Below are 57,671 nucleotides of genomic sequence, written 5' to 3'. Positions count from 1 at the left end.
CAAATATAATCCAGATGCCCCACCCATGATCGCTGCTCATGGCCAAGGGGCTTGGTTCACAGATACGGAAGGTAACGAGTATATGGATGGAGTGTCGGGCCTTTGGTGTTTAAACCTTGGTCACGGTCAAACTGAAATTACTGAGGCTGCAAAGAAACAGATGGATACGCTTGCATATTTTCCACTAACTTTTAGCCATCAACCAGCGATTGAACTTGCAACCAAACTTAGTGAACTACTGGGGGGTGGTTACCGGACCTTTTTTTCTAACGGAGGTTCGGATGCCAATGAGACAGCCTTTAAAATTGCCCGACAATATCATAAACAAACTGGCAATCCTGATAAATATAAATTCATCTCGAGATACCGAGCTTACCACGGGACAACAATGGGTGCGATGAGTGCAACAGCACAGGCTCAGCGACGCGTTAAATACGACCCTGGTGTTCCAGGATTTATGCATGTTCCTCCACCTTATGCTTATCGAAGCACATTTGAAAACCCGGAAAAAGATGACGAGATGGCGGCCAACTTTTTGGAACAAATCATCATATGGGAAGGAGAAGACACAGTTGCCGGTTTTATTATGGAACCTTACATCTCTGGTGGAGGTGTGATTAAACCCCAATCCGATCATTACTTGAAACGCGTGCGTGAAATTTGTGATAAATACAATGTTCTGCTCATCATCGACGAAGTAGTTTCTGGTCTTGGACGTACCGGGCAGCTCTTTGGTTATATGCACGCAGATGGAGTACAGCCAGATATGGTGACAATGGCCAAAGGATTGACGAGTGGTTATTTACCATTAGGAGCCACATCCATCAAAAATGAGATTTATGAAGCCTTTAAAAATGATTCGGGGGATCATCATTTTCGTCATGTATCGACATATGGAGGGCACCCAGCAGCGTGCGCGGTTGCTTTGAAAAATATTGAAATTTTGGAGCGTGAAAATATTGTAGGTCGAGTAGCTAGGCTTGAGCAAAAGATTCTGACCCAATTAAAGGAGTTAGAGTATAACCCTTATGTTGGCGAAGTGCGTGACATCGGATTTCTATACGGCATAGAACTAGTCAGGGATAAAACCACAAAAGAGCCGGTTAGTGATGCTTATCTAGGAAGTATTCTTGGAGCTTGTAAAGAAAGAGGTTTGATTCTTGGCAAAAATGGTGATACCGTCCCACAACTCGCAAATGTTCTAATCATTGCACCCCCGTTAACGTCAACAGAAGATGATCTACAGTTCCTTGTAGATACCGTGAAAGAGGTGTTGAATTCATCTCAATATTAAATTTCTATAAAGCTTAATAATTAATGAAGTTTCTGAGAGGAAAGTTCATCTAGTAGCGACTCTCTTCAGAGCTTGGTACTTCTAATTGCTGAAGCATTTTCGGTTAACACATTTCAGCAAAACTGGGCAGTGAGCATGAAGTTATATGTATCTAAATTTTAATAATGTTTAATCTTTTGATACAAGTGTATTTATGATGAAGTGGAACTCAATTATTTTTGTAATTTTTAGAGGAAAGAAGGAAATTAATGATTTCCTTCTTGGCTCTGAGAAAATTTAAACTCTAATATTTACAATAAAATGAATCATGAAAGCATTATCTTTTAGGCATCGCATACAAATCTGGGCTCGACAGATACTAAATCTCAGTCACATTGCAATAGCTCAGTTAGAATCTTTGTCTCCTTGCAATTCTTAACGGAATCTCTTTGTAGTGGGAATAAGCCCATCGATGGGTGTTGTAATTAAAATCGTTGCTCATGGGGATTTTATGGAAAGGAGAGGATAAATTGGATGACATCTTGATCACAATATTGATGTTTCTTTGTCTTTTTATTGTTTTATTTTTGGGGCTACCTGTTGCTCTTGGATTGGGCGGTACTGCCGTTCTATTTGCTTATATTTTTTCACCTGGAACGCTGATGGCTGCTCCTAGTGCTTTCTTTTCAACTCCATGGCAGCACATCTTAATAACGGTTCCATTGTTTATATTTATGGGAAATATTATTCGCTATTCGGGTATTGCTAAGACTGCTTATGATGCAGCCTATAAATTAATAGGTCATCTTCCAGGTGGACTAGCCATGGGAACCGTCCAGGTTTGTACAATTTTTGCTGCTATTACGGGAATCACGCCTCCGGCCACTATTACCATGGGCCAGATCGCCTATCCCTCCATGATGCAATATAATTATCATAAAGGAATAGCCATAGGTTCCATCGGAGCAGGTGGAGCATTGGGCGCTCTGATTCCTCCGAGTATTCCTTTCATTTTCTATGGTATTTTAGCTAATGAATCCATAGGAGCCTTGTTTTTAGGTGGAATTATACCAGGATTGATGCTGGCCATAATGTATGTCATTTATATCGGTGTAAGGTGTACAGTGCAGCCACACATGGGTCCTGCGATTCCTCGTGATGAAAGATTTACAGTTAAAGAAAAACTTGCTTCAGTCGCCGGCATCTGGCCGTTTCTACTCCTTATTTTTTTCGTTTTGGGAGTCATTTGGCTAGGGGTGGCTACGCCGTCAGAGGCTGCTGCCGTCGGTGCAGCTGGTGCGCTTTTTATTAATATTATATACCGCAGTATTAGCTGGCAAATCGTTAAAGACTCATTAATATTCACAGTCAAGCTTGTGGGTATGGGATTTTGGATTTTGATAGCTGCTAATTTTTTTACTAACGTTTTTAGTGCTCTAGGCGGCCAAAATGTCATCACTTCAACTGTTTTGGCCATGCCCGGCGGAGCGTGGGGTGCTTTGATCACGATGATGTTGGTGATCTTGATATTGGGGATGATTATGGATGACTGGGCTATTATTATGATGGTGACTCCCTTGTTTGTACCGATACTTAACGAGTTAAATATAGATACACTATGGTTTGGCGTTCTTTTTATCGTCAATATACAAGTGGCTTATCTAACGCCACCTTTCGGTTTTGTACTATTCTGGTTAAAAAGCATTATGCCTGAAGGTGTAACGATGTTAGATATCTACCGCTCTGTTATACCGTTTGTTATCATTCAGATCATTGCCTTGATTTTACTTATATTATTCCCTCAGCTAGCAACATGGCTTCCCACTACAATGCAGTAACTAACAGAAACAAGATATATATTGTACGTAACTTTAATTCTGTACAGGTTATGTTGTGAATGGAATTTACTAAACTAAAAGGAGGTGGTTCGGTGAATAGATTATGATTCTACCCTAGGTGTTTGAAACAAATAAGGGAGGGATTATGTAATGAAGAAGGATTTGAAGTATGCAGTGATGGTGATTTTTACAGGGCTTGTTATTCTGGGTTGCCAAGCAGAGGAAACAGATGATGATGTAGAAACGGACGAGGAAGGGACGACTGAGGCAGAATCAAGGGATGGATATGGGCCTCCGGATGAGACAACGGAGTGGGTATTTCAACCAGCTTTTGATTCTGGAGATGCTGGTTGGGCTAATGGTGTCGAGCCGTGGATTGAGGATGTAGAGGAAGCTACTGAAGGCACGATAGAGATCGAGCTGCTTCCAGCTGGTTCAATTGTGAGCGGCGATGAAGCATTTAGTGCTGCTAGCACTGGAACAACAGATGTATACGCTGGTTGGGCAACGGATTATGGCGGAATTATGCCAGAGGGTATGTTAGCTTATGGAATGGCGATGGGTGCTGAGAGTCACCACGAAGCTTGGGCGGCTATGTGGGGTGATCCACAGTATCGAATAGGTGAACTTGTTCAAGAAGCAGCTCATGAGAATAATCTTCATTGGGCTGGCTGGACGAATCAGGGGCCCAATTCTATATTCAGCACGTTCCCGGTAAATAGCATGGAAGATTTACAAGGAGAAAGTTTAAGAGCTGGCGGGCCTCAAGCGCTATTTTTGGAGGCCATGGGCGGTTCACCGGTATCTTTAGAAGCTGACGAGATATATTCGGCCATAGATTTAGGTACCGTGGACGGCACATTATGGGACACCGGGGGCATTAATGACATGAGTTACCACGAGGTGATTGATTATGCTATGCTGCCGGGGTGGAATCCTGCCCAACATCAGGAGATCTATGTCAATTTGGATGCCTGGAATGATTTGAATGATTGGCAGAGGGACCGCATCGATGACGTTTTCATGTCCAATTACTTTAAGACGAGTAGAATGCATGCCGAAGGTGTAGAAGAGGCTTTACAGGACCTTGTAGATAGCGGAGGTGAGGTGATCACTCTATCTGAGGAAGAGGAAGAGAGGATGCGGAACGAAGCAATAGAAAGTGTATGGCCTGAAGTTGCCAGTCAGTCGGAACGAACCGCTGAAGGCGTTGAATTATGGGAAGAATTCCTGAGGGATACAGGGCACCTAGAGTAATGTTAGTAGTGAAAAATGGTTATGTATGATGCATGCCACTTGCCGCCTTTCTGTTGTTTTAAGCTTTTAAGCTGCTGCTACTTTAAAAATTTACTGAATACAGGGGTGGCAAGATTTTTTATACCGAGACTGCGACGAAAGTGAGCCAGCGAGAGTTTTGCCCTGTGAGTGTAATCCACAACGCGGAGATACGCCAGCCGACTTTCAGGTATTTATAAACAGACTCTTTACAGTTCTTTTGGGAAGATTTACTAAGAAAGAGGGAGGGCGGGTAATCAAAATGAAGGTTTGGAACAAAGTGGAGCTAGGCATTGATTTTGTCAGTGAGTGTTTGGGTAGAATTGGCTGGGTGCTTATTCTTTTTGCATTGGTCTTTGGACTATCTGATGTGATCCTGAGATACATTTTCGGCCAACCCTCCTTATGGATTTCCGTAACGATTCAGTATTCCATGGTATTATTGGCTTGTGTGTCTGGAGCCTATTCCCTCAACAAAGGCTCTTTTGTCAAGCTAGATGTTTTTTATGAAAGATTTTCACCAAGGATTCAAGCTATTTGTGATATTATTACATTTGTTTTTGCCTTTATGTACTTGTATGTGTTAATTACAAGGGGAATAGAGGCAGCTGAATTATCTTTTATCCAGCAGGAAACGACACCAACTGCTGTCCCAATACCGCTTTATCATTTAAAGGCGATTATACCTTTTGGGGCCTTCTGCGTACTGTTGGTTGTGATTAAACATTTTGTCCAAGACATACGGACAGCCCTTGGCTATGAAAATAGATAGTTCAAGCTTATAGAAAAGAAAGATTTTTGAATAATTAGGGAGCTTATTGGAATAGCTTTGCAGGGATCATAACTGACTATATAAAACCTTATTCAGCGATGCATGTAGTTCATGATACAGTATATATGGAACATCTGGGTGATACCGTGATATTTTTTCCGAGTGCCGATGGCAAAGACTTTGTAAAGAAGAATATTCACGCTGAGAGGATATATGCACAAACGTAATTTACTGAGAGAAGTCTTATTACACAAGGGATTTGAAGTCTAAAAAGTCATCGTGTGGCTCAGCTTGTACTTGCTGTGATAGGGCGGATAATAGGTGAGGATTACTTTCACATCATACTTGACGGCTAAGATGATAATTGGATTCATGAACTGTGTTCGTCGATTATGATTCTACGGCCAGGATGGAAGCCGGATCGCGGGCTTCCGGTCCTTGATCTGCGTACTGATCCTGCAACTGAGCGGTAATGCCGGAAAGATCAACCTGCCAACATTTGAGGACGAACGGTCAATCCTGATTCAGGAGGATAATGGACCATCTATAGTGCTCTTGGAGTTGTAACAGAACAAAGTTTTGATACGTGTCATGAGGAAGAACCGTTGGTTCAAATGAAAAACCTTGATAATCATAGTAAGGGAAAAAAGTTCCCTTCACGGGTGATTATGAAAATCAGTTTAAAAAATCAAGAACCTTTGTGCTTAATAGTGCTTAATTATCAAAGAATTTTCTCCGTTTCACACGAGTATCTGATAACGAGAAATTAAAATCTCCTACAGTGGTAGGAGACGAAAGGGATGCGTCAAGAATTCCCTTGCCGTACCGACCTTTGGAGAATGCTGAAAGCAATATTAACTAGGAGGAATGAATTATTAATTGGTGGTTAATTTGGATTATTATATTTTTGGTAGTCATGTTTGCAATAGCCTTAGTATCATTAACGAAGATTAAAACTTCAGATGATTATGTAATGGCAAATTTCAGTCTTGGCTTTATGCCGATAGTCGGTACAGTTATTGCGACTGTATCAGGTTCAGCAGCTTTAATAGGGACTGCAGGGCAAGGATTTACCATAGGTACTTCATATTTAATGACTACTATGAGTCTTGTGACTTTTACTTTAATATTTGTGTTTACTATTGGACCAGTCATACGTAAGCTTAAACTTTATACCATACCCGATTTATTTGTTAGACGATTTGGAAAGGCTTCAGCTCTGATTCCTGCTTTGATTATTGCTCTTCTTTACATGGTACCTACATTTAGCATGCAATTAGTTGGAATGGCATCTATCCTGACGTCAATTATAGACATATCATTGATTTGGGCTATTATAATGGGGTTCGTGGTTAGTGTTTTATTTACATTGCTGGGTGGGATGTACAGTGTAGCGTGGACAGATGCAGCCCAGACGGTCGTCATTTTTGCTGGCGTTATTTTAATGTTTATAATGGGACTTAATTATATAGGTGGATTTGAAGTGCTGATACAGGAAACTCCTACACACTACTTTGATTTTTTTAGTATTGGTTGGAGGGAATTATTAAATTGGGCTTTAGTTTTTGGCCCCTTTTATGTTGTGTGGCAAACAACTTGGCAAAGAATAACTGCAGCCAAATCAACAAAGACAGGAACTTGGGGTGTAACTGTTGGGTTTATTTTATCGGGTATTCTGCAAATATTCACGGTACTTATTGGTATAATGGCTATCCATACTTTATCTTCGGATACTCTTCCAGATAATGTATACACTAGTTTTATGGTAGAGGTTTTTCCAGCGTCAATCGGCGGCTTATTTATGGTGTCGCTTTTGGCTGCTCTCCTTACAGGAGCAACCTCATTTCTGCTTAGTGGGGCAATTAATATCTCAAAGGATATATATCAGGAGTGGATCAAACCAGATGCAGATGACTTAGAGGTATTAAAGATTTCGCGTATTGCAGTACTTGGTATGGCAGTATTAGGGTTAATGATTGCTTTATATATTACTGATGTTATTGAGATTTACCAAATTGCTTTGTCTTTTACAGCTGTTGCTTTGTTTGGCCCAGTGTTAGCAATCATGTTCTGGAAACGTGCCACAAAAACAGGAGTAATTGTCAGTATGGTTGGGGGTATCATTGTCTCTACTATTTGGCGATTTGTTGGTGAACCATTCGGAATTCATGAAATATTACCAGGTCTAGTAATATCCATTTCATTGCTAATACTAGTAAGTTTATTTACAGAACACTCAAAGGATGAAGAAGTTATATCATATTATAATGCGTATAAAGAAGGTAAAGATTCTACAACAACTGACTCAGAGGAGTCAAAAATCGGATAATTAAACATAGCGAAAGGAGTAATTTCTATGACTAAAAAATGTCTTATACTAACCAATGCTAATATTTTAACACTCGATGAGAATAATCGCCGTGCAGGATCTGTGGAAGTTACTAATGGGCGTATCAGTGGGATTTGGCCTACACCAGAACCGCCTTATAATTTGAAAGGTAGTTCACAAGGCACTGAGGTCATTAATCTACACGGGGCAACTTTAATGCCAGGTTTTATTGATACTCATAACCATTTATTAATGTATTCACTTAACATGAATAAAGTAGATTGTAGCACGCCACCGAATAAGGACATAGATGATATTTTGCAAAATATCCGTATAAAGGTGAATGAAACACCAAAAGGGGAATGGGTTCAGGGATATGGGTATGATGATTCCCTGCTTGAAGAAAAAAGACATCCTACCAGAGTAGAATTAGATAAAATAGCATCAGACCATCCGGTTTTTATAACTCATATATCCAGTCATTTGGCTGTTGCTAATTCGAAAGCATTAGAATTGGCAGGGGTGACTGAAGATGTCCCGGATCCGCAGGGAGCTCATTTAGGAAGGGATCACTCTGGAAAGTTAGATGGTGTGCTATATGAAATACCAGCAATGAATTACGTTCAAAGAGTGACTCCACTACCAACCATAAAAGAGATGGTTGGTGCAATGGAAAAAGGATCTCAGGATTACTTAGCACATGGCATTACGACAAATACAGATGCTTGTGTTGGTTTATTCTACGGTGAGACAGAATTTGATGCACATATAATCGCTTCGAATAAAGGGAAAAATCCGATGCGCTCAAAATTAATGATTATGCATACGCTTTTAAAGAAAAACGGAAGGTTCGACAATTATACGGCTGATGAATTAAACCAAGAAATTATGAACAAAACCAACGGTAACGTTAGCTTAGATAGCGCAAAGATGTTTCAGGATGGCTCAATTCAGGGACTAACAGGTGCTTTAAGAAAGCCGTACTACAATAAACCTGGTGTTGTGGGAAAATTACTTCATGATCAACACGAGCTTAATGAAGAAATATTAGAATTGCATAAGCGTGGTTTTCGAATTGCAATTCATGGAAACGGTGATAGGGCAATCGGCTCTATATTAGAAGGTTACACTTATGCGTTAGAAAAAGATCCCAGAGCGGACCATAGACACCGGATAGAACATGTGCAAACAGCCACAGTAGAAGATATGGAGCGTATGAAAAAATTAGGGGTTGCTGGTTCTGTATTTATCAATCATGTCTATTACTGGGGAGATAGACATAAACGGTTGTTCCTTGGACCTGATCGATCTATTAGAATAAATCCATTAGCAGATATGAAGGAACGGGGTTTACTGTATACATTACATTCTGATTGTCCTGTAACACCTATTTCTCCTTTATTTTCTGTATGGGCAGCTGTTAATCGTTTAACAAGTGAGGGAGAAATATTAGGGCCAAACCAACGACTTGATGTAAATGATGCTCTGAAATCTATGACCAGTTACGGTGCAAAATTAATCTTTAATGAGGATTGCTCTGGCAGTATTGAAATGGGGAAACAAGCCGACTTTGCAGTATTGGAAGATGACCCTACCCAAGTTGATCCCATCGATATAAAGGATATCCCTATTAAAGCTACTTTTATAGGTGGGGAGGCAGTCTACGAAGCAAATAGTGGTGTGATATAGAGCTTTGATTTCTCCTCCATTCATTTTCAAAGTTGATAAAACGGGGGTAAATGAAGTATAAGCCCTTTACACCTTTTACATCCGGAGAAGGCCCAATGTGAGTTAAGTGTATGAAGTCGTGGAGAGTAAGATAACCCGAGACGGCTGTCAAATACTTTTGATCTTAGCTGTCTGTGCCCTGTGACAGTTTCTGGATTGGACCTCTCTGGATCTTCTTGACGTACCGCATCGAGCAAGATTGTACAAATGAAGGCATCGCATCTTTGGTAGGGTTACCTTTATAAGCGTTGCCTTCATTTCTGAAGGATTGGTTGAATAATTTTGGATAATGTTACCACGGTTTTAGGAAGATATTTTCTATAAACTTAGATTCATTTTTATTGTTTTTATTTTTATAAGTTTTTTTCTGGACAGTCAAAAGTTCTCGCATAAATGTATAACTCATATTTCGCGCCCATTTGAGCACGTTTTTTAATTTTTGGCAGGAATTTGCTCTGCTCATATCAAAGTTTAAGGGAACACCAACCATGAGGTGATTCCTTTGACCCTATCACCAGAAGATCTAGCCGATATTCAACCCGTTCGTATCGGATCAACACCTGTGATCCGCCAACTGATTGATAAATTGGACTGATTGAGGCCATCGATAAGCTTTCTCCTGTCAAAGAGAAAGACTGCAATGTGTCTGTAGGAACACGTGTGGCTGCTATGATCATCAATCAGTTATCCGATCGCAAAGCGCTTTACCAGATGGAAAAATTCTATCAAAAACAAGATGTCGAATTGCTCTTTGGAGCCGGAACGAAAGCGAGCGATTTCAATAACGATGCGCTCGGCCGGGCGTTAGACGCCCTTCATGACGCGGGAATCGAGAAGGTTTGCAAGACCGCCGTTCAGGCTGTTCAAGCCCCGATCAACCTCACATGGAAAGGCCTTCATTTTGATACCACGTCCTTTGTGTACACGGGACAGCCCAAGGACGAAGAAGACGTTTTGAAGATCGTGCGCGGCTATTCCAAAGATCACCGGCCTGACCTGCCTCAATTCAAGCTTGGCATGGGAACGACGCCGGAAGGCATTCCGGTGTATGCCGATATTTTAAACGGCAATCAAGACGATAAAAAGTGGAACAAGCATGTCTTGAATGCTTTGACCGATTGGTAGGATCCAGGACAGCTGGAACAAGCGATTTTTATTTCCGATAGCGCCCTAGTCACTCAAGATAACCTCGAAACGACCAAAGGCAAAAAAGATCAACCTGATTTTCAGTTTTTGTCCCGCCTACCGGAACATTTCAAGGTCGCCAAAACGTTGAAGGCCGAAGCCTTGGAGCAGGAGCAAGATCAGTGGGAAGAGGTCGGCACCCTCGTGAAGCGTAAAGGCGCTGCTTCTTACCGCATTTACCCTGCCCAAGCTAAACTTAACGGAAAAACCTACCGGTTTCTAGTGGTGCAATCCGACCATATGGAGGCCCAAAAAGAAAAAACCATCCAAAGCAACCTGGAAAAGGAACAGCGAAGCTGGCACAAGGATCAAGCCGAGCTGGAAAGCCAAGATTTCGCCTGCGAAGCCGACGCGGAAGAAGCGCTGACCACATTTCTCAAACATCATCGCAAAGGCTACCAAAGGCACGGTGGTTCGCGACGAAATCCCGGGCAAACGCCAAAAGCGCGGACGTCCCAAGAAAGGGGAAGCGCCACTGCCGCCCGTAACCGTTTATCGCGTCCGGTTAACGCTTCATCCGCCATCGGATCAAGAGCTCGCGACACTCCGTAAACAAGGCTCCATCTTTATTCTCGTGACCAATGTGGCCAAAGACGATCAGCCGAATGTGGAGCTGTTAAAAGCTTATAAAGGGCAACAGACGGTGGAAAATCGTTTTCGATTTCTCAAAAACCCCTTTTTGTCAGCCGGGTTTACCTATCCAAGCCCAAACGCGTTGAGGCGTTTGCGTCCGTGATGATGATCAGCACGATGGTTTACAGCCTTTTCGAATACCTGATTCGCAAAAACATGGAAGGGACCTCCGAAGCCCTGAATCAGATCGGCGGCGGGGGTCGCAGAAGCTTTCGCCCCACGGGTGAGTCTGTGTTGGAACTTTTAGATACCGTCGACATCCTTCATATGGAGATCGACGGCCAACGTCGGCGGTTCTTCCCGAAGCCTTATGAACCGCAATTGCCCCGTATCCTCGGTTTGTTAGAGATGGATGCGAGCATTTTTACGGAACCAAGGAGCTCAAATGATGTCGAAAGCCGTCACCAGTAACCTTGAGGCGGTCTTCGTTTGTCTTTCTAATGTCGAATGACCGGGAATAAACGCGCCTTTTGTTGCATTGACTGATGAATCAGCTACCATCGGATAGGGGTAACACTTTGGACATCAGAAATGATTGGGGCGCATGGTCGCTAGCGCGAAATCTGGGCTAAACGGCAATCAGGGTGATAAAACTTGGAATGCGAAAGTCATGAAAGCCTTGAGACAATGGTACGAGCCCGATCAGTTGGCGCAAGCGGTTTTTATTGCGGACAGCGCGTTGGTCACTGAAGACAATTTAAAAACCGTTCAAGGCAAGGGGGATCAACCGGATTTTCAATTTTATTACTCATCGACCTCTAAATTGATAACTACCAAGGAGGACTCACCATGAATTATACACAAAATGAAAAGCTCGCTCAAATCACCCCGGAAACGCTCATCATTGGCGTCGACATCGCCAAGAACAAGCATGTCGCTCGTGCCATTGATGATCGCGGCTTCGAATTTGGGAAACGCATTAATTTCACCAACGATCTTGAAGGTTTTGAGAAGTTTCTACGATGGGCTGAAGATCATCAGGCTAACCATCAAAAAACGCACATGGTGGTAGGCATGGAGCCCACCGGGCACTACTTTTTGAGCTTGGCGTATTATCTTGAATCGTGCGGTCATCACCTGGTGTTGGTCAATCCCATGCACGTCAAACGGCTCAAAGAAATCGATGATCAATCGCCAAGCAAAAACGACACGAAAGATGCGATGGTGATCGCTAAACAGGTGAAAGACGGGCGATACTCTCACTCCAACCTTCTTGAAGGCATTTACGCTGAATTGCGAGAAGGTATCAAATTAAGAGATCAGCTCGTGCAGTTGAAAAACCAGGCGGATGGCCGTGTTCAAAATTGGCTGAACCGTTACTTCCCGGAGTTTGAGCAGGTGTTTAAGCAATGGAATGGAGAGAGTGCCTTGGCCACTTTGCGGGTTTTTCCTCTCCCCCAAGAGCGGATCAAGCCGCGAACAGTTTTGAACTTGGCGGGGCTAGCCCCGCCAAGTTCAAAACTGGAGCATCCCTGCGAAAGAAAGAGCTTTTAACCGGACAAATGTCCTGAATGTAATATTACACTTTACGTTTGCATTATTTTCACTTTACTTTTAAAGGTGCTCTTGTAATTGAGAAATGAGAAATATCATAGGAGGGTTTTCCTTCAATAATCATTTGGCTCAATATCTCACCTAATACACTACTGTATTTAAAGCCATGACCCGAAAAGCCCCCAGCTATTAATACATGTGGAAATTTAGGGTGTTCATCTACTATAAAATTTTTATCAGGAGTTTTAGTAATCATACAAGATTTTCCCTTGATTAACTTTCCGGCAGCTCTTGGTATAAATTTTTCTAGAAAATATCGTAAATCATCTTCATCGCTTTTATATTTATTAAAATCCTCTTTCATTAAATCTGGTTCAACTTTACTTTCAGAGTCATTACGAGCAACTTTAACACCACTGCCATTGATATTAGGGAACCCATAATATTTTTGACCATGAAAACTAAAATAGAAACTGGGTAATTTAGGATATCTAAAAGAAGTATAATTAGCTTCGAACCAACCAAAAGTCTTTCGCATAGGCTGAAGAGGTAGCTCCAATGAAGAAAGTAGTTTACCTGTCCAAGCACCAGCACTGATAATTACCTTATCTGCATAATAAGTATCAGTTGACGTTTTTACAATAACCCCGTTATTGAGATAATCAATATTATCAATTTTTGTGTTCACTTTTATTTTAGCCCCATATTGAGAAGCAAGTTTCTTATATGCACTGATACACTCCTCATTTAGCAGTGCCCCGGATGCTGATTCAAAATAACCATTGAATTCTTCTGATATTGAAAATTCAGGCCATCTTTTATGAATTTCATTAGCATCTAGTTTTTCCAAAGGTAATGAGTGGTGCTCAGCACTTTTTATAGAGTTTTTAATGAAAGGGGCATTATTTTCCCCTACTAGAAGAGTGCCAGTTGGTATAAATAACGTTTTATCCATTTCTTCTTCTAATTGGTGCCATAATTCTTGTGACCTTAGTGAAAGGGGAACGTATTGTTCCCCTTCAGCAGCAGCATGACGAATCAATCGAGTTTCACCATGATGGCTACTATTTCCATGGGGTGGGTCAAAAGCGTCTATTAATAAAGTATCAACCCCATTTTTGGCTAAAAAGTAGCCCGATGCCATTCCTATCGATCCAGCACCAATAACTATTACACTATAGTTCTTTTTCATAGCAAAGAACTCCCTCCACTAGTTTTCAGCAAATTAGTGATATCTTTGTTAAGCATTCCAATGAAGTAATTGGCGAGCGGTTGATTAATAATTGCCATAAGGTAGCATTCTCACCTGTCGGTACTTTGTTCTTAGTCCTAGAGCATATAAACGATGCGAAAAGAGCTACCCGTAGACCGTATTCGGCGTCGTGCCTAAGTTATTCAGATTTAATTGTGTTTGAGAAAGCGGTGTAAAAACTCGATCTGTCATATTTCCGGCAAAAAGGATGCTGAAGTTTGTAGCCACTCGAGGGGTATTCCCTTCATACTTGTAAAAACAAACGATGCGAGACCGGTGTTTGGATTGGCTTTTCCTTTCCCGATTTTTGCCGATTCCTCCACGATGACCCGATGACCCTGGAATGTTCCGATGTCACACGGGGAATAGGCTCCTTCTCTTCGGTATAGATGGATTTTTTCAAGCAGATTACAAAGCCTTTGCCATCGTCTTCAAGGTCATCAAAATCACGGATGGTGGCATAAGCCCGATCTCTAACAGACGTGTTCATTTGTGGGCAAATTGAACAGCAACGGCAGCATCGTGCGCGTCAGTCTTTTGGAAGCCTCCATCTGGATGGGAAGCACGTATCTACGCGGAAACATGTATGCCTTTTAATTTTTAACGCCGCAACGTTTCCCGTGATAAGGTGCTCAGGGGAGGCTATTTTCGCCCGTCGTTGATTCAAGCGGACAACGAAACCGGTAGATCCAAGGATGGTTTCCCCCGTACCGGGAACCTAAAAGCTCCAATATGTCTTTGACAGCTTCATAGGGAATGCTTGTCGCTAACGTCGGGTGATCAATGGTTTTGAGGTTCGGTGAATTTGAGTTTACTTGCACTTTCAAGGTAGTTTCGCCATTGTTAGTTTGACGCCGCCAGCAACCAAAAGAAAATCTAATCGGTGCATTTCATTTTCGCACGACCTCTGGGTAATTGTGAGAACGAAAAATGTCATTGCTTTCTTCTTTAAAAAAGTTTTTTAGATTGTAGCATGAAGGCATCGCCTTTGTTGATTTTTACTTTATGGTAGTAGCGGTGCCTTCATTAGGTAGATTAAATCACAAGTCTTAATTTGGATTTAGTGAAGACCTTGATAAAGAAAAGGCAGAGATATCATGGGTAGGGCTGTCCTCGTCTATTAGTTGACTTAAAATTTCCCCTAAAGCACTGCTAATTTGAAAACCTTTCCCAGAATAACCGCCAGAAATATAAACATGGGGAAATTCAGGGTGTTGATCAATAATCATTTGTTTGTCTGGAGTATTAGTTATCAAGCACGATCTCCCTTTTTTTAATTTTCCTGATGCTTTTGGTAAAAATCTGTCTAAAACATTTCTTAAATCTCCTTCGTCACTAGGGTATTTCCCAAAATCTTGTTTCATCAGGTCAGGGTTGATTTTCATTTCAGAATCCGTTCTACCAAGCTTAATTCCATCTCCGTTCATATTCGGGAAACCGTAATAATGTTGATTTTCAAAATCTAAATGAAAGCATGGTAGCTGTGGATGTTGATGTGACAGATCATTGGTTTCAAACCAAGCAAAGGTTTTTCGTACGGGTTGCAAAGGTAAATCTAATGAAGTGAGAATTTTTCCAGTCCAAGCTCCTGCACAAACAAGTGTTTTGTCAGCATAATAAGTGTTTTCTTCGGTTTTCACAATGACTCCACTGGTAAAAGGATCAATAGATTTCACGCGAGTATTTGTTAGTAATTTCGCTTTACTTTTTGATCTAAGCTCCCTATATGCCTTTATACATTTTTCATTAAGAAGTGCACCAGATGAAAACTCGAAACAACCTATAAAGTGTTCAGGGATTGAAAAGCCTGGCCAATTTTTATTAATTTCATGTGCATTTAATACTTCTAAAAACTGAGGGTTCCTTCTGCCTTCAGCAACAATTTTACTTACAAAGAGTGAACTAGCTTCTCCTACTGACAATGTTCCAGTTGGAATAAATAATGTCTCTTCTAGCTCCTTTTCTAAATTAAACCATAATTCTTGTGATCTCAAGGCGAGCGGTATAATATATTGGCCTTCTTCATTAGAAACATGAGAAACATGTCTAATTAATCGTGTTTCCCCATGGTGACTTGCCTTCCCATGCGGAGGATTAAATTCATCAATTAGTAAGGTATCTACACCTTTTTTAGATAAATAATACCCTGTTGCCATTCCAACAGACCCAGCTCCAACGATAATCACACTATAATTCTTGTTCAATATTTACACCTTCTTTCAAAGTTTAATTTAGCCTTTGCAAAATAAAATAAGTTAATTATATATTAAACATTTATAATGGTAGTTCAGTATTTGATCAGGATGCTTTATCTCTTTCATATTGACTTAAAGCTTCATCTTGTTCCTCTTTATTCAGTTTATAAATACCAATTCCTGTATAAGCCAGAATTACAGCTATTATAGGTGTGATATAACATAGTATAGCCCACATCGCATAACCGTCACTTCCGTAAATAGAAACACCTAATGTACTTGAAAAAAACACACCTGCTGCACTCCAGGGCACCAAAGGCCCAATCACCGTTCCGGCATCCTCTAAACTTCTTGAGAGTGTTTTTGCAGCCATTCCAGCTTTTAAAAATGACTTTTTGAACATTTCTGGTACTAAGAGAAATCCAATGTATGAAGTACCGGAAAATAAAAATGTGAGAAGTTGGGTAAACAGCGTCGTCACCACGACAGGACCGCGTTTTCTAACCCTATTGACTAACGGATTTAGTGCCCTATTTAAGAAACCTACCTCACTTATAATAGACATATATGCGTAACCACAATAAATAATGATGATCACGTCTAACATCGACACAAAGCCTCCATTATTTAGCAGCTCGAGTGTGTCCGAAGATAATTGTTCCGGGCTTATACCAGGGATCATACTAACATTAAATCCACCTGAGACCGCCATAACCCCGTCTTCTAAAGAAAATCCTTGATAAGTTACACCTATGATCAATGCGGTAAAACAGGACAAAAGCATAATTGGAACTGGAGCTTGTCTAAATATCGCCCCAAGCAGAATAATGACAAATGGAACCAACAATATAAGATTCCAGGAAAAAATATTTTCCAAGTCATTCAATAGGGCGTAATCACTAACAGCGGTATTTTGAGTAGAAATATTCATATTCCTACCAGCAATAAAATAAACGATTAACGTAATAATTGTTGCCGGAAAGGTAGTCCATGTCATGGATCTAATATGCTGATAAAGATTTACTCCACTAGTTAACGAAGCTAAATTCGTTGTTTCCGAAAGAGGAGACATTTTGTCACCGAAAACAGCCCCACAAATAATAGCTGCTGCGGTTATATCTAACGGAACGTCTAAGCCAGCCGCTATACTTATTAATGCTACACCTGCTGTACCACCAGTTCCCCAAGCAGTCCCAGTTAAAAGCGAAAAGATCATGCAAATAACAAAGGAAGTTATAAACATGTATTCAGGGTTAATAATTTCCATTCCATAAAATATCAACATGGGGATTGAGCCACTGAAAGTAAATGTCGCTATAATAAATCCTATTATCCAAATAATCAAAATAGCAGGTGTGGCTCTTCTAAGACGCTCACCTATAGCTTTTTCCATATCAGACCAAGTATAGCCAAGTCTCCGGGCTAACAATCCTGCACAAGCTGCTGATGCCACCAACATAATAGCAACATCAAGATCAAAAAGAAAAAAACCGCCAAAAACAAAAATGACCATAAAAGAAAGTGCAAGTAGCGATTCAGCTAATGATGGGTTTCTTTTTTTCATAAAAGATACCTCCATTTAAATAATTAGGCTCTCGTAATCAACCGAGGTTGGTATGGCAAAGGTTTCCTTACCCCGCCGGGGAGGATCACCATATCACAATCCTCTATATCAGATGTAGCATTTTAATCTGGTTCATTATCAACAGCTTGATAAATCTCCCTTCTTTGTTTTCAAATAAGATGAACGGTAGGTCCCATCCTTTAGAAATAGAAGTAAAACTGACATGTTGGGTGTCGACGTTGTTGCAATGTCAAGAGAGCCATCTTATGTACTTTCAATAACTGCTCGATCCTTAATCATCATGATATAGCAATTTCTCCATTTAATTTTTCCTCCACAAGTTTGGCAAATTTATCGACGCCTTGAGAAACTGGATGATCCGAAGCTTTTGATTGGCCTACATCTAATTAAATCGTCTCTGTCTCAGTATGTTGATTAACATCATTATTTCACAAGCTATGGTAAGAAATAAGAATATCGCGGAGATAAACATTAGTGATATCTTTATCATAAGCACTTTCCACATCATTTAAACTTTTGGTAGCGTTTGCACAAAATCTCTTATACTCCACTTAACCAATGTAATCACAATCAAACTAATATACGAGTAAAGAAAATATTGAGTGCCTCTATATCATATTAATGTATTTTCCTGCTTAGAAATAACTTGTAGACCTGTAAGAATAGCTAAACGGAAAATATCTTCAGATGAACACCCTCTGGATAAATCATTAACAGGCTTACCTAACCCTTGAAGAACAGGGCCTATAGCACTGAACAAGCCAAGCCTCTCTGTGAGCTTATAACCTATATTTCCGGCATCGAGATTTGGAAAGATTAAAACATTTGCCCTACCTTTTAGTGGGCTGTCTAGTGTTTTGCTATTTGATACCTCAGGGTGAATCGCGGCATCAAGTTGAATCTCCCCTTCAGAGGGCCAATAAGGATGTTTCTCCATAAATAACTCATATGCTTTTTGGACAGTTTCAGTTTGTTCAGATATGGATGACTTTTTCGTGGAATAACTTAAAAACGCAACTTTAGGAGAGACATCAAACATCGTTGCAGAGTGTGCGGTCAAATAGGCGATTTCTGCAAGCTCTTCACTATTGGGTAAAACATTGACGGCGCAATCCGAAAAGAAATACACTTGTTCGTCTTTTATCATTAAGAAGTAACTGCTAAGACGATTAATGTTTGATTCCATCCCTATTATTTTAAGAGCTGGTTTGATGATTTCTGGTGTTGGGAATTGTGCTCCTCCCACAAGGCCATCGGCTTTCCCGTGTTTGAGAAGCATCATAGCATAGTAGTTGGGTTGTAAGAGGAGGTCATCAATCTGATGTTGGCTGTACTTTTTGGCTAAAAGTTCATAAGCTTCATCACGAAAGGGGATTATTTTATTCTCATCAGGCTCAATAATCTCCAAATTGTGATTGCTTGCATAATCATCAATAACACCTTTTGCTCCCAAAAGAAGAGGTTTAATGATTTTAGACTTTTCAAGTTCAATAGCTGCGTTTATTACACGTTCATCATTACCTTCGGGGAATATGATCTTGGGACAGGTTTGTTTTACTTTTTCATATATGGTTTCAAAAAAATCCAATTAGAATCCTCCAATCATTCAATTAGTAGCTACGATGGAAGTAAGGTTATGAGCAATATAACAAAAAATACTGCCATCTAGTGATTTGAATATTTTAATTAAATCATTAAAAATTATAATTAATTACAAGCTTCCTTTGATTAATACGTGATGAATCCTCCTAATAAATAGACCATCAGTAAACTAATAGCTGTCACAGTAAACGCGGCCCCCATACCGATGTAAAAGGGTTTAGCACCCAGGTTCTTAAACATTTGAAGGTTTGTAGATAATCCTACGGCAGCCATTGCGATCCCAAGGAAATATTCAGAACCAAGTGTATTAAGAGATTCCCAGATTGTTTGCCATTGATCTGGGGGAAATATCCCGAATGCTAAATGGTTTTCTTGTATGCCAGTATCTCCAATGGTTCGAACAGCAGCCATAAGAAGGAAACCAACAACAAATAAAGGGATCAATTGATACCATTTTTTCCCTTCTCCTCCTTCTGCTGCTCTCATTGATTTTTTCAAGTAGTAATAGGACATTATCGGTACTACAGCGATAAGAAGTGTGTTTCTGGTTAATTTAGAGATCGTGGCTACATCGACTACCTCATTGCTCTGAAATATTTGATCGTATATTAACGCCGAACCGGCTACTTGAGCCGTTTCATGAATAGCTGTTCCTAAAAACAAACCAGCACGTACTGGATCGTCGGCAAAAAGCAAATGCGCTAGGTAGGGATACAAAAACATGGCCATTATTCCAAAGATGGTGATACTTCCAATCGAATAAGTGATTTCTTCTTTATTGGCTTTAATACCTGGCGCCGTCCCCACGATTGCCGTTACCCCGCATATTCCTGTACCTACGGCCGTTAACGTTCCGAGTCGGTGGGATTGTTGCAGTTTTGTCGTAATCCAAATCGTTACAAATAACCCTGTCAAAACGCACATTAAAATAATTGGAATGCCCCATGCTCCCAGCGTTATCACATCTAAAAAACTTAAACGTATTCCTAGAAGGATAATTCCTGCTTTCAAAACAATCTTGACCGAAAAATTAACTCCTTCTTGAAAGATGTCATGTAAACCAATGATATTTCTTATGAGAATCCCCATGATAATCGCGACAAATATCGCAGAAATAGGACTACTTCCTTCTCCTTCTATTCCCTGTAAGTATTGGATAAGAACCCCCAGCCAGTCCGCAATGTACAAAGCAGCTACCATCACTGCAAGACATAACATAAGTCCAGGGATTAATCGTAATGTTTTTTTTATTATTCGCTGCATATCACTCTCTCCCTACCCCAAAAAGCTTTCTACAACTAATTGTATAAAAAATAAGAGAAGAGTGGTTATAGAGATGTCAGAATGGAATTATTACGATAAGTAATATAAATGTATTCGAAAGCAATGAACGGGTGGAAGGGCATATTAGAACACTATATTCCGATAAAAAACATTGCATCCTTTGGAAACTTAATATACAATAAAAATACAAAATACCGTACATTAAGGAGCTGGATAATGAACGGAAGCTGGGCAAAGTTATATTCCAAGAATGGATTGGCCGCGAAACAGATCGCTGGCAAATTGGTGAACCTGGATGTTGGGCAACGAATCCCACGAGTCACTGATTTTGTTCACGAATTTTCCATGGGGAGGGGAACGGTTCAGGGTGCGCTTAAATTATTAGAGGAAATGAAAGCGGTTCATCTAGAAGCGCGGGGGCACTTGGGAACGTTTATCGCGCAAATGGATACGCAAAAGTTACTCGAAATTGCAGGGATTGGCCCACTTATCGGGGTGATGCCGCTACCGTATTCGCGTAAATATGAAGGGTTGGCTACAGGTCTGGTAGAAGGGTTCGAGCAGCAACATATTCGTGCGAATTTGGCCTATATGCGCGGGGCAGGTCAAAGAATCGATGCTTTAAAATCGGGCCGTTATGATTTTGCCTTGCTATCTAGAATGGCGGCGGAAAGAGTAGTGGAAGAAAAACAGGGACTGGAGGTTGCCTTACTTTTTGGCAAAGACACCTATGTTTCCGGGCATGAGATATTTTTTCATGACCCCCAGGCCCGCCAAATAGAGACGGGAATGAAAGTCGGAATCGATCATACGTCCCCGGATCAATATTTATTAACAGAATATGAGTGTGAGGGACTGGATGTCACATTCACTGACGTCAACTATATGCAACTGTTTGAGATGCTAAAACATGGAGAATTGGACGCGGCGATCTGGAATAAAGACGAGGGACGCGTTACTCAACTAAATCGTTCGGCGTTTCGTTCCCCACCAGCGAAAGCATTGTCTCAAAAAGTGAGCGAGGCTGCGTTAGTCGTAGAGAAAGATCAAGTCGAGACAAAACATCGTATCAAGCAGTTGGATCTGCAACAAGTAAAGGACATCCAGCAAAAAGTGGAACAAGGGACAGTTCACCCACGTTATTAAAATACTAAATACTGTATATTGGAGGCGAACGATTGATGGTACAAGTGCAAGAGCGTCTACAGATTCTTTTGGAAGGAGATGTGATTACAAGTAAAGCTTCCGAAATGGCTGCTGAGGCAGCCGATAGAATGGGTGATCAGGCTCCCCAGGCGCAGCTCGATATGCTTATCACTCATCTTGCTACCGCTTTAACGCGGATGGAACGGGGGGAAGAATTGGAACCTCCGCCGGAAGTGCTGTTCAATGAAGTAGCACAGTCTCCGTATTTGTCGAATGCAAAGGAAGAAATCAGCTGGTTGGAAGATCGCCTCGGCAAAACATTGCCTGAGGAAGAGCAAAAGTTTTTGCAGATCCACTATGTATCTATTTTTCAGGAATTGGGAGGAGAATAACATGAGGGTCGTTATTGGTGGTCAGGTCGATAAAAAAGAAGTGGAAGCGTTGGTTAAGGAACATGGGGAAGAGATTACGACGTCCGTGAAGTCAGATGTGGAAGCGGCCATGGCGATTAAATCAGGGCAAGCGGATATTTATGTTGGCGCTTGTGCGACCGGCGGCGGTGGAGCGTTGGCGATGGCTACGGCGATTCTCGGAAAAGACCAATGTGAAACGGTATCGATGCCGGGGCGAAAACCGGACGAGGCCAAGATTAAAGAGGCTGTGAAACAAGGAAAAAAGGCGTTTGGGTTTACGGCTGATCACAAGCGGGAGGCTGTTCCTCTCATTATGAATGCCCTCTTGAACAAATAAGTGATACGAACGATCAAAGGATGAAAGGATGAAACGGGATGGAAATGATCATTATTATTTTGGTCGGGGCTTTTGGGGCAATATTAGCTAATCGAAATATCGCCGTCTTTAATGATGGTTTGCGACCCATTGTTTCCGAGCATATTGATGGGAACATGAGCCGCAGGGATTTGGCGTTAACCGCGTTTGCCATGGGTTTTGGTCTGGTGATCGGTTTTGGTATCCCATTTACGCTCGCAACTAGCATTATTCTGATCCATGCTATTTTTCTCGGTACCGATATCATAGGACTTACCACCCCTAAAAATCGCTGGGGAACACCGGTGGCCGCCATTGTCGGAGGTGCTTACGGCGCTGGCATATGGGTCGGACTTGAATGGTTTGTGCAAATGTTTGAATACTTGCCGGTCAATTTTCTTGAACCTATGGAACAAGTCGGTGACCCGGTAGTTGTAGCCTTTATGGTATTCCCGGCGCTCGCCATTGCTTTTCAGTTCAGTATCAAAAAAGGGATTGTCGCTTTTGTAGCGGCGGCCATCGTTCGACAAATTGCTGTATGGTTGAATGAAAATGAAATGATCACCTTCGGTGGAACTGCAGTCGAACTGAATCAGGAAGGGATGGCCCTCATTGTCGGGATGGTTTTGCTTATCGTTTTCGCCATGCGGGAAAAACCTGAAGAAGGCGGTGCGAGCATCGATCTCGCCAGTGTGTTCAGTGAAAAAGTACAAAGAATACGCAAACACGTCGTTTATTTTATGATCGTCGGTGGCTTGATCGCCGCTGCCACTAACTTGTGGATGATGGCTGGTGATCCGATTTCCTTAAATGTGTTGGCCGAGGGAAGTGACACAGACGCAGGCATCGCGGCTGCCGCCCGTGCTTTAGGTTTCATACCGCTCGTAGCCAGCACCGCGATCGCGACCGGGGTATACAGTCCGGTTGGTTTCACGCTTGTCTTTGTTGTTGGGTTATTTGCACCTAATTTTTGGATAGCGGCCATTATCGGAGCCGTTGTCATTATGGGAGAAGTCTTTCTCCTGAATGGCATTGCCCGCTTTATGGATAAATATCCGGGTGTTCGCAATTCGGGAGAGAATATTCGTAGTGCGATGACGAAATTATTGGAAGTCGCCCTCTTAATCGGTGGGGCTAATGCCGCCAATGCGATCATCCCCGGGTTCGGTTTCTTCTTCATCGCCGGTGTCTATTTGCTTAATGAGGCAGCGGGAAGACCGATCGTCGGCATGGCTATCGGCCCGGTTGGTGCGATTGCCATCGGAATTATCGCAAACATCCTGGCAGTCGTAGGGCTACTTTAATCTCAGGAGGATTCATCTATGATTCAAACAGTGACAGGAAAGATCCAACCTTCTCAACTGGGCGTCTGTGCCGCCCATGAACATTTAACGATTGATTTATCAAGAATAAAAAAAGATCCCGATACGATTTTAGATGATGAAGACGGGATGCGCGCGGAACTCGACGCTTTTTACAGGGCAGGCGGCCGGGCAATGGTGGAAGTGACGAATGACGGTATGGGGCGTAATGCCCCTTTGCTTGCTCGACTAAGCCGCGAGTCCGGCGTGTGGATCATCGCTAGCACAGGTTTTTATAAAGATCCTTATTTGCCGGAGTATGCGAAAAACTGGAACGCCGAACAATTTGCCGAGCACATTAATCAGGAAGTGCGGAACGGGATCGATGATACAGGTATTTATCCAGGTGTTATCGGAGAAGTCGGCAGTAGTCATCAAGAGATGAAACCAATTGAAGAAGAACTGTTAAAAGGGGCAGGGTTGGCCGGTATCGAAACTGGCTTGCCTGTGACCACTCATACCACACTTGGCACTCTTGGCGTAGAACAAGTGGAGCTTTTTTCCGAGTTAGGTTTGCCAATGAATCAATTGATCATCGGCCATCAGGACCTTAACTCCAATCGTCAAGAAGTATTGGAAGTTGCCAAATCTGGTGCATTTGTAGCCTTTGATACGATCGGTAAAACCAATTATCGCTCCGATGAAGATCGGTTGGATTCGCTACTTTACCTCTGGGAAAATGGATACGGCTCGCAAATTCTGTTATCGGCGGACTTGACGCGAAAATCCCATTGGAAAAAACACGGCGGTCCCGGGTATGATCTCGTGTTGACATCATTTGTGCCACGTCTTAAAGAGGCAGGACTCAAGGATGCTGATATCGAGCAAATGTTAGTCAAAAACCCTGCTGAAGCCTTTTCCATCAAGGAGGGACAACTATGACATCGCCATCGGTATTACCCACCCTCTCCGTTGAAGAAGCCAAACGTATGCAATTTCGGATCGTGCATGCCATTAGCCGTCATTTTTCTGGGCATGATATTTTTCAGGTCGGTGATGTCGGTGTGCACCCGGAAGGAATGAGGCCTCAAACAACCGCCCAGGTGGAGAAAGTGATGGCCGATGTCTTCGAAACAGAGGATGCTGCCCTTGTGAGAGGTTCGGGCACAGGAGCGATCCGAGTATTGTTAAGTGCTTTGGCGGATCCTGGAGATACGATTTATATCCACGATGCCCCTGTATATACGACCACCGCGGAGACGTTGCGGATGCTCGGTTTGAACACTGTCGTAGTCGATTATAACGATCTTGAGGCCGTACAGGAAGCGGTTCGGGAAAATAAAGGGAAGGTATTTTATATCCAGCATGCCCGGCAGCAACCGGAAGACACGTATGATCTGCAAGATTTAATCGAAACGGTGAAAAGCGAAGCACCTGATTTACCTGTTGTTACTGATGATAATTATTGTGTGTTAAAAGTTCCCGCGATTGGCGTGGAATTGGGGGCGGATTACTCGACATTTTCCGGCTTTAAAGTGCTGGGGCCGGAGGGGATTGGTGTGATTGTAGGAAGATCAGAGGCGATCGACGTTGTTCGCGGACGTAATTATTCGGGCGGCGGTCAGGTGCAAGGGCCGGAGGCTACCGATTTAATGCGGATGATGACGTTTGCCCCGGTTTCATTAGCGGTCCAAAACGAGCAAGTCGACTTTTTGTGCGAGTGTTTGAATCAGGGAAAAGTGGCGGGCATTCATAAAGCGTATGTCACAAACTCACAGTCGAAAAACGTGATCGTTGAATTGGAGGATCCAATCGCGCCCCAGGTCATCGAAAAAAGTGCCGAACACGGAGCGGCGGTGTATCCGGTGGGGGCCGAGTCACGTTATGAAATTTTGCCGATGATTTATCGCGTTTCCGGAAGTTTTTCAAAGGCTCGCCCGGAACTTAAAGAATACGCCTTGCGTATTAATCCCATGAAATCTGACGCTGATCATATCATCAGTATTCTTAGTAATGTTTTAAGTGATGTTTAGGAGGATATCATTATGTTTTTGGAGGTTACGAAAAGAAGAAATCCTGCCCTTATCAAAACCGGAGCACAGCTACATCAAGAAGGGATCATTCCTCCGAATACGTATGTGATTGATATGGATGTGGTAGGGAACAATACGCGAGCACTATCAAACCGCGCGAAAGCACACGATATCGAGCTTTTTTTCATGACAAAGCAATTGGGGCGCCTCCCCCATTTGGCGCGATGGATTGCTGAGAATGGGATTGAAAAAGCGGTGGCAGTAGAATGGGATGAAGCAAAAACCCTGCATGATGCCGGGGTGAGTATAGGAAACGTTGGGCATCTCGTGCAGCCCGGGAAGCATCAATGGAAAGAAATATTGCCGATGCAGCCGTCATTGATTACGGTTTTTTCCCTGGAAAGGGCGAAGCAGGTTTCAGTGGCGGCAGAGAAGTTGGGGATGGTGCAGCCGATATTGTTGCGAGTGATAGATGTAGGAGACGATCTTTACCCCGGACAGGAGGGCGGATTCTACCTCGGCGAATTAGAGGGTATCCTCCCTCAACTTATCTCTTTGTCGGGGGTTCGCATGGAAGGAGTGACTTCTTTTCCTTCTTTGCGAATGAATGTTGCGGGGACAGGGGTGGAATTTACGCCAAACGTGCGAACGTTATTAGCAGCGAAAAAGCAGATGGAAGCTCATGGGATCGAGGTCCGACATGTCAACGCTCCCAGCGCCACGAGCTCCCACACGATCCCGATGCTTAAAGAAGCAAGGGTGACGCAAGGTGAGCCCGGACATGCCCTCACCGGCACGACTCCCCTTCATGCTGTGCGCGATCTAGAGGAACGACCGGCGATGATTTATGTGACGGAGGTATCTCATGAGGATGATGAGCACCACTACGTCATCGGCGGAGGATTTTATGCAAGAGGAAATACGAGCGGTGCTTTAGTCGGGAATGACCCGCAAAAGCTGATGAATCGAGAGTTAATCGCTAAGCCACAGGAACCCGATTATATCGATTATTATGGTTCGCTGTATAAAAATGGTGACGTCCATGTGGGAGATACAGCGATTTATGCGTTTCGAACGCAGATCTTTGTTACGCGGGCACATGTTGCGTTAGTACGCGGCATTCAGGACGGGAAACCGGAACTCGTTCATCTCCAGAGGAGGGGGTAGCGATGGGAAAAATGATATTGCTCGTGCTGGACGGTTTTGGCATTGGTGCGATGGAAGATTGCCGGGAATACGAACCAGCGGATTGCAACGCCAATACCTATAGGCATATTCGGGAACATTGTAGTGATTTTCAACTTCCTATCTTGGAAAACCTGGGGCTTTCGAGAGTTGCGAATGGAACGGGGACTGCCAACGCGGCTTTTGGCCGTTCCGCTCTTGCTCATCACGGGGCAGACACGTATATGGGCCACCAGGAAATAGCCGGAACGATACCGAAACGTCCCCAGAAAAGATTGATGAAAGATATTCATGATAACCTTGCGCAAGCGTTGCTGGCAGAGGGCTATAAAATAGAGTATCCATGGGAAGATCGCCCGTTGCTCCTCGTGGAGGATGCGATTGTGGTCGGTGATAACCTGGAATCTTCATATGGTAACATTATTAATCTGACCGCCGATTTTAAACGTATCCCTTTTGAGAAAGTGAAAGAAGTAGCCCGAATCGTCCGGCAAAATGTCGATACAAGTCGTGTCATTGCCTTCGGAGGGCCACACACCTCTATTGAAGATGTTTTATCTGTTGTAAAAGAGAACAACCCTGGCCAGTGGGGCGTTGATACGCCACGAGCTCAGGTTTATGGTGAAGGTTATGAAGTCTTTCATATGGGGCACGGTGTTCAAATCGAGCGGCAATTCCCGATGGTTGCCGCGCAGCATGATGTTCCCGTGTACAGAATCGGAAAAACGGCTGATGTTTTGCACGGCGAAGGCGAAGAGTATCCGTTCGTTAATACGGGAGACGTATTGCAGAAGCTGGAAGAATGCTACCGACAGGAAACAAAAGACGCTGCTTTCCTGGTGAATGTTCAGGAAACCGATTTGGCTGGACACGCGGAAGATGTCGAGTGGTACGTGGCCCTGTTGCAAGAAGTGGACGCGTGGTTGGAGGAGTTCATTCCGCAGCTTGAAGAAGATGATGTATTATTGATCACTGCCGATCATGGTAACGACCCTACGATCGGGCATTCCAAGCATACGAGGGAATACACGCCACTGCTTGTGACGGGGCCGAAAGTACGAACGGCTGACATTGGAACGAGGAAAACGATGGCTGATATAGGGGCTACGTTTTGCGATTACTTCGCGCTACCCGCGACTGAATCCGGGGACAGTTTTCTGTGGGAGTTGTATGAACGAGAATCATGATTTTTATGAAATATAACAAGGACGTTCATAAACCTTTTTTCCAGCAGATACCTTATGTGTATTGAGACTAAATAAGGGGTAAAATATATATATACAACCTTGACAAAGTCCAAATGGAAGGCATTGTCGTAGATCCATCCTTTGACTTTCTGTTTGAAGGGAAGAATAACGAATGTGACGAAAGATATAAAGACTACATCTAACTTTAACCCTCAGCTAAGTCAAGGATATATATGGGTAGCGCCTATTTGGCAAGATCGTGAACAAACATTTAAACCCCGGCCTATTGTCATCGTTGGCAACGAGAAGGCCAACGATGATTTATATTTAATCATCAACTTTCTTACCTCCCATGGAAGAAGAGATAAATTTGATGTTGCAATCAGTCATTGGGCATTTGCAGGATTGGATCGACCCTCTTGGGGACAAACGCCGTTTCGCTTTTTATCAGCGAAATTTTGGATATATCGGCGACCTCACGAATATATCAGCGATCTTAGAAATATATCGGCGACCTCGCCAATATATCAGCGAACCCTTTTAACCCCCATCCACCGTCGCTGCCGTCTCATTTTCCGGAACTACCTGCTTCTCGTCAGACGGCTTTATCCGTTCTCCGCTCTCCGGATCGAAAAAGTGAATTTTGCTCATATCAAACCCGAGTTCGATTTGATCGCCCTGGCCAATGTTGCTTCGCGGGTTGACCACTGCGGTAATCTCTTGCTCTCCGATTTTTGTATAAAGGACGGCTTCGGAACCGGTGATCTCGGCGATATCAATCGTGACTTTCGCTTTTGATTCTTGCATCGTGTCCAAGAATGCCTGTTCATCGTGTAAATCTTCCGGCCGCACGCCTAACGTAATGGCTTTTCCTTCGTATGGTTTCAAGTCCTCGCGTCGCTCTTGTGGCATTTTTAAAGACATCTCCTCGTCAAGCCAGAAATGCTGATTCCGTATCGTTCCTTCCAAAAAGTTCATCGAAGGAGAGCCGATAAATCCGCCGACAAAGGTATTTTCCGGGTAGAGATACACCTGCCTGGGCGCGCCGATTTGCTGGATGAATCCATCTTTCATGACGACGATGCGCGAGGCCATCGTCATCGCTTCGGTTTGGTCGTGGGTGACATAAATGGTCGTTGTCTTCAAGCGCTGATGGAGTTTAATAAGTTCCGAGCGCATTTGCACACGGAGCTTTGCGTCCAGGTTGGATAGGGGTTCATCCATTAAGAACACTTTTGGGTTACGCACGATGGCGCGCCCCAGCGCGACCCGTTGTCGCTGCCCACCTGAAAGCGCTTTTGGCTTCCGTTGCAAATAATCATCCAGGCCAAGCAAGCGACTCGCATTTTCAACGCGTTCCTTGATTTCCGGTTTTTTGAACTTGCGTAATTTTAAGCCGAAAGCCATGTTATCAAAGACATTCATGTGCGGATACAGCGCGTAATTTTGGAAAACCATCGCGATGTCACGGTCTTTCGGGGAGACGTCGTTAATATAATTGTCGTCGATGTACAAGGAGCCCTCGGTAATTTCCTCAAGACCGGCGATCATGCGGAGGGTGGTCGATTTTCCACAGCCGGAGGGTCCGACAAAAACGACAAATTCTTCATCATGAATATCGAGATTAAAATCAGTGACAGCGGTTACATTGCCGTCGAAGCGTTTGTAGATGTGGTCAAATTTGATTTCAGCCATGCTGGAGCCTCCTTCTTTTTCTCATAATTCCATAGTAAACGCTTTCAATCTTGGAATCTATCTGCAAAATGCCTAAATATTATGGCTGATCTTCGTCAATGTGCATGAACGGGGCGTATTCTCCTGTGAGCCAAATAGCAATATAAACAGGAACGATAGTAGAGAAATCGTTGAGGAGCGGGCCATTTCGTTCCTGGAATTTATCGAGACGGTATTGCAACGTGTTGCGATGGATATGCAGGCGTTTTGCCGCTTTGCTCAAGTTCAATTGCGATTGTAAATAGACGAATACGGTTTTTAACAATTCCTCATCGTTCTCATTGCTGATCGGACTTTGCCACTCTCGATTCACGAACAAATCTATAAGCATCTCTTCCGAAGGTGTAAAAAGAAGGCGGGACGGAAATAACGTTTTAAAATGTTGAAAGCGTGTTTGTTCTCGTTGAAAATGGACTTTGGCCACGGCTAGATTTAGATGTTGTTTGGCGCGATACATATGGATATCCAGCATGAAATCCCCTTGCAATGCTTGCAGAAAAGAAAAAAGGGAGGGATCGGCATGCTGGTTAGGTTCGCTGCCTTCGGTGATGATAACGCCTTCGCGCTCGGTGAGCCAAATGATGTTTCCACGCTGGAAAGGATCGGCGTTTCGCAAGGTGGCCGTGAATGTTTCCTGGTCGTCAGGTGTATGGCTCAAGAAAAAATGGTAAAAACGATATGGCTTGTTTTTGTCTGTGGGAAGATTTGCGTCTCCATTTAGATACGCCGCCCACTGTTTTTCACGATCCTCGTAGTAAAGGTCCGGAAGCGGAACTCGTTGCAGAAACGTGCCCAATAACGCCCGTTCCCGCGGGCTTAATTGCTCATGGGGAAGTCCGATGACTTCATAGCGTTGGGTATAGAACCAGGCGTAAGTTTCGGGGGAGGAAACATGTGATGGATGATAAACGATATGCTCGGGATAAAGCTCTTTTAATTGCTCGATCATGATGTGGATGCTCCCTCCAAAGTGCTAATGGAAGCAGGCAGGGCCTGAACAATGTCCGCAGCGGTCATGGTTTCCATTGGTGTCCCTTGCTTGAGCAGGTAATCGGCTGTATACCCGTGCAAATGAACAGCCGTGGAGATGGCGGGCTGGATGTCGGCAGTACGAGCAATAAACGCGAGAATCATCCCCGTGAGCACATCGCCGGATCCTCCTTTCGCAAGGCCGGCATTGCCGGTGGCGTTGATCCAGGTGTCCCCGTTTGGTGTCGCGACGAGCGTGCAAGGGCCTTTGAGTACGACATATATGCCATATTCGCGGGCGAAGCTTTCCGCGATTTCGAAGCGGTGGCTGTTAATTTCGTTAGGTGACGATCCGACCAATGCAGCCATTTCACCCGGGTGCGGGGTGATGATAAGTGGATGTTCGCGGGCGCGTACGTTTTCAAGCATGTCACCCAGTTGATGAATCCCATCGGCGTCAACGATGATCGGGCCTTGATAATGATCAACGAGAGTGGCGAGGGTGTCACGACCTTTTTCGTTGACGCCGACACCCGGTCCGATGGCAATGGCATCTTTATTTTCATAAAAAGATTCGATATCGCTTTCGCGGTGAAAATAGGTGGCTTCCGGGACGCGTGCGCTGACCGCAGCGATTGCTGTCTCAGTTGTGTTCACCGTTGTGAGGCCGGCTCCGCTTTTTACAGCCGCCCCGGCAGTTAAAGCAGCCGCGCCCGGCATCCTCTCGCTCCCCGCGATGATGCCGACTTTCCCGTGACTGCCTTTATGGGAAGAAGCTGCCCTTGGCTGCCAATGTGTGATGACATCGGCTACTTTCCAGACGCTCCGTCTCGTTTCCACGGTTTTTTCAAGGGCGAGCGGCGGGATGCCGATCGGCGCGACTTCTGTTTGTCCGTAGTAGTCGCGAGCGGGATATGTATAGTGGCTTAGTTTCGGTTGCTGCAAAGTGATTGTGCGATCGGCTTTTAGGGCGCCATCAGGTACAGGAGATTCGTCACCGGGCACGCCGCTCGGCAAATCTACAGCCACGACGGTTTTGCTCGCATCGTTCATTGTTTGAATGATCTCGCGATACGGTTTCCTGATTTCGCCGGCAATACCGGTGCCTAACAAGGCATCGACGATGACATCGTTTTTGTGAAAATAAACCGGGTCATAACTACTCCACGTGTAACCGACATTTTCATAGAGTTGTTTGTGCCGTCGAGCATCACCTGTAAATTTTTCCTCTGGAGGGATGACGCATACGTTGACGGTTCGCTCGGCATCTTTAAGTGCCCGGGCGACCACAAATCCGTCGCCGCCATTGTTGCCGCTGCCGATCAGGACGAGGAAATGTTCGTCTGCATGATAATGGTGGAGCAAACGCGTGGCAACAGCCCGGCCGGCATTTTCCATCAACATCGCTCCCGGCATCCCTAGTTCTCCTATCGCATAGCGATCAACCGCTCCCATTTCTTTTCCGGTTACGACTTGCATTTTCCTATAACCTCCACTTAGTCCGCTTCTTGTTCGACGAGGAAACCGCCTTTTTTTAAAGCTTCTTTTGCCTCGCTCAATGTTTGCTCGTCTTCAGCTTCCAATGTATGAAGATGAAGGCCGCCGGTTAAATCTGCGAGCAACGAAGCTTGTTGTTCATCCATCAGCTGTTGAAAACGTTCCACATCTTTGCGGCTTTTAATCATCAATTGTCCGGAGAGTTCCCCGTAGGCCGCGTGTTCCACGATAACGTTTTTTACGGTAACGCCATGATCGACGAGGATATTCAATTCGTCCGACATGTCTTTTTTTGTGTGTCGACAGGCGATGATGCAAGTTCTTTTTTCTTTTGCATTTTGCGGTTGATTGTAAAGATAACCTTGAGGGGTTGCCATAATCGGGTGATCAGCGGCTTTCAAAAGAGAGATGTCCTGGACGATGACTTGGCGGCTGACGCCATAGCCTTCGGCCAACTTCCCTCCTTTTTGCGGTTCAGATGCTTCTATTAGACTTTCAACGATCCGCTGTCGGCGTTCCTTGCCACTCAATTTTTTCTGCATCTGCAAGCCTCCTTGCTCGAATGCGTGTCAGCCGCGTGGCTGCCTGTTCGATTTCCGACAAGCATGTCTCATGGCTGAAGGAGAGGCGGATGAATGTGCGTGCCTTATCAGGTGTATGGCCGAGGGCAAGCAGCGTTTCCGAAGGTTTATGATCACCGCTGCGGCAAGCACTTCCGGTCGCGATCGCGATGCCTTGTCGATCACAAGCGAGCATCGCCTCTTGCCCCTCCATTTTTGGTAAGCAGAGTCCGAGGATATAGGGCGATTGCCTATGGTCGGCGGGTGCTCCGAGAATTTGGACGTCTGCAGGTAAACGTTCTATCATTTTAGCACGTAACTGCCTTGTATGTGTAATGCTATCATCTGTTTTTTGTACTTGTATTTGGGCAGCTTCGGCAAAAGCGGCAATGGCAGGTCCATCAGCCGTTCCAGTTGGAAGTTCATCGTTGGGCTGAAACGTTTTTGAAAAAAAGACAGCTCCAAGTCCCTTTGGTCCATGAATTTTATGGGCGGCCACGCTGATCGCTGCTAAGCCGGCTTGTTTCATCGGAATCGGGATTTTTCCATAGGATTGTACGCAATCACTATGAAAAGAAATCCCAGCTTGGGTGAGCACCTCCCCAATGGCGCTGATATCGCGGATCGTTCCGATTTCGTGTTGCACATGGGCGAAGGTGACGAGAATCGTATCCGGCTTTATGCGCGCTTCAACTGCGGAAGGGTGAATGTGTCCTTGTTCATCGACGGGGACATCCTCCATGATCAGCCCGGGATAAATCTCGATAAGCTTCTGCAAATGTTCTCGTATGGAAGGATGTTCGGTACGGCACGTAAGAATATGTCCTTTAAAGTTGTGGACGTTGAGCAACTGGTCGATGGCGTGTTGATTGGCTTCTGAGCCACTGCGGGTCAAGTGAACACTCGTATCTGGGATGGTATTTCGCAATGTTGAGAGCGCTGCCTGTGCAACATTGGCAGCATCGGTTCCTTTCGTATGTAGGCTGTTGGCGTTTCCGAAATAGTTGGAAGCCACCTCCTGATAAACGCGGATCGCTTCCGGTGCCATCGGGGTGGTCGCGGCGTAGTCTAAATAAATCATCGGTTTGCTCCTTCCGCTTTTTAAAATGACAGATTATTTTCCGAATCTATGATTTTATCTTGTCATAGCTCTCATTATATGTAAAGATATGTGTAAAGACATATAAATGCGCCCGAGTATGTGAACCATTGAGCAAACGTATCTTAGGGGGACACAATGAGCGTAAAAACAGAAACATTGGACGTCTTAATTATTGGCAGTGGCCTCGCGGGTCTGGTGGTCGCAGAAACGATCAGCCGTGAGTTGAATGTTGGCATTTTTTCAAAGGGAGAGGCCACCGAAAGTAACTCGTATCGGGCTCAAGGGGGTGTGGCCGCGGCATTATCCACCAATGATAGTTGGAAAAAACATTGGCGGGACACGCTGGAAGCGGGGGATGATCACAACGACAATTCCAACACAGCCACGCTGACGAAAGCCGGGCAGGAAGCTGTTCACATGCTGGCCGCGTGGGGTGTTTTATTTGACCACGATGAACACGGTTTTCAGCTCGGAAAAGAAGGTGCCCATGAACATCCGCGGATCGTGCATGCCGGGGGAGACCGAACCGGCGAGGCGCTAGTACATACGTTAATGGAGCGCGTTCGAGACCATGTGCAATTTTTCAATGAAGAAACAGTCCTTTCCTTGTTAAAAGTAGATAGGCTTTGCGTTGGTGTAAAAACAGTGAACAAAAACGGGGAAAACAGGTTCTGGAAAGCTCCACACACGGTGCTCGCAACCGGTGGCGCCGGACAGTTATTTTCGCAAACGACCAACCATGCATTCGCGACCGGAGATGGCTACGCACTTGCTTATCGCGCTGGCGCGATTTTACGGGATATGGAGTTTATCCAGTTTCACCCGACACTACTGGCTACGGACACGGGCGCCGCAGATTTGATCACAGAAGCCGTCCGCGGTGCCGGTGGACGATTGGTAAAGTCAGACGGCAGTCGGGTAATGGCTCATCACCCCAAGGGGGATTTAGCGGGTCGGGATATTGTGGCGCGTGCCATCGCTGCCGCCCGAAGTGAAGGAAGGGAAGTTTTTCTTGATTTATCACCTGTTTCACATCTTGCCGAACGCTTCCCCGGTGTGGCCTCTCTTTGTAAAATATATGGCTATAGCTCACAACTACCCGTTGCCCCCGGCGCCCATTTTATGATGGGTGGAGTGGCGGCAACACCTGACGGGAAAACGAATGTGCCGGGGTTATACACCGTCGGCGAAGTTGCTTCTACAGGTGTTCATGGCGCGAATCGTCTCGCCAGCAATTCCTTATTGGAGGCGGTTGTTTTTGGCCGCAAGCTAGGCCGGAGATTGTTGGCTCACCCGCGAAAAAGACCTGCTGTTTTCCGAACCAGGGAGGAACCGTCGGTAACGGGGACGCTGCCCACAAAAGCGGAGATCAAACAGGTGATGGATGAAGCATGCGGTGTAAACCGAAATGCCAAGACATTGCAAGAAGCTGTGGATTTTTTCAACCTATATTCTCCAGAAAGCCTGCAAAGTGATGATCCTCACATTCAGGAAAGCAGCAATATGGCCCTCATTGCCGCACTTATCACAAACGCAGCTTTAGCACGTACCGAATCGCGCGGCAGTCATTATCGTGAAGACCATCCGATGAAAAAACAAGCTTGGGATGGCGCTTCGCTTACCTGGCCACAAATACCGGCAGAAGGAGGTATTGGAATAAGATGAATCCATTGAAAGTGAAAGAAAAGTTACAATCATTTCTCATAGAGGACATCGGCGAACGTGATATATCGACAGGTTGGCTGCAAGATGAAACCACAACGGTCGATGTCCTGGCTAAACAAACGGGCACTCTCGCGGGCATCGGCCTGTTGGCCAACGGATACCAATTATTGAATGAAAAGATCGAGGTGATCACCTATAAATCTGACGGAGAGGTTATCGTTGCCGGAGAGCTGCTTGCCCGGATTAAAGGGCCGGCCTCGTCCGTTCTTAGTGGCGAGCGCGTGTTACTTAATCTCATTCAACGAATGAGCGGGATAGCGACCGCTACCGCAGCGGCAGTCAGAGAACTCAACGACCCGAATATTAAGATTTGTGACACCCGAAAAACGACACCGGGACTGCGGCTATTTGAAAAATACGCCGTGCGTTGCGGTGGCGGGGTCAACCACCGTTACGGACTTTATGACGCGGTGATGATTAAAGACAACCATATTGATGCCTGTGGCGGTTCGATTCACGCTACGGTTGAAAGAGCGAGGGAAGTCAGCGGCCATCTCGTCAAAATTGAGGTTGAAGCGCGAGATGAAGAGGAGGTTATCGCCGCTGTAGATGCGCAAGCCGATGTCATCATGTTCGACAATGCAAACCCGGATACGACCCGAAGCTGGACTAGGCACATCCCGGAAACGATAGCAACTGAAGCATCCGGTAGCATTAGCCCTGATACACTCTCTACCTATCGAGGGTGCGGGGTTGACTACATTTCGTTAGGCTATTTGACCCATTCTGTTCAAGCCTTGGATATCAGTATGAATCATACAATGGAGGCGACGGATTATGTCTTTTCTTGATACCATTAAAAAAGAAACCATGCCTGCTGATTATCAAAATATGGATGAAAAAACACTGCATGAACGGGCGTGCGCTGCACGTGAAAAACTTGGCGAGCGGCTGTTTATCCCGGGGCATCACTACCAGCGCGATGAAATCATAGCGTTTGCGGATGCTTCCGGAGACTCTCTGCAATTGGCGCAAAGCTCAGCGCAAACGAGAGCGGATTACATCGTTTTTTGCGGCGTGCATTTTATGGCGGAAACGGCTGATATTTTAACGACAGACGAGCAAAAGGTCATCTTGCCGGATATGCGTGCTGGCTGCTCGATGGCCGACATGGCGGACATCAATCAAACGGAACGCGCATGGGCGGCGCTTACCGAGCGGTTTGGCGATACGATTCTGCCGCTGACTTACGTAAATAGCACCGCGGCGATCAAAGCTTTTTGTGGTCGTCACGGCGGCGCTACTGTTACCTCTTCAAACGCCTCGGAGATGATCAAGGAAGCCCTCGAACGCAAAGAACGCTTGTTATTTTTACCGGACCAGCATTTAGGGAGAAATACCGCCTATGATCTTGGGATTCCGCTGGAGCAAATGGCTGTCTGGGATCCGATATTTGAACGGTTTGAAACTGAGCCCGTCAGTGATGACATCAAAGTGATTCTTTGGAAAGGACACTGCTCTGTCCATGAGAAGTTCACCGTTGATTACATGGAAAAATTGCGAGCCGAGCACGCGGATTTGCAAGTGATTGTGCACCCGGAATGCAGTTGGGGCGTCGTCCAGGCCGCTGATAGGGATGGATCAACGAAAAAAATCATCGATACCATTGCTGCGGCTCCATCCGGAACCACCTGGGCCATCGGCACGGAAATGAATCTCGTACAGCGGCTCGCAAACACTTATACAGACAAAACGATCATGTCCTTAAACCCAAATATGTGCCCATGCTTAACGATGAACCGCATTGATCTCGCTCATTTCACCTGGTGCCTTGAAGAACTCGTTGAGGGAAGGGTCGTCAATCAAATCACCGTAGACGAAAAGACTGCCGTGGAGGCACGAACAGCTCTTGACCGCATGCTCTATGCCTTCGCGAATTAAAAGGAGATCCCTCGATATTTCCCGGGAAATGTCGGGGATTTTATCTGTAAAGCCACTATTTTCCTAGGCATAACTGCATGATTATGGTACAGTCAAAGCAGGAAAATAATGAAAGGAGCCTCGTCTATGAATAATTTCCGGAGCTTCTTGTATAAGTTGGCGCGTATTCTCGGGGATGTCAATGCGGTGAAAAAGGGCAGAGTCGGTCGGCGTATAGGACGGCGCGTTGCCGGTCGGGCGACGGGGAGAACTACCAGGAAATTTTTCAAATAGTGTTTTCTTATTCCTGCACAGTGAATTACGCAAATGTAATCCATTGTGTTTTTTATTATCAATGGAGGAGTGAAACCGATGACAGATCCGTCTTATAGTCGAGAATTTCTGAAAACGGAGCGTCTGTTGACGATTATCAGACTCTTACAGGAACAAGCAACCATTACAGCCAGAGAGTTGGCCGAATATTGTCATACAACGGTGCGGACGATTTATCGTGACATGAAAGAAATCGAGGGTTTGGGCATTCAATACATAAGTGAAGGGAAACATGGCTATCGGCTTCTTCAGAACCCGGGTTCGCCTTATCGTTATTTATCAAAAGAAGAATGGCTCGCGCTCACCGTGTATCCGCAAATGTCTCAGGAGATCACGAAGCGGGAGCATCCGTTTCATCAGGCTTACCGTTCCGGGGTCGAAAAAATGAAGAGCATGATCCATGATCGTGATGCCGGTGACGTAACAACTTTGCGACAGGAGCTCGGTAATCGCATTCGTTTTCACGACCAGGCCGGGGACAAGGATACGAACGATGTAATGCCCGCGCTTTTTCAGGCCATCACTGAAAACCAGGTGCTCGAAATCGAATACTACGCGATTTATCGGGATCAAGTCACTATACGCAGCATTCATCCCTATTATATTATTCCGCGCAGCGGGCATCTTTACGTTATCGGGTATTGCGCGAGCCGGGAAGATTATCGTGTTTTTCGTCTTAATCGCATCCATTCGGCGCATGTGCTTGCTGATACATTCACGATTGCGGAAGACTTCGATATCGAGGAATACTTATCCGCCCGCTGGTCGATTTTCGCCGACGATGAGGAAGAGACGACGTTTGTCGTGCGTTTTAACGAGGATATCGCGCGTTACGTCCAGGAGTTCAATTTTTATGCCGATACAGAATTGATAACAGAAGAAGAGGGGTCATTGCTCCTCACGACCACTTTACAGAGCAAAAAGGAATTTGTCCGCTGGGTGCGAAGCTTCGGTCTCGACGCTGAATTGCTGGAGCCGCAATACATTCGCGAGGAATTGTACCATTTTCACAAGCGACAAAGTGAACGGTATCAAAAATTTTTTTCTGACCCCTGACAGTAGTTGTCACCCCTATCCCTATAATTGAAAACAGAGCAACAAAATCAATTATAGGGGGACAATGAACATGAAAAAATGGATTGTAGCGCTTGGGCTCAGTACGACGTTGGTGGCTGTTACGGCATGTGGCACGAGTGAAATTGATCAAGTCGATGATGACAATGACGAGGAAGAAGTGTCAGCGGAAGAAGAGGATACAGAGGAAACAGGCGATGAGGAAGATGACGAGGATGAGGATTTGGATGATGAGGATTCTGAAGATGACGAAGGCAACGGTGACATGGTCGAAGACATTTCTATCGGTGACACGATGAACTTCGACGGGCTCGAAATTACGCTCAATGATGCTTACACGAGCGGTGGCAGTGAATTTGAATCACCCGATAATGATCATTTTGTCATTCTGGACTTATCCATCGAAAATACTACAGATGAACCCGCGGATATTTCAACGATGCTGCAAATGAGCCTTCAGGACGATGAAGGTTACACGCATGACGTCACCATTTTTACAGAAACCGATGGCTCTCTTGATGGTGAGATTGGTCCTGAGCGTGATAACCGCGGTGAGATAGCGTTTGATGTAGACGAATCCGAAGCATATGAATTCATCTTCGAGAATCCGTTCACAAGCGGTCAAGCGATTTGGACGATTACGGATTTGGAGTGAACACCAGAAAGAGCTCCCTACGGGGCTCTTTTTATGCTATACTTGCAAAAACGAAAGGAAGTGGGCGATGAGAAAGATTAAAGAACGTGAACCGTCTAAAGAATTGAAAATTTTGCGATTGTTGAATCCGCGCATGCAACTTTCAGACCCACAGTATTACGCGAATCTTGAAAAGGGGTATGCCGGCGAGTTGCAGATGGATGCTTGGCTTGAGAGCGGTCTTTCGAATGATTGCCTTGTTGTTAATGACTTGTTACTCGAGCATAAGCGAAAGGTTTTTCAAATTGATTCGCTCCTTATTTTTCAAGAAAAGATTCATGTCTTTGATTCCAAAAATTTTGAAGGCGATTTCTATGTTGACGCTAATACATGGTCCTCGCTCGCGGGTGGTGAAATAAATAACCCGTTATATCAGATGGAAAGGGCTAAATCTCTCTTGCGTCAATTGCTCCAACGGCGTCTTGGCATAAACCTCCCGATCGAATCCTTCCTTATTTTTATCAACCCCGAGTTTACACTCTACAATGCCCAGCTGAAATTACCGGCGGTTTTCCACAGCCAACTTAACCCATTTATGAATAAATTAAACAATATTGACTCGAAACTTAATCGGGGCGATGAAAAGCTGGCTGAGCAGTTGGTTGCGCTGCATTCAGACGAGCCACCTAATATCGAGAGGCCGGCGTATAACTATGAGCAGCTGAAAAAAGGTGTTGTTTGTCCCGAATGCGGATCCTTTATGGTTGAAAAAGGACGAATATGGCTATGTAGCGAATGTGGCTGCGGAGAAAACGCTCAAGCCGCGATCATCCGTAGCGTAGAAGAATTCAAACGGCTTTTCCCGGATAGAAAAATCACCAGCAACATAATTCTTGAATGGTGTGCGGTGGAAGGTGACCACAAAAAAGTCATAAGGGCGCTCGCCAATCGTTTCAAACGCGTTGGTCATGGGGTATCTTCATATTATGTGGAGTAATATTTACGAAGGAAAATGGTCTGTGATCCCTCAAACGGAAGTTGGCCCGCCCTGAGAGGAATCAGAAGCGGTTTGTGATCCCTCAAATGGAAAGGAGCTCACCCCGAGAGGGATCAGAAGCGGCCTGCGATCCCTCAAACGGAAGTGTGCCTGCCCTGAGAGGAATCAGAAGAGGTCTGTGATCCCTCAAACGGAAGTTGGCCTGCCCTGAGAGGTATCAGAAGAGGTCTGTGATCCCTCAAATGGAAGTTGGCCTGCCTTGAGAGGTATCAGAAGAGGTCTGTGATCCCTCAAATGGAAGTTGGCCTGCCCTGAGAGTGAGAGGAATCAGAAGCGATCTGCGATCCCTCAAACGGAAGTTGTCCCACCCTGAGAGGAATCAGAAGAGGTCTGTGATCCCTCAGACGGAAGTGTGCCTACCCTGAGAGGAATCAGAAGAGGTCTGTGATCCCTCAAACGAAAAGGATCTCATCCCGAGAGGGATCACAACTTCCTGACCAGCATGGGTTCATCAATCGAGCCATGCCAAAAACCTTGCAGCAGCCTCCCCTCACTCCGCCAGTGCAAAGCCTTTCGTAATCGGGTTATAGTACAATGTTTTTTCCTTCTGCGTGCCTCTAAAATCCATCTCAAGCTGGTATTCAATCACCGGGATCATGTATAGTATGCCGTGTTCAAGCGATGGTTCAATTTGGACGTCGTATTTGTTTCGGATTTCCTGCAGCTGTTTATCACGTTCGATTTCGATGGCCTTGGTTTTGGCGTGTATATCTTCTTTTTTCTCCTCTGTCAGTCCTTTTCGGTTCGCGCGCTGTTCATTTTCTTCCATTAATTCCGTGTAGTATTCCTGGATGCGGTCAATGTCCTGTTGCAACGTTTCGTCTTGTAAACGCTGTTTTTTCTCATCTTCCCCTTTTTGAATGGCATCGTTAAAAGCCGATTCAAACCCTTGTTGAATGTCGAACGCTTTCGCAAAAGGAAGCGTATACAGAGGATCCCGTTGATGGACGATTCTGTTTTGCTGCTCCTGGATGACCGGATCGACACGATTGGTGAGCAAATCGACCCATATTTCTCTCGTCGACTCTTCTTTTGTATCAGAAATAAAGGTGATGTTAAATTGATACGCCGCCCAGGCGCCCATGACATTTCGCTCGTTTAAAATCGATATTTTCCCCGGCTCCTCCGGCATAAACGCCTGGATTTTCTTTAGTGGGTTTGCGAGTTCGAGCCGCTGGATTTCGACGAAGCGGACCGTGCTCTGTGCTTTCTCGTCAGCCAATGCCAACAACTGATCCAAGAGGTAACTGCCAAAGGTGACAAATTCTGCCCCGGGGTTTTCCTCGGCGACCTCGAAATCGAAAGCGAGTTCAACTTCGGTTTGGCCCTGAAAATAATCCTTGTATTCTTCGGGGATGAGCACCTGGCAGAGCGCATATTCTTCCGGGATGACGACGCCGCCCAATGTTTCGATGACTTCTGTGACATATTTTTGCAGTTCCACGTTTTTCTCTCCCTAAAAGATTTGCTTGTCCAGCTTTTTTAAATGGTCCAGCTGCTGTTTGTTTGCCAGCATTTTTTCGCCGATGTCGTCCATTTCTTTTTCCATCGTCTCGCGGTCGCGGGCGTCTACCCATGTTCTCATGACGATATCGGAAAAGTCGTCTTTGGCTTCAATATCCCCGAGGATCATGTCCACTTCACCGACGACCAGTTCGAACATATTCACTTTCCGGTCCAAAATATGGAGAATGTGGTGTTCAAGCGTGTTTTGTGCCACGAGATTATAGACGAAAACATCCCGTTCCTGTCCGATACGATGAATCCGCCCGATGCGCTGTTCGATCGCCATCGGATTCCAGGGCAGGTCAAAATTAATCATCGTATTGCAAAATTGTAAGTTTCGCCCTTCACCGCCGACTTCCGTACTTACTAATACTTGCGCTTGATCTTTGAAAAAATCAACCTGTTCTTCCTTTTCCTTCCGTTTCAATCCCCCGTGAAATTCGGCGACGCGAAAGCCTTGTTCTTTCAAGACCCAGGCCAATAACTGCTGGGTCTTCTGATATTTTGTGAAAACCAAGGTTTTTTCGTTGGTCGCGGATAAAATCGAAATCAGTTCGCGCACTTTTGCATTATTGGCGGCCTCCGTTTGGGTGATATCGTAAGCTTGCTCATAAAGGTCGTAGAGCCTGCGGCGATCGAGGTCATGCAATTTTTCATTATGGACTTGTTTCTCGAGTGATTGTACGAGTGTGTAAAAAGAGCTGCCCATTTGCTCTTGCAAATTTTTCAGTTGAAAGCGGGTCATGCCGCTGTTTTCGTCGTTATATTTGCTACGAATAAAGGCGCTTAACTCATGATATAATCCTTCTTCAGCGGCGGATAAAGCAACGGTTGTCGTTTGTGCTTTTCGGTTGGTGAAGCGGACGTCCACATTATTGCGTTTATTGCGAATCATGACGTCGGAGAGCAATCGTTTCAGCTGATCGACATTTTTCGCTTCCATGCCTTGATTGTCTTCGACGAAATTTTTCTTGAAGTAGCGATATGTTTTTAATTGTCCCGGCTTTAATAACGTAATAAGGTTATACAGTTCTTCCAGGTTGTTTTGGACAGGGGTTGCGGTTAAGAGAAAAATATATTTTTTGTTGATCTCGTTCACGAATTGCCAGGCCATCGTTTTGCGGTTTTTCAGATGGTGGGCCTCATCGACGATGACAAGGTCATAATGAACATCCGTAATCGCACTGCGATACTGTTTGCGCTTGGCAGTGGCTATGGAGGCGATCACTTTCGGGAAGTGCGCCCAGGCGTCGGTACCCTGTTTTTTAAAAGCAGGATCGTCGGCGCGTATAAAGTCCTGGTTGAATTTGCGTTTCATCTCCTGTTCCCATTGCTGCACGAGGGATGGCGGGCAAAGAATGAGAATTTTGCCGGCCAATCCCCGCATAATATACTCTTGCATCGCCATGCCGGCTTCAACGGTTTTGCCCAGCCCGACTTCATCACAAAGTAGGGCCCGTCCTTTAAAACGGTTCAAAACGGCTTGCACGGTGTTGACTTGATAGTCAAAGGTTTCCATGTCACGCAAATGGGGCAAGCTCAGCAGTTCATCCTGATCTGTATCGGAGCTAAAGCGAAATTGCTGTGCCACCTTGTATAAATCGAACCATTTTTCGTTGTTTTGCCTGAAATTATCCATTGCTTCCAAAACGTCATGGGTGCGATCTCTTGCTTCCGGCTGCATATTGAATTGCTGGAGCCATTCTTCTTGAGGCTTGGGCGCCGGCGTGATCTTGATTTGGCCTTCATCGTTCTCATCGATCAATAAGTATTCGTTGTCATAAGGGTTAAAAAAACCTTTAATCCCTCTTCCCTGAATCGCTTGCTCTTCCCAATTGACGGTAAATGTACGGACAAGGGACTGATCGCCGTTTACAAATTCAAAGGTATTTTCCTGCTTGGATGCAAAAAATGCGGATAACCCGCCATCCATTTCCAACGCGTTGATTTCCAGCAAATCTTTGTTCAGGTGAAACAGGTAAGGTTGCACGGATGGTCACATCCCTTGCATAGTTGTTTATCTCATTCTATCAAAATATAAGAGCATGTGTAGAGTATGCTAGAATGTTGGCATAGGGAGAGATTAAAAAATGGATGAGAACGCATGACACCTACGAATCTATCACCCATACATAGACGCCTGATTGTCGCGCTTGCACTTTCGGGCTCTTTTTTAGCAGTGCTGACCCAGTTTTTGCTGATCACCGCTTTTCCGAGAATCATGGCGGAGTTTGATGTAAACGCCAGTGAAGTGCAGTGGCTAACGACGGGATTTATGATTACGATGGCCGTGCTCATACCGATGACGGCGTTCTTGATCGATAAGTTTAAAACGAGACCATTGATGATGATTGCCATGTTTTTGTTTTGCCTCGGGACATTGGTCGGGTGGCTCGCGCCCTCGTTTGAGATCTTGCTCGCGGGGCGCATCATTCAAGGGGTTGGATCCGGAATCATGTTGCCGCTCATGCAAACGTTGCTGCTCCTTATTTATCCGCGGGAAAAACGAGGCTTCGCGATGGGGTTGGCCGGGATGGTCATCAACGTTGCCCCGGCGATCGGTCCCCCTCTATCTGGTGTGATGATCAATGTCTTCGAATGGCGGGCGGTGTTTCTGTTAACGCTGCCACTTGCTGTCGGCATTCTGCTATTAATGTTTCTTTTCATGCGTAACGTAACGGAACAACGGGAGACGAAAATAGATATTCTTTCTCTGCTGCTGTCGACGATCGCTTTCGGCGGAATGCTATACGGATTCAATACGATTGAGGCCGGCGGAACGGCTACCATCAGCATTAGCGTAGGTGTCATCGCGCTCGCCTTATTCGTCGTCAGGCAACTGCGGTCGGAGAAACCGATCCTCGAATTGCGCGTATTCAAGGTGCCCATATTCGCGCTCGTAACGGTGATTTCCATCTCGTCCTTTAGTTTGCTCATCTCTATCGAAACGATCTTGCCGATGTATGTGCAAAATGTTCAGGAGCTCTCGGCATTTACTGCGGGAATCATCGTCGCTCCCGGAGCACTGACACTGGCCCTTATGTCGTTTTTTGCCGGGAGGCTCTTCGACAAATATGGCGGGAAAAGCATTGCTGTTATCGGTTTTGTTTTATTGTCTGCGAGCACACTGTGCTATTCTTTTATCCTTGATATTGATACTTCTCTCGTGCTCACTGCGGTTATCTTCATGATTTCCATGGCCGGGGTCGCGTTGATCAACATGCCAATTATGACGACCGGCATTAACGCTTTACCCGATTCACTCGTCCCCCATGGGACGGCGATTGTAAATACGGCCCGTCAATTCGGAGGGTCTCTCGGCTTAACGTTTATCATTTCGTTTATCGGCCGGGCAACGACCGAAACGGCAGATCCTTTTGAGTTTCTCTCCGGAGTCAAAACGGCCTTTTTCGTCGCTTTCCTGTTCGCGATTACAGGCTTGGTCCTTTCACTTTTAATAAAAAAAGAGAAGCGATAATGCTTCTCTAATGTTCAACCAGGTTGTCCACGGATACGCTTTGTTCCTCTTCCGGCTGCTCGAGGGGGAAAATGCGCGCCGTCCCTTCTGCCTCATCAACATGTTGAATGTAGATGGGCGTGCCTTCATGGGTGACGTGTTTCATGTCTGGGGAGTGCGCGATTTCCTGGGCTCGTTGTTCATCCATGGTTCATGCCTCCTTTTGCCTTCGTAGTGTGAGCGATCCGGCGCGCGATTATGCCGATTTGAAATAATAGAACCCTACGATCAGACCGGTGACGACCATTTCCGCGAGGGGAACGGCGAACCAGGCGGCATTTGCGCCCATAAGCAGCGGCAATGTGAAAAGGAAAAGCAGCATGAAAACGATGCCGCGCCCGGCTATAATCATGACGGCTTTTTTCACCTGGCCGATGGACTGAAAATAGGTCATGACGACGAAATTCAAACCGACGAAAATGTAAGCGAGAAAGAAGATACGAATGCCGGTGCTCGATAGATCCGCCACGTGATCCGGCAAATCCCCGAAAACCTGGATAATGGCACTGGCACCCGTCTGCCCGAGCAACATAAAGAAAGCTCCGACCACTATCCCGGTAATGACGCTCAAGCGCAACGCCTCACTTTTTTTCTCTGCCGCTTGGGCTCCGTGAAAATAACTGATGACCGGCTGCACGCCCTGGCCTAAGCCGAGAAACATAAGCAGCATCATCGTGTGTACATAGTTAATGACGGAAAAGGCGGCGACGCCATCCGTCCCCAATAGCCATGAAAAAGCGACGTTGTGCGAAATCGTGAAGATCGAGATGCCAAGCTCCACGAGAAAACTCGGAAAACCAAGGGCGAGCGTGATGAGAAGTAACGGCTTTTCGAAACGAAACGTCACGAGCTTCAAGTTATTTTTCGTTTGGAAAAAATGGATGCTGAGCACGAGTAAGCCCAATCCTGCAGCGATAATCGTTCCAAAGGCAATCTCGCGTAGCCCGAGTTCCAGGATATAGAGCATGATGAAGTTCATGATGAAATTGGAAACGGCGGTGGTGATCAACGCCGCCATCGCGAGCGTCGGACTGCCGTCATTGCGAACGAAAATGCTGCAGACGTTTTCCAGCGTCAAAATAAGCCCGAACATTAAAAACACATTTAAGTATGCTGAAGCGTAGGGCGCGGTTTCAGCATTGGCACCAAGAGCAAAAACGAGCGGTTCGCGAAAGATAAGCGAACTAATGCCGATCACAATCGTCAATGCGATGATTAACACAACAGAGTGTGTGAAGATCTGTCGGGCGCGGTTCGGTTCGCCGGCGCCCATCCGTTGCGAATACAACGTCGCGCCCCCGACGCCGATCCAGATCGATATCCCGACAAAAAGCGTGTAAACCGGACTGGCAATATTGATTCCTGCCAAGGATAGCGCGCCCAGCTTGTTCCCGACCATGACCGCGTCAATCACGTAATTAACGGCCATCAACATCATGCCGATCATCGATGGAAAGAGGTAACGAAAAAGTACCTTTCGCACGGGTTGTATGTCTAAAGGATTGGTATTTGCCGTAGTCATCGTAAAGACTCCTGTTCGCGAGAAGTGTATACCTGTCATATTTTAGCATTGAATATGGATCGATGGAATGCTAATTTGTAGCTATGCAGTAGGGAGGGGATGACATGACAGAACATCTTGTTTTTGTATACGGAACGTTGCGGAAAAATGAACGGAACGCTCACCTTATGGAAACAGCGGAATTAATCGCGGAACGGGCGTGGACCTGTGGGCGGTTGTACGATACTGATTTTGATTTTCCGGCTATGGTGATTAGCGACGATCATCGTGTATACGGTGAATTATACCGGGTGGATAACGCTGTTTTGCATGCGTTGAATCTGTTGGAAGGATACAACGGAGAAGGCGAAAATAATCATTATGAACGCGTCCGCCGGGTTATTTTCACGGATCAAGGGGAGTACGAAGCTTATGTGTATGTGTATGAAGGACAGCAAATGGACGAAAAAAAGGCGATTGTTGACGGGGAATGGAAAGGGGTCGAGAATGATGTATGAAACGTATATTTTTGATTTCGATGGAACGATTGTTGACTCGGAAATGATCGGCCTCAACGCGCTTCAAGCCACGCTTAAAGAAGTGGGCATCGAAAAGGACCTTGCTGATTTGCGCATTTTTCTCGGAATTCCGGGGAGAAGAACTTTGGATCTCCTGGACGTGCCGGAAAAAGAAAAGACATATCAGAAATGGCTAGCTCGGGAAAGACCGCTCCTTCGGGATGTGCAAATGTTTGCCGGAATCATCGACGTCATCGAACAATTGCCTGAGAACAGTATTGTCACATCTAAAACCGAGGATGAGATGAATCACAGCTATCATCTGTTAGGAATCGAACAGTATTTTACAAAAGTTATCACCGCGAGTGATACAGAAAAACATAAACCTCATCCGGAGCCCCTGCAATTGGCTTTGAGACAATTAAAAAGAGGCGCAGGTGAAGCCCTATATATCGGTGATTCAGTGCATGATATGGAATGTGCCCACGCGGCAGGCGTAGACTTTGGTTTAGCATTGTGGGGAGCGAAGACGACGGAAGGATTTGAAAAGGCGGCGTATATTTTTGAAAAGCCTGATGAGATATTGCGGTTGGTAGATGAAAGCCAATAGGATCGGTTTTTACCGTCTTATTGGTTTTTTCGTGTAGAACAAAATCAACCCTTTACAATGTTTATGCAATCCCTTACAATGACACCAACTGGTTATAACCAGATAGGTGAAGAGGAGGTGAATAAGTTATTGGATAAGCAGAGTCGCATTCCTTTGTATCGTCAACTGGTGGAAGAGGTTATTAAAAAAATAGAGAACAACGCTTATTATGAGGGTTACAAATTGCCTTCAGAAAGAAAATTTTGTGAAACCTACGATCTAAGCAGAATTACAGTTCGACAGGCCATGCAAGATTTGGAAAGAGAAGGCTACATTTACAAATATCATGGAAAAGGGACATTTGTAGCGCCTAAGACGTATAATCAAAACTTGGTGAACTTATACAGTTTTACCGAAGAAATGAAAAAGTTAGGTAAGGTCCCAACGGTCAAAGTTCTATCTTTTGAGCGTTTTCCGATTGATGAAAGATTAGCGAGCAAAATCCAACTTGATGCTGGTGAAGAAGTTTATCAAATTGTCCGTCTGCGAATAGCGGATGGAGAACCCCTTATGTATGAAACGACGCATTTACCGGCAAAACTTTTCCCTAATTTAACGGGAAAGCAATTATCAGAAAAGCCGATGTATAACATTTTTAGGAATCATTATAATATTAACGTTACTCGCGCTATTGAAAAATTTTCAGCAACGATAACGAGAGATCATGAAGCTAAACATTTAGAAACGTATACACAAAATCCGGCAATGTTAATCAAACGCTTTGCTTATCATCGAGACACGTTAATTGAATACACGATTAGTGTTGCAAGAGGAGAAAAGTTTGACTATACGGTTGAGCTAAATTAGATAAAGAGTGGGAGAAGAAATCATGTTTACGTATACAAAAGAAGAACTGATTGAAAAGAAGGCCATTAATACGGCTGAAGAAATTAATCAACAGCCTGATGTATGGGAAAAAGTGTGGGGACAAGGAGCGGCGGAAAGAGAAAAGGCCCAGAAGTTTATAAAAGAAATATTTAATCAACATGTTAGGGGACGAGTCATATTTACAGGTGCAGGTACTTCAGCATTCATTGGGGATATGCTTGTGCCAGAGTTGATTCAACATTTACCTGCCCATGTACAAGTGGAAGCAACCCCAACAACCGAACTTGTCTCCAATCCCAAAAACTATTTCCGAGAAGATATTCCTACTGTTCTCGTATCCTTTGGGCGTTCGGGAAACAGCCCAGAAAGCGTCGCTGCCACTGAGCTTGGACAGAAAATTGTTGATGATTTCTATCAAATCGTTATTACCTGCAATGAAGATGGAACCCTCGCGAGAAATATCGAAGAAGATGAGAATAGTAAACTATTATTGCTCCCACCTGAAACTCATGACAAAGGGTTTGCGATGACGAGCAGTTTTAGTGCTATGGCGTTGACTGCCTATTTGATTTTTGCAAAAGAAAACGTGTATGAAGACCATCTATCTGCATTCATTGCGAACGCGAGGCATGCACTAAAAAATTTGGACAACATCATCGATCAGGTTCTGACTGTAGATTTTGAACGATTGGTCTATTTGGGTTCAGGAACTTTAGGGCAAGCTTCCCATGAGGCTGCTTTAAAAATGCTGGAATTAACAGCTGGGAAAGTAGTGGCGTTGCATGAATCTTCCTTGGGCTTTAGACATGGTCCCAAATCGGTGCTTAACAAACAATCCGTGGCAGTAGTATTGGTGTCTCGAAATCCTTACACGCGAAAATACGATTTAGATATGATTAAAGAATTATCAAATGAAGATGCTTTGTCAAAAGTGATCGCACTGACAGACGGACAAGATGAAGAAGTGAAACAACTTGCGGATCTCACATTTGTTATGGCTGAAAATCCGGTGCCAAATGATTTCTTTTTAAGCCTTAACTATATGCTATTTGCTCAAGTCCTTTCTTTGCGAACATCACTTAAGCTTGGCATTACCCCTGATAACCCAAGCCCTGAGGGCAGTCTGAATCGTGTGGTGCAGGGTGTGACGATATATGACTATTAACAATGGAGAGGGGTTTAACTATGGAAAATCTATTACTCACGCGTATTGATAATCGGCTTATTCATGGTCAAGTGGGGGTCACTTGGGTTAACCACGTTGGTGCTAATCTCGTTGTGGTAGCAAATGATGAGGTGTCCAGTGACAAGGTTCAACAAGATCTTATGGACATGGTTATGCCCGAGTCTATTCAAACCCGATACTTTTCAATTCAGAGAACCATTGACATTATTCAAAAATCTTCTGCAAAACAACTGATTTTCCTGATTGTTAGGGATGTTCATGATGCACTTGCTCTTAAAAGTGGAGGCGTTCCTATAGATAAAATTAACGTAGGGAATATGCATTATGAAGAGGGAAAAGAGCAAATATCTTCAACGGTATCTGTAGATGAGAAAGATAAGGAAGCTTTTCGAAAGCTTGATGAATTAGGCGTTAAACTTGAGTTGAGACGTGTTCCAACAGAGGGGCAGCAAGATATTTTAAAGCTGATATAATCAGGACTCTCCAATTTATATAAAATATATAAATTGAGCCCTTATTAGTAGGAAAGGAGTGAATGATTCAGATGTTATTGGAAGCTACCTTAATAGCTTTATGGGCTGGTCTGATGGGTATCGATAATTACAATGGGTTAACACATGCCCATCGCCCTATTTTTTCCGGTTTAGTTATTGGTTTAATCTTAGGCGATGTAACCACCGGTCTCATTATAGGTGGGACGCTTGAATTAATTTGGATGGGCATGGTTCCGCTCGCAGGGGCTCAGCCGCCTAACCCTGTCATTGGCGGTGTCATTGGTACAGCGTTTGGCATTCTCCTCGGCGAGGATCCCAACGTCGCTGTTGGAATTGCGATTCCTTTTGCAGTCGCTGTGCAAGGACTCATTACTTTGTTGTTTACCATCTACGCACCGGTTATGCATCGGATGGATAGACATGCTGAAGCCGCTAACCCTTGGGGGATCGAAAAGTTCAATTACTTAGGGCTTGTTATTTTGTTCGTCATGAACTTTGTTATCGCCTTTTTGCCCATTAATTTTGGAGTACAAACAGCGGCAGATATTGTTGAGACGGTGCCAGAGTGGATTACGGATGGTTTAGGCATTGCGGGTGGAATAATGCCTGCCATTGGTTTTGCCATGTTGTTGACGATTATGTTGAGAGCGGAATATGTCATGTTTTTCATCGTTGGATTTTTGCTAGCGGCTTATTTAGAGTTGGATATTCTTGCTATAGCTCTGATCGGTTTGTCGATCGCGCTTTATGACTACTATCAGAATAAACGACATGATTCCCAGCCTAAACAAGCAGCAGGAGAGGAGGATTTTAGCGATGGCATCTAATGAACTGGAAAAAAACGATCAGTCTGATGAAGAATTGTCTCCGGAACTCACACGGAAGCAACTGATTCATCTCGGTTTTCGGTCCTTAATGCTGCAAGCTTCTTTTAATTATGAGCGTATGCAGGGGGGAGGCTGGCTCTACTCCATCTTGCCTGGTTTGCAACACGCTCACCGAAATAAAAAAGATTTAAGCAACTCGATGCAGGATAATATGGCTTTTTTCAATACACATCCTTTTTTGGTTACGTTTATTATGGGTATTGTTTTAGCCATGGAGCAAAATAAAGAAGACCGGGCAGCGATCCGAGGGATCCGAGTTGCAATGATGGGTCCGTTAGGTGGCGTCGGGGATGCGTTATTTTACCTGACTCTCCTTCCGTTAACAGGTGGAATCGCAGCCTCGATGGCCATAGAAGGAAATATATTTGGTCCGATTATGTTTATCATCGTTTTTAATGTCATTCATTTCGGCACTCGATTTAGCCTAATGTTTTATGGCTATCGAGCAGGTGTAAATGCGATCGCCAAGATAAAAGAAGGGACACAAAGAATCTCAAGAGGTGCTACCATCGTTGGTATTACCGTTGTTGGGGGCTTAATTGCCACTTTTGTGACTATTGACGTTGACTACTTTTTGGATTTTGGCGAGACTGAAATGGATATTCAGGAAGATGTATTGGATTCCATTATGCCAGGACTTTTGCCTCTCGTTTATACACTTGCGATGTACTTTTTGCTAAAGAAAAAACAATCTCCACTCATATTGATTGGAATTACCGTTCTATTTGGTTTACTTGGAGCCTATCTAGGCATATTAGAAGGGGGGATTGATGACGACGCATGATTGGAATAGTGGTTACAGGGCATGGCACATTTCCGCAGGGGATGTATCAAGCCCTCGAGCTTATTGTTGGTGAACAAGAACAAGTGAAGGCCATTCCTTTTGAGGATGATAAAGATCAATTGAAAAAAGATATTGAAGAAATCCTTGAAGTAGTTGATACAGGTGATGGTGTCGTGTTTTTCACGGATTTAGCAGGGGGTACACCGTTTAATACTTGCGTGACGATTGCAAGTGAAAAACAGAATGGAGAGGTAGTTGGCGGAACCAACTTACCAATGATCCTAAGTGGTATGTTTCAACGAGAACTTCCACTAGATGAATTTGTGAAACTAATTCTGCAAGAGGGTAAGGAAAATATTAAGATCTTTGAAGAAGGATCAAGAAAAACCCAGGAAAGTACTGTAGATGGAATTTGAAGGTGAAGGTTGAATGAACTACTACGTAAAAGCCGACCGTTTTTTGCTGGAAGATATGGAAACGGGACCAGCTTACTTGCAGATCATAAACGGCAAATTCGGCCTAATCCGCGACTTCCCATCTGATGAGGATGCTAAAATCATTGACTGGAGCGGTTATACGATCGCTCCGGGGCTTTTTGACACTCACATACACGGTGGTGATGGTGTTGATGTGATGGATGGCGATGCCAATTCCATCCATCAGCTTTCCGATCACATTGTTGCGAGCGGTGTTACACGGTTTTTGCCCACTACGCTTACCTCGAGCATTGAAGATTTAGAAAATAGCGTGGGGGCAGTTCGACAAGCTGTAGAGGAAGGGCTTCGTGGCGCCCAATCAGAGGGCGTCTTTCTTGAAGGTCCTTTTTTTACGGAAAAGTATAAAGGTGCGCAAAACCCAGCCTATTTCCTGGATCCTGATTACAATATTTTTTCAAAACTTCAGGACCTTTCCGGTGGGATGATTCGAAAAATCGCGCTTGCACCGGAAAGAGCAGGTTCCCTTGAATTCATTCAGCAGATGGTCAAGGAGGGAGTGGCTGTGGGCCTTGCTCATACAGATGCTTCTTCTGCCTGCTGTCAAAAAGCGCATGCGTATGGAGCTTCTATTTATGTACATTTATTTAATGGAATGAAAGGTCTACATCATCGTGAGCCCGGTGTCGTAGGAGCGGGGCTTAATGAAAAGGAAGCCTTCACTGAATTGATTTGTGATGGACATCACGTTCATCCGGAAGTTGTGGGTTTGGTGGAAAATATAAAAAAAGATAAGCTCCTACTCATCACGGATTGCATGCGAGCAGGCGGTAAGCCTGACGGGACGTATATGCTCGGTGAATTTGAGATTCAAATGGAGGATGGTGTGGCGAGAACTGAGAGTGGTTCTCTTGCCGGCAGTACGCTCCGACTCATTGATGGGGTGAAAAACATACATTACTGGGCGAATATCCCTTTACACGAATCATGGCAGCGAGCCTCCCTTTCTCCGGCAAAGAGTCTGGGTTTACATGAAAATCTGGGGAGTATTGAAGAAGGAAAGGCAGCCGATTTTGTTGTACTGGATAAAGATATGAATATTAAGACTGTAGCGATTAACGGTGTGGAGATAGATAAAGGAGAGAAGGGCAATGTCCAAACATGACAAACTCCAAAAGATAACCAATGAAAATGGCATCATAAACGCTCTAGCTATCGACCAACGTGGTGCTTTAAAGCGGATGCTAGGCGAGGAAGCGAGCGAATCAGAAATGGCCCGGTTCAAGACGCTTGTCTCCCGGGAACTGACAAACGATGCTTCTGCTATCCTGCTAGACCCGGAATACGGCTGGCAGGCAGCGGATGCGCGGCATGAAGACGCGGGCTTGCTGATGGCTTATGAAAAAACCGGTTATGACAAGGAAGTGCCGGGGAGATTGCCTGATTTGCTTGACGAATGGTCGGTGTACAGATTAAAAGAGCAAGGTGCGGACGCGATAAAAATTTTGCTATATTATGATGTGGACGAAGAGGAAGCGATTAATATACAGAAAAAGGCGTTTATAGAACGTGTTGGAAGTGAATGCGCGGCGGTGGATCTTCCATACTTCCTTGAAATTTTGACGTATGATAGCGAGTTATCCGATACAAAAGGGAAAGCTTTTGCAGAACTAAAGCCACACAAAGTCATCGAGAGCATGAAGGAATTTTCCGCTGAACGTTATCAGGTAGATGTCCTGAAAATTGAAGTGCCTGTCAATATGGCATTCGTAGAGGGATATGGAGACGAAGTGGTTTATACGAAAGAACAGGCAGCGCAATATTTCAAGGAACAATCAGACGCTACCAATCTTCCATTTATATTCCTCAGTGCCGGGGTGTCTGCAGAGCTTTTCCGGGAAACGCTTGTATTTGCTGCCAAAGCAGGTTCAAAATATAACGGTGTTCTCTGTGGACGTGCGACTTGGAAAGGGGCGGCTTCTGCCTTTTTAGAAGGTGGCGAAGAACAAGCGCTCCGCTGGCTGAAACATGAAGGACGTGAAAACATCCAGGATCTCAACGAAACTTTGCAAGACAACGCCACGCCTATGAAAGGATTATTTTCATGATTGTTACCGTCACTGCCAATCCGGCCATTGATGTCCGCTACGAACTCGATGACTTTGTTATCGGCGGTGTTCATCGAGCGCTGGAAACGTCAAAAACTGCTGGAGGCAAGGGCCTGAACGTTTCACGAGTATTAAGCCAGCTGGACGAGGAAGTGTCGGCCACCGGTTTCCTGGGTGGTTCAGCTGGCGAGACGATCCGGACAACGTTACAACATTTGCAGATCAATGACCTTTTTACCGTGATTAATGGAGAAACACGAAACTGCATCGCCATTCATCATGGAGGAAAACAAACGGAGATATTGGAAAAAGGACCGACCATTACCGGTCCCGAAACCGATGCTTTGCTTAAAAATTTTCGTGAAATTTTAAAAGACGCGGATGTCACCACAATGTCCGGAAGCCTTCCAGCGGGGGTAGAAGCGGATTTTTATACAACACTCATTAAAGAAGCTCATACACAAAGTGTTCCTGTCGTTCTTGATACAAACGGGTCAACGCTTCAAAAGGTCTTGCAAAAGTCTCCGAAACCTTCAATGATGAAGCCGAATCTAGAGGAATTCGAGGACTTGGTTGGACAGTCACTCGCAACGGATAACGAAATGGCAAGAGCTTTGAAATCGCCGTTATTTGGGGAAATCTCAACGATAGTCGTCACACTGGGTTCGGATGGCGCAATCATTAAACACAATGAAATCATCTACCGAGTGAGCGCTCCTCAAATAGAAGCAAAGAATCCAGTTGGATCCGGGGATGCTGTTACTGCTGGATTGGCGACGGGAATTAAACGGGGTTACAAAGACGAGGAGTTATTTTCATTTGCTTTAAGCCTTGGTGCTTTGAATGCTCAGGAAAAAGAAACGGGGCACATTGATATAAGGCAGTTGGAAAGAGTGAAATCGCGTGTGAATATAAAACGACTTTAAAAAGCCACGGCACCCCCACCCAGGGTGCCGTTAATTCATTTCTGAGTCGATTGTCTCAATATCGTCAAAAGCTTGCGTAAAACTACGAACATACATATGTTATAATAGACTTAGAAATCATTGAAAAGGGGTATCATCATGCAAACGACTGAAGATGTTAACCGCAAAAAAATGACGCCCGAAACATTTCTGAATTTAATTGATCATGGAGACGATCTCATCGTGTCGATGGCGAACGGGGAGCCGGTCGTTTTATTGGATACGATGGAGCAACACGCGAGTCGTTTTGAAAATGTGCGTATTCACCAAATGCACGCGCAGAAAAAGCGGCCGTATATTGAAAATGAATATCCCGGCAGATTGCGTCACGTGGCTTATTTTTTGAGTGGCGCTTCAAGGCAGGCCTTCAATGAAGGGTTATGTGACCTGGTGCCCAACGATTTTCATGAAGTGCCGCGCATTATGTGGGAACGGACGAATCATCAGCTGGTGCTCGTCAGTGCCTCGCCGATGGATGAAGACGGATATTTTTCCTTCGGCACGAACGCGGATTATGTGACGGCGCTGATTGGAAAGGCTCCATTTTTCCTGGAAGTGAATAAGCAAATGCCGAGAACGTTCGGAGAGAATAAAATTCATATTAGCGAGATTGAAGGATATATCGAAGTGGATCGCCCGAACCATACGATCACCCCTCGGGACCCTTCCGAAAATGATGAACAAATGGCCGCCTATATTGCCGATCTGATCCCCAACGGTGCGACGCTACAAGTAGGGATAGGCGGCGTGCCGAACGCTATGATTGGTTTTCTGAAGGAAAAACGCGATCTCGGCATTCATACCGAAATGCTCACTGATGGGATTGTTGATCTGGTGGAAGCGGGTGCTGTCAACGGGTCACGAAAGGCAAATGATCCAGGTAAAATTGTCGGCACGTTTGCGTTGGGAACGCAACGCCTGTACGATTTTATACATGAAAATGATGCGATTAAAATGATGCCCGTCGACTATGTGAATGACCCGAGAGTGATCAGTCGCGAGCAAGAAATGATTTCCATCAACGCGACGACCGAAGTTGATTTTTTCGGGCAATGCGCTTCAGAAACGATTCAAGGACGTTATTACAGTTCCACCGGCGGACAATCGGACTTTGCCCAGGGGGCTGCTTTTTCCCAATTTGGCCGCGGTTTCATCTGTTTGGCATCCACGACGAAAGATGGCAAGGTTTCCCGCATCCGTCCCCGATTGACGCCGGGATCAGCGGTGACGACATCGAAAAATGATGTGCATTACATTGTCACCGAGTATGGAGCCGTCAATTTAAAAGGAAAAAGCATATCGGAACGAGCCGAACTGTTAATCAGCATCGCCCATCCGGATTTTCGGGAAGAACTGACACGTGAAGCCAAAGCGCTGAAAATGTTGTGAGAATCGAAGGGTACCCATCCCGTGTTCCTCATGTGAAATGTTTCACAATACAATAAAAAGGGTATAGACAAGTAGATAAGGAAGGAGGCATTCATCATGTATAAACACATTCTCGTCGTCGTTGATGGTTCAGTTCCATCCGAGCAGTCATTAACGAAAGCGACCCAGTTGGCCAAACACGATGGCGCTTCCCTGCTGATCGCTCATGTGCTGGATAACCGAAGTGCCCCCGTAACGTCATTCTATAATACAACATTGCACGCAGAGCTGAAAAAAGATGCCGAAGAATTGCTTG

General features: G+C 44.8%; 50 protein-coding genes and 2 pseudogenes (2 of these 52 running past the window's edge). 38 read left to right on the top strand and 14 right to left on the bottom strand.

Annotated elements, in window-relative coordinates; genetic code table 11:
- From BLS58_RS08345 to BLS58_RS08290, 9 genes and pseudogenes are all read left to right on the top strand, one after another.
- Positions 1-1,294, top strand: the 3' portion of a protein-coding gene (locus BLS58_RS08345; RefSeq protein WP_281241000.1) for an aminotransferase. 71 nt of this gene lie to the left of the window's left edge; only the last 1,294 of its 1,365 coding nucleotides appear in the window; the start codon falls outside the window, past its left edge; the stop codon is at positions 1,292-1,294.
- A 509-nt stretch (positions 1,295-1,803) separates the two neighbouring features.
- The gene (locus BLS58_RS08340) at positions 1,804-3,111 is read left to right on the top strand and encodes a TRAP transporter large permease (protein WP_176764672.1); all 1,308 of its coding nucleotides are present in this window, start codon (positions 1,804-1,806) and stop codon (positions 3,109-3,111) included.
- A 150-nt stretch (positions 3,112-3,261) separates the two neighbouring features.
- Entirely contained in the window at positions 3,262-4,368 is a 1,107-nt protein-coding gene (locus BLS58_RS08335) for a TRAP transporter substrate-binding protein (RefSeq protein ID WP_090397870.1), read from the top strand.
- 280 nt (positions 4,369-4,648) lie between these two features.
- On the top strand, positions 4,649-5,158 hold the full coding sequence (locus BLS58_RS08330; RefSeq protein ID WP_090397867.1) for a TRAP transporter small permease subunit: 510 nt from the start codon (positions 4,649-4,651) through the stop codon (positions 5,156-5,158).
- 916 nt (positions 5,159-6,074) lie between these two features.
- Positions 6,075-7,487 carry a sodium:solute symporter family protein gene (locus BLS58_RS08325; protein WP_245723108.1) on the top strand — a complete coding sequence of 471 codons (1,413 nt, stop codon included), beginning with the start codon at positions 6,075-6,077 and terminating at the stop codon, positions 7,485-7,487.
- 27 nt (positions 7,488-7,514) lie between these two features.
- Complete coding sequence (locus BLS58_RS08320) at positions 7,515-9,176, top strand: amidohydrolase (protein WP_090397863.1); 1,662 nt, start codon at positions 7,515-7,517, stop codon at positions 9,174-9,176.
- 541 nt (positions 9,177-9,717) lie between these two features.
- Positions 9,718-11,444: pseudogene (locus tag BLS58_RS18390) on the top strand (IS1634 family transposase).
- Positions 11,445-11,577: 133 nt separating this feature from the next.
- A complete protein-coding gene (locus BLS58_RS08295; protein ID WP_090397853.1) occupies positions 11,578-11,826 on the top strand; it encodes a hypothetical protein in 249 nt (82 codons plus the stop codon).
- Positions 11,823-12,461 (top strand): annotated as a pseudogene (locus BLS58_RS08290) (IS110 family transposase); the annotation flags it as partial. The gene BLS58_RS08295 and the pseudogene BLS58_RS08290, both read left to right, overlap by 4 nt.
- A gap of 115 nt (positions 12,462-12,576) precedes the next feature.
- Here BLS58_RS08290 and solA (BLS58_RS08285) read toward each other — a convergent pair.
- The 5 genes from solA (BLS58_RS08285) to BLS58_RS08265 all read right to left on the bottom strand — a co-directional run bounded on the left by solA (BLS58_RS08285) (position 12,577) and on the right by BLS58_RS08265 (position 20,424).
- Complete coding sequence (gene solA / locus BLS58_RS08285) at positions 12,577-13,719, bottom strand: N-methyl-L-tryptophan oxidase (protein WP_090397849.1); 1,143 nt, start codon at positions 13,717-13,719, stop codon at positions 12,577-12,579.
- A gap of 1,109 nt (positions 13,720-14,828) precedes the next feature.
- A complete protein-coding gene (gene solA / locus BLS58_RS08280) occupies positions 14,829-15,983 on the bottom strand; it encodes an N-methyl-L-tryptophan oxidase (RefSeq protein ID WP_245723107.1) in 1,155 nt (384 codons plus the stop codon).
- A gap of 94 nt (positions 15,984-16,077) precedes the next feature.
- Positions 16,078-17,538: a Na+/H+ antiporter NhaC gene (gene nhaC / locus BLS58_RS08275; protein ID WP_176764668.1), complete on the bottom strand. Its 1,461-nt coding sequence runs from the start codon at positions 17,536-17,538 to the stop codon at positions 16,078-16,080.
- Between the two features lie 634 nt (positions 17,539-18,172).
- Complete coding sequence (locus BLS58_RS08270; protein WP_090397845.1) at positions 18,173-19,147, bottom strand: phosphotransacetylase; 975 nt, start codon at positions 19,145-19,147, stop codon at positions 18,173-18,175.
- A gap of 140 nt (positions 19,148-19,287) precedes the next feature.
- On the bottom strand, positions 19,288-20,424 hold the full coding sequence (locus BLS58_RS08265) for a YeiH family protein (RefSeq protein WP_090397843.1): 1,137 nt from the start codon (positions 20,422-20,424) through the stop codon (positions 19,288-19,290).
- Between the two features lie 237 nt (positions 20,425-20,661).
- Here BLS58_RS08265 and yhfZ point away from each other — a divergent pair, with 237 nt between their 5' ends.
- From yhfZ to BLS58_RS08225, 8 genes are read left to right on the top strand one after another with little or no spacing between them, the layout of a single operon-like run.
- Positions 20,662-21,591, top strand: coding sequence for a GntR family transcriptional regulator YhfZ (yhfZ, locus tag BLS58_RS08260; RefSeq protein ID WP_090397841.1), 930 nt, complete (start codon positions 20,662-20,664; stop codon positions 21,589-21,591).
- Between the two features lie 35 nt (positions 21,592-21,626).
- Positions 21,627-21,983, top strand: a complete 357-nt coding sequence (locus BLS58_RS08255) for a PRD domain-containing protein (RefSeq protein ID WP_090397839.1) — start codon at positions 21,627-21,629, stop codon at positions 21,981-21,983.
- 1 nt (position 21,984) lies between these two features.
- The gene (locus BLS58_RS08250; protein WP_090397836.1) at positions 21,985-22,341 is read left to right on the top strand and encodes a DUF2620 family protein; all 357 of its coding nucleotides are present in this window, start codon (positions 21,985-21,987) and stop codon (positions 22,339-22,341) included.
- Between the two features lie 38 nt (positions 22,342-22,379).
- Positions 22,380-23,663, top strand: coding sequence for a YhfT family protein (locus BLS58_RS08245; protein WP_090397835.1), 1,284 nt, complete (start codon positions 22,380-22,382; stop codon positions 23,661-23,663).
- Between the two features lie 18 nt (positions 23,664-23,681).
- Positions 23,682-24,602: a phosphotriesterase family protein gene (locus BLS58_RS08240; RefSeq protein WP_090397833.1), complete on the top strand. Its 921-nt coding sequence runs from the start codon at positions 23,682-23,684 to the stop codon at positions 24,600-24,602.
- Positions 24,599-25,693, top strand: a complete 1,095-nt coding sequence (locus BLS58_RS08235; RefSeq protein ID WP_090397831.1) for an aminotransferase class V-fold PLP-dependent enzyme — start codon at positions 24,599-24,601, stop codon at positions 25,691-25,693. The genes BLS58_RS08240 and BLS58_RS08235 overlap by 4 nt, the downstream gene beginning before the upstream one ends.
- A gap of 12 nt (positions 25,694-25,705) precedes the next feature.
- A complete protein-coding gene (locus BLS58_RS08230) occupies positions 25,706-26,860 on the top strand; it encodes a YhfX family PLP-dependent enzyme (RefSeq protein WP_090397829.1) in 1,155 nt (384 codons plus the stop codon).
- Between the two features lie 2 nt (positions 26,861-26,862).
- On the top strand, positions 26,863-28,065 hold the full coding sequence (locus tag BLS58_RS08225) for a phosphopentomutase (protein WP_090397827.1): 1,203 nt from the start codon (positions 26,863-26,865) through the stop codon (positions 28,063-28,065).
- Positions 28,066-28,605: 540 nt separating this feature from the next.
- Here the strand turns inward: BLS58_RS08225 and BLS58_RS08220 are convergent.
- The 5 genes from BLS58_RS08220 to BLS58_RS08200 form a co-directional block, all read right to left on the bottom strand.
- Positions 28,606-29,760 (bottom strand): ABC transporter ATP-binding protein, encoded by a 1,155-nt coding sequence (locus BLS58_RS08220; RefSeq protein ID WP_090397825.1) that lies wholly within the window; start codon positions 29,758-29,760, stop codon positions 28,606-28,608.
- Positions 29,761-29,839: 79 nt separating this feature from the next.
- Complete coding sequence (locus tag BLS58_RS08215; RefSeq protein ID WP_090397823.1) at positions 29,840-30,748, bottom strand: PucR family transcriptional regulator; 909 nt, start codon at positions 30,746-30,748, stop codon at positions 29,840-29,842.
- Complete coding sequence (locus tag BLS58_RS08210) at positions 30,745-32,247, bottom strand: NAD(P)H-hydrate dehydratase (protein ID WP_090397821.1); 1,503 nt, start codon at positions 32,245-32,247, stop codon at positions 30,745-30,747. The genes BLS58_RS08215 and BLS58_RS08210 overlap by 4 nt, the downstream gene beginning before the upstream one ends.
- A 17-nt stretch (positions 32,248-32,264) precedes the next feature.
- Entirely contained in the window at positions 32,265-32,807 is a 543-nt protein-coding gene (locus BLS58_RS08205) for a transcription repressor NadR (protein ID WP_090397820.1), read from the bottom strand.
- On the bottom strand, positions 32,761-33,906 hold the full coding sequence (locus BLS58_RS08200; protein WP_090397913.1) for an IscS subfamily cysteine desulfurase: 1,146 nt from the start codon (positions 33,904-33,906) through the stop codon (positions 32,761-32,763). The genes BLS58_RS08205 and BLS58_RS08200 overlap by 47 nt, the downstream gene beginning before the upstream one ends.
- Positions 33,907-34,062: 156 nt before the next feature.
- Between BLS58_RS08200 and nadB the strand changes: the two genes are divergently transcribed.
- The 7 genes from nadB (at position 34,063) to BLS58_RS08170 (ending at position 40,550) form a co-directional block, all read left to right on the top strand.
- Entirely contained in the window at positions 34,063-35,592 is a 1,530-nt protein-coding gene (gene nadB, locus BLS58_RS08195; protein WP_090397818.1) for an L-aspartate oxidase, read from the top strand.
- Positions 35,589-36,443, top strand: a complete 855-nt coding sequence (nadC, locus tag BLS58_RS08190) for a carboxylating nicotinate-nucleotide diphosphorylase (RefSeq protein ID WP_090397816.1) — start codon at positions 35,589-35,591, stop codon at positions 36,441-36,443. The genes nadB and nadC overlap by 4 nt, the downstream gene beginning before the upstream one ends.
- Entirely contained in the window at positions 36,430-37,533 is a 1,104-nt protein-coding gene (gene nadA, locus BLS58_RS08185) for a quinolinate synthase NadA (protein ID WP_090397814.1), read from the top strand. The genes nadC and nadA overlap by 14 nt, the downstream gene beginning before the upstream one ends.
- A gap of 126 nt (positions 37,534-37,659) precedes the next feature.
- Positions 37,660-37,806, top strand: coding sequence for a hypothetical protein (locus BLS58_RS17830; RefSeq protein WP_218126196.1), 147 nt, complete (start codon positions 37,660-37,662; stop codon positions 37,804-37,806).
- A gap of 78 nt (positions 37,807-37,884) precedes the next feature.
- The gene (locus tag BLS58_RS08180; protein ID WP_090397812.1) at positions 37,885-38,901 is read left to right on the top strand and encodes a helix-turn-helix transcriptional regulator; all 1,017 of its coding nucleotides are present in this window, start codon (positions 37,885-37,887) and stop codon (positions 38,899-38,901) included.
- A 70-nt stretch (positions 38,902-38,971) separates the two neighbouring features.
- Positions 38,972-39,574, top strand: coding sequence for a DUF4352 domain-containing protein (locus BLS58_RS17510; RefSeq protein WP_176764667.1), 603 nt, complete (start codon positions 38,972-38,974; stop codon positions 39,572-39,574).
- 67 nt (positions 39,575-39,641) lie between these two features.
- Entirely contained in the window at positions 39,642-40,550 is a 909-nt protein-coding gene (locus BLS58_RS08170) for a nuclease-related domain-containing protein (protein ID WP_176764666.1), read from the top strand.
- A gap of 550 nt (positions 40,551-41,100) precedes the next feature.
- Here the strand turns inward: BLS58_RS08170 and BLS58_RS08165 are convergent.
- Entirely contained in the window at positions 41,101-42,054 is a 954-nt protein-coding gene (locus BLS58_RS08165; protein ID WP_090397805.1) for a hypothetical protein, read from the bottom strand.
- Between the two features lie 12 nt (positions 42,055-42,066).
- Positions 42,067-44,106 carry a DEAD/DEAH box helicase gene (locus BLS58_RS08160; RefSeq protein ID WP_090397803.1) on the bottom strand — a complete coding sequence of 680 codons (2,040 nt, stop codon included), beginning with the start codon at positions 44,104-44,106 and terminating at the stop codon, positions 42,067-42,069.
- A 114-nt stretch (positions 44,107-44,220) separates the two neighbouring features.
- On the opposite strand from BLS58_RS08160, the gene BLS58_RS08155 reads away from it, so the two are divergent.
- Positions 44,221-45,594 (top strand): DHA2 family efflux MFS transporter permease subunit, encoded by a 1,374-nt coding sequence (locus tag BLS58_RS08155; RefSeq protein WP_090397801.1) that lies wholly within the window; start codon positions 44,221-44,223, stop codon positions 45,592-45,594.
- A gap of 7 nt (positions 45,595-45,601) precedes the next feature.
- Here the strand turns inward: BLS58_RS08155 and BLS58_RS08150 are convergent, their stop codons facing one another.
- Positions 45,602-45,781 (bottom strand): small acid-soluble spore protein H, encoded by a 180-nt coding sequence (locus BLS58_RS08150; RefSeq protein WP_090397799.1) that lies wholly within the window; start codon positions 45,779-45,781, stop codon positions 45,602-45,604.
- A 48-nt stretch (positions 45,782-45,829) separates the two neighbouring features.
- Positions 45,830-47,155 carry an MATE family efflux transporter gene (locus tag BLS58_RS08145; RefSeq protein WP_090397797.1) on the bottom strand — a complete coding sequence of 442 codons (1,326 nt, stop codon included), beginning with the start codon at positions 47,153-47,155 and terminating at the stop codon, positions 45,830-45,832.
- A 104-nt stretch (positions 47,156-47,259) separates the two neighbouring features.
- Between BLS58_RS08145 and BLS58_RS08140 the strand changes: the two genes are divergently transcribed.
- The 13 genes from BLS58_RS08140 to BLS58_RS08080 all read left to right on the top strand — a co-directional run.
- Positions 47,260-47,652, top strand: coding sequence for a gamma-glutamylcyclotransferase family protein (locus BLS58_RS08140; protein ID WP_090397795.1), 393 nt, complete (start codon positions 47,260-47,262; stop codon positions 47,650-47,652).
- Entirely contained in the window at positions 47,645-48,262 is a 618-nt protein-coding gene (locus BLS58_RS08135) for an HAD family hydrolase (RefSeq protein ID WP_090397793.1), read from the top strand. Before BLS58_RS08140 ends, BLS58_RS08135 begins: the two co-directional genes overlap by 8 nt.
- Before the next feature lie 117 nt (positions 48,263-48,379).
- Positions 48,380-49,108 (top strand): GntR family transcriptional regulator, encoded by a 729-nt coding sequence (locus BLS58_RS08130; RefSeq protein WP_245723106.1) that lies wholly within the window; start codon positions 48,380-48,382, stop codon positions 49,106-49,108.
- A gap of 22 nt (positions 49,109-49,130) precedes the next feature.
- A complete protein-coding gene (locus tag BLS58_RS08125) occupies positions 49,131-50,294 on the top strand; it encodes an SIS domain-containing protein (RefSeq protein ID WP_090397791.1) in 1,164 nt (387 codons plus the stop codon).
- 20 nt (positions 50,295-50,314) lie between these two features.
- Positions 50,315-50,788: a PTS N-acetylgalactosamine transporter subunit IIB gene (agaV, locus tag BLS58_RS08120; RefSeq protein ID WP_090397789.1), complete on the top strand. Its 474-nt coding sequence runs from the start codon at positions 50,315-50,317 to the stop codon at positions 50,786-50,788.
- 71 nt (positions 50,789-50,859) lie between these two features.
- Positions 50,860-51,636 (top strand): PTS N-acetylgalactosamine transporter subunit IIC, encoded by a 777-nt coding sequence (gene agaW / locus BLS58_RS08115; RefSeq protein WP_090397787.1) that lies wholly within the window; start codon positions 50,860-50,862, stop codon positions 51,634-51,636.
- Entirely contained in the window at positions 51,626-52,480 is an 855-nt protein-coding gene (locus tag BLS58_RS08110) for a PTS system mannose/fructose/sorbose family transporter subunit IID (protein WP_090397785.1), read from the top strand. The genes agaW and BLS58_RS08110 overlap by 11 nt, the downstream gene beginning before the upstream one ends.
- Positions 52,477-52,896 carry a PTS galactosamine/N-acetylgalactosamine transporter subunit IIA gene (gene agaF / locus BLS58_RS08105; protein WP_090397783.1) on the top strand — a complete coding sequence of 140 codons (420 nt, stop codon included), beginning with the start codon at positions 52,477-52,479 and terminating at the stop codon, positions 52,894-52,896. Before BLS58_RS08110 ends, agaF begins: the two co-directional genes overlap by 4 nt.
- 13 nt (positions 52,897-52,909) lie before the next feature.
- Positions 52,910-54,079 carry an N-acetylglucosamine-6-phosphate deacetylase gene (gene nagA, locus BLS58_RS08100; protein ID WP_090397781.1) on the top strand — a complete coding sequence of 390 codons (1,170 nt, stop codon included), beginning with the start codon at positions 52,910-52,912 and terminating at the stop codon, positions 54,077-54,079.
- Positions 54,066-55,022, top strand: a complete 957-nt coding sequence (gene lacD / locus BLS58_RS08095) for a tagatose-bisphosphate aldolase (RefSeq protein ID WP_090397779.1) — start codon at positions 54,066-54,068, stop codon at positions 55,020-55,022. Before nagA ends, lacD begins: the two co-directional genes overlap by 14 nt.
- Complete coding sequence (locus tag BLS58_RS08090) at positions 55,019-55,948, top strand: hexose kinase (protein ID WP_090397777.1); 930 nt, start codon at positions 55,019-55,021, stop codon at positions 55,946-55,948. Before lacD ends, BLS58_RS08090 begins: the two co-directional genes overlap by 4 nt.
- A 138-nt stretch (positions 55,949-56,086) precedes the next feature.
- The gene (locus BLS58_RS08085; RefSeq protein ID WP_218126192.1) at positions 56,087-57,376 is read left to right on the top strand and encodes an acetyl-CoA hydrolase/transferase family protein; all 1,290 of its coding nucleotides are present in this window, start codon (positions 56,087-56,089) and stop codon (positions 57,374-57,376) included.
- A 96-nt stretch (positions 57,377-57,472) separates the two neighbouring features.
- Positions 57,473-57,671, top strand: partial view of a universal stress protein gene (locus BLS58_RS08080; RefSeq protein WP_090397775.1) — the start only. The gene runs 668 nt beyond the window's last position; only the first 199 of its 867 coding nucleotides appear in the window; it begins with the start codon at positions 57,473-57,475; the stop codon falls past the right edge of the window.

It is taken from the genome of Natribacillus halophilus (assembly GCF_900100185.1).
GTDB lineage: Bacteria > Bacillota > Bacilli > Bacillales > Marinococcaceae > Natribacillus > Natribacillus halophilus.
The sequence above is the reverse complement of the archived record's forward strand: the minus strand, read 5'-3'. Positions and strand labels throughout refer to the sequence as shown.

Bases quoted from the DNA above. Each gene is read 5' to 3' on its own strand.
- BLS58_RS08335 (WP_090397870.1), top strand. From the start codon at position 3,262: ATGAAGAAGGATTTGAAGTATGCAGTGATGGTGATTTTTACAGGGCTT.
- BLS58_RS08330 (WP_090397867.1), top strand. From the start codon at position 4,649: ATGAAGGTTTGGAACAAAGTGGAGCTAGGCATTGATTTTGTCAGTGAG.
- BLS58_RS08325 (WP_245723108.1), top strand. From the start codon at position 6,075: ATGTTTGCAATAGCCTTAGTATCATTAACGAAGATTAAAACTTCAGAT.
- BLS58_RS08320 (WP_090397863.1), top strand. From the start codon at position 7,515: ATGACTAAAAAATGTCTTATACTAACCAATGCTAATATTTTAACACTC.
- BLS58_RS08295 (WP_090397853.1), top strand. From the start codon at position 11,578: ATGGTCGCTAGCGCGAAATCTGGGCTAAACGGCAATCAGGGTGATAAA.
- solA (WP_090397849.1), bottom strand. From the start codon at position 13,719: ATGAAAAAGAACTATAGTGTAATAGTTATTGGTGCTGGATCGATAGGA.
- nhaC (WP_176764668.1), bottom strand. From the start codon at position 17,538: ATGAAAAAAAGAAACCCATCATTAGCTGAATCGCTACTTGCACTTTCT.
- BLS58_RS08265 (WP_090397843.1), bottom strand. From the start codon at position 20,424: ATGCAGCGAATAATAAAAAAAACATTACGATTAATCCCTGGACTTATG.
- yhfZ (WP_090397841.1), top strand. From the start codon at position 20,662: ATGAACGGAAGCTGGGCAAAGTTATATTCCAAGAATGGATTGGCCGCG.
- BLS58_RS08255 (WP_090397839.1), top strand. From the start codon at position 21,627: ATGGTACAAGTGCAAGAGCGTCTACAGATTCTTTTGGAAGGAGATGTG.
- BLS58_RS08250 (WP_090397836.1), top strand. From the start codon at position 21,985: ATGAGGGTCGTTATTGGTGGTCAGGTCGATAAAAAAGAAGTGGAAGCG.
- BLS58_RS08245 (WP_090397835.1), top strand. From the start codon at position 22,380: ATGGAAATGATCATTATTATTTTGGTCGGGGCTTTTGGGGCAATATTA.
- BLS58_RS08240 (WP_090397833.1), top strand. From the start codon at position 23,682: ATGATTCAAACAGTGACAGGAAAGATCCAACCTTCTCAACTGGGCGTC.
- BLS58_RS08235 (WP_090397831.1), top strand. From the start codon at position 24,599: ATGACATCGCCATCGGTATTACCCACCCTCTCCGTTGAAGAAGCCAAA.
- BLS58_RS08230 (WP_090397829.1), top strand. From the start codon at position 25,706: ATGTTTTTGGAGGTTACGAAAAGAAGAAATCCTGCCCTTATCAAAACC.
- BLS58_RS08225 (WP_090397827.1), top strand. From the start codon at position 26,863: ATGGGAAAAATGATATTGCTCGTGCTGGACGGTTTTGGCATTGGTGCG.
- BLS58_RS08220 (WP_090397825.1), bottom strand. From the start codon at position 29,760: ATGGCTGAAATCAAATTTGACCACATCTACAAACGCTTCGACGGCAAT.
- BLS58_RS08215 (WP_090397823.1), bottom strand. From the start codon at position 30,748: ATGATCGAGCAATTAAAAGAGCTTTATCCCGAGCATATCGTTTATCAT.
- BLS58_RS08210 (WP_090397821.1), bottom strand. From the start codon at position 32,247: ATGCAAGTCGTAACCGGAAAAGAAATGGGAGCGGTTGATCGCTATGCG.
- BLS58_RS08205 (WP_090397820.1), bottom strand. From the start codon at position 32,807: ATGCAGAAAAAATTGAGTGGCAAGGAACGCCGACAGCGGATCGTTGAA.
- BLS58_RS08200 (WP_090397913.1), bottom strand. From the start codon at position 33,906: ATGATTTATTTAGACTACGCCGCGACCACCCCGATGGCACCGGAAGCG.
- nadB (WP_090397818.1), top strand. From the start codon at position 34,063: ATGAGCGTAAAAACAGAAACATTGGACGTCTTAATTATTGGCAGTGGC.
- nadC (WP_090397816.1), top strand. From the start codon at position 35,589: ATGAATCCATTGAAAGTGAAAGAAAAGTTACAATCATTTCTCATAGAG.
- nadA (WP_090397814.1), top strand. From the start codon at position 36,430: ATGTCTTTTCTTGATACCATTAAAAAAGAAACCATGCCTGCTGATTAT.
- BLS58_RS17830 (WP_218126196.1), top strand. From the start codon at position 37,660: ATGAATAATTTCCGGAGCTTCTTGTATAAGTTGGCGCGTATTCTCGGG.
- BLS58_RS08180 (WP_090397812.1), top strand. From the start codon at position 37,885: ATGACAGATCCGTCTTATAGTCGAGAATTTCTGAAAACGGAGCGTCTG.
- BLS58_RS17510 (WP_176764667.1), top strand. From the start codon at position 38,972: ATGAAAAAATGGATTGTAGCGCTTGGGCTCAGTACGACGTTGGTGGCT.
- BLS58_RS08170 (WP_176764666.1), top strand. From the start codon at position 39,642: ATGAGAAAGATTAAAGAACGTGAACCGTCTAAAGAATTGAAAATTTTG.
- BLS58_RS08155 (WP_090397801.1), top strand. From the start codon at position 44,221: ATGACACCTACGAATCTATCACCCATACATAGACGCCTGATTGTCGCG.
- BLS58_RS08150 (WP_090397799.1), bottom strand. From the start codon at position 45,781: ATGGATGAACAACGAGCCCAGGAAATCGCGCACTCCCCAGACATGAAA.
- BLS58_RS08145 (WP_090397797.1), bottom strand. From the start codon at position 47,155: ATGACTACGGCAAATACCAATCCTTTAGACATACAACCCGTGCGAAAG.
- BLS58_RS08140 (WP_090397795.1), top strand. From the start codon at position 47,260: ATGACAGAACATCTTGTTTTTGTATACGGAACGTTGCGGAAAAATGAA.
- BLS58_RS08135 (WP_090397793.1), top strand. From the start codon at position 47,645: ATGTATGAAACGTATATTTTTGATTTCGATGGAACGATTGTTGACTCG.
- BLS58_RS08125 (WP_090397791.1), top strand. From the start codon at position 49,131: ATGTTTACGTATACAAAAGAAGAACTGATTGAAAAGAAGGCCATTAAT.
- agaV (WP_090397789.1), top strand. From the start codon at position 50,315: ATGGAAAATCTATTACTCACGCGTATTGATAATCGGCTTATTCATGGT.
- agaW (WP_090397787.1), top strand. From the start codon at position 50,860: ATGTTATTGGAAGCTACCTTAATAGCTTTATGGGCTGGTCTGATGGGT.
- BLS58_RS08110 (WP_090397785.1), top strand. From the start codon at position 51,626: ATGGCATCTAATGAACTGGAAAAAAACGATCAGTCTGATGAAGAATTG.
- agaF (WP_090397783.1), top strand. From the start codon at position 52,477: ATGATTGGAATAGTGGTTACAGGGCATGGCACATTTCCGCAGGGGATG.
- nagA (WP_090397781.1), top strand. From the start codon at position 52,910: ATGAACTACTACGTAAAAGCCGACCGTTTTTTGCTGGAAGATATGGAA.
- lacD (WP_090397779.1), top strand. From the start codon at position 54,066: ATGTCCAAACATGACAAACTCCAAAAGATAACCAATGAAAATGGCATC.
- BLS58_RS08090 (WP_090397777.1), top strand. From the start codon at position 55,019: ATGATTGTTACCGTCACTGCCAATCCGGCCATTGATGTCCGCTACGAA.
- BLS58_RS08085 (WP_218126192.1), top strand. From the start codon at position 56,087: ATGCAAACGACTGAAGATGTTAACCGCAAAAAAATGACGCCCGAAACA.